Annotated in this window: 54 protein-coding genes (2 of these 54 only partly in view); 34 read left to right on the forward strand and 20 right to left on the reverse strand. The window is 72.8% G+C overall.

Going from position 1 to position 55,864, the window contains the following annotated elements; translation table 11 throughout:
• Positions 1-914, reverse strand: partial view of a hypothetical protein gene (locus DTL70_RS22105; protein WP_114023742.1) — the 5' portion only. Its footprint begins 106 nt before the window's first position; only the first 914 of its 1,020 coding nucleotides appear in the window; its start codon is at positions 912-914; its stop codon lies off the left edge, out of view.
• Between the two features lie 497 nt (positions 915-1,411).
• Here DTL70_RS22105 and DTL70_RS22110 point away from each other — a divergent pair, with 497 nt between their 5' ends.
• The 5 genes from DTL70_RS22110 (at position 1,412) to DTL70_RS22130 (ending at position 7,724) form a co-directional block, all read left to right on the forward strand.
• Complete coding sequence (locus DTL70_RS22110; RefSeq protein ID WP_114023743.1) at positions 1,412-2,449, forward strand: ABC transporter permease; 1,038 nt, start codon at positions 1,412-1,414, stop codon at positions 2,447-2,449.
• A 95-nt stretch (positions 2,450-2,544) separates the two neighbouring features.
• The gene (locus DTL70_RS22115) at positions 2,545-4,341 is read left to right on the forward strand and encodes an ABC transporter substrate-binding protein (RefSeq protein WP_114023744.1); all 1,797 of its coding nucleotides are present in this window, start codon (positions 2,545-2,547) and stop codon (positions 4,339-4,341) included.
• Positions 4,342-4,461: 120 nt separating this feature from the next.
• Positions 4,462-5,439, forward strand: a complete 978-nt coding sequence (locus DTL70_RS22120; RefSeq protein ID WP_114023745.1) for an ABC transporter permease — start codon at positions 4,462-4,464, stop codon at positions 5,437-5,439.
• A 13-nt stretch (positions 5,440-5,452) separates the two neighbouring features.
• Positions 5,453-6,523, forward strand: a complete 1,071-nt coding sequence (locus tag DTL70_RS22125) for an ABC transporter ATP-binding protein (protein ID WP_114023746.1) — start codon at positions 5,453-5,455, stop codon at positions 6,521-6,523.
• A gap of 25 nt (positions 6,524-6,548) precedes the next feature.
• Positions 6,549-7,724 carry an ABC transporter ATP-binding protein gene (locus DTL70_RS22130; RefSeq protein WP_114023747.1) on the forward strand — a complete coding sequence of 392 codons (1,176 nt, stop codon included), beginning with the start codon at positions 6,549-6,551 and terminating at the stop codon, positions 7,722-7,724.
• Positions 7,725-7,788: 64 nt separating this feature from the next.
• On the opposite strand, the gene DTL70_RS22135 is transcribed toward DTL70_RS22130, so the two are convergent.
• Positions 7,789-9,972 carry a S9 family peptidase gene (locus tag DTL70_RS22135; protein ID WP_114023748.1) on the reverse strand — a complete coding sequence of 728 codons (2,184 nt, stop codon included), beginning with the start codon at positions 9,970-9,972 and terminating at the stop codon, positions 7,789-7,791.
• 297 nt (positions 9,973-10,269) lie between these two features.
• Between DTL70_RS22135 and DTL70_RS22140 the strand changes: the two genes are divergently transcribed.
• The 8 genes from DTL70_RS22140 (at position 10,270) to DTL70_RS22175 (ending at position 18,465) form a co-directional block, all read left to right on the forward strand.
• Complete coding sequence (locus DTL70_RS22140; RefSeq protein ID WP_114014462.1) at positions 10,270-10,464, forward strand: DUF2304 family protein; 195 nt, start codon at positions 10,270-10,272, stop codon at positions 10,462-10,464.
• Positions 10,465-10,610: 146 nt separating this feature from the next.
• Entirely contained in the window at positions 10,611-11,579 is a 969-nt protein-coding gene (gene mshB, locus DTL70_RS22145; protein ID WP_114023749.1) for an N-acetyl-1-D-myo-inositol-2-amino-2-deoxy-alpha-D-glucopyranoside deacetylase, read from the forward strand.
• Positions 11,576-11,986, forward strand: a complete 411-nt coding sequence (locus tag DTL70_RS22150) for a DUF6113 family protein (protein WP_114023750.1) — start codon at positions 11,576-11,578, stop codon at positions 11,984-11,986. Before mshB ends, DTL70_RS22150 begins: the two co-directional genes overlap by 4 nt.
• A 128-nt stretch (positions 11,987-12,114) precedes the next feature.
• A complete protein-coding gene (locus tag DTL70_RS22155; RefSeq protein WP_114023751.1) occupies positions 12,115-14,640 on the forward strand; it encodes a hypothetical protein in 2,526 nt (841 codons plus the stop codon).
• A 183-nt stretch (positions 14,641-14,823) separates the two neighbouring features.
• Positions 14,824-15,822 (forward strand): ABC transporter ATP-binding protein, encoded by a 999-nt coding sequence (locus DTL70_RS22160; protein ID WP_114023752.1) that lies wholly within the window; start codon positions 14,824-14,826, stop codon positions 15,820-15,822.
• Entirely contained in the window at positions 15,819-16,556 is a 738-nt protein-coding gene (locus DTL70_RS22165; RefSeq protein ID WP_114023753.1) for an ABC transporter permease, read from the forward strand. The genes DTL70_RS22160 and DTL70_RS22165 overlap by 4 nt, the downstream gene beginning before the upstream one ends.
• A 74-nt stretch (positions 16,557-16,630) precedes the next feature.
• Positions 16,631-17,854 carry a sensor histidine kinase gene (locus DTL70_RS22170; RefSeq protein ID WP_114023754.1) on the forward strand — a complete coding sequence of 408 codons (1,224 nt, stop codon included), beginning with the start codon at positions 16,631-16,633 and terminating at the stop codon, positions 17,852-17,854.
• The gene (locus DTL70_RS22175) at positions 17,854-18,465 is read left to right on the forward strand and encodes a response regulator transcription factor (protein ID WP_114023755.1); all 612 of its coding nucleotides are present in this window, start codon (positions 17,854-17,856) and stop codon (positions 18,463-18,465) included. Before DTL70_RS22170 ends, DTL70_RS22175 begins: the two co-directional genes overlap by 1 nt.
• A gap of 73 nt (positions 18,466-18,538) precedes the next feature.
• Here DTL70_RS22175 and DTL70_RS22180 read toward each other — a convergent pair whose 3' ends face one another.
• Both DTL70_RS22180 and DTL70_RS22185 read right to left on the reverse strand, forming a co-directional pair.
• On the reverse strand, positions 18,539-19,441 hold the full coding sequence (locus DTL70_RS22180; protein WP_114023756.1) for a transglutaminase-like and tetratricopeptide repeat-containing protein: 903 nt from the start codon (positions 19,439-19,441) through the stop codon (positions 18,539-18,541).
• Position 19,442: 1 nt separating this feature from the next.
• Complete coding sequence (locus DTL70_RS22185) at positions 19,443-20,450, reverse strand: GNAT family N-acetyltransferase (RefSeq protein WP_114023757.1); 1,008 nt, start codon at positions 20,448-20,450, stop codon at positions 19,443-19,445.
• A gap of 151 nt (positions 20,451-20,601) precedes the next feature.
• Between DTL70_RS22185 and fdxA the strand changes: the two genes are divergently transcribed.
• Both fdxA and dapC read left to right on the forward strand, forming a co-directional pair.
• Positions 20,602-20,928, forward strand: a complete 327-nt coding sequence (gene fdxA, locus DTL70_RS22190; RefSeq protein WP_016469573.1) for a ferredoxin — start codon at positions 20,602-20,604, stop codon at positions 20,926-20,928.
• Between the two features lie 182 nt (positions 20,929-21,110).
• Positions 21,111-22,208, forward strand: coding sequence for a succinyldiaminopimelate transaminase (dapC, locus tag DTL70_RS22195; protein ID WP_114023758.1), 1,098 nt, complete (start codon positions 21,111-21,113; stop codon positions 22,206-22,208).
• Positions 22,209-22,448: 240 nt separating this feature from the next.
• Here the strand turns inward: dapC and DTL70_RS22200 are convergent, their stop codons facing one another.
• The gene (locus tag DTL70_RS22200) at positions 22,449-22,856 is read right to left on the reverse strand and encodes an ATP-binding protein (RefSeq protein WP_114023759.1); all 408 of its coding nucleotides are present in this window, start codon (positions 22,854-22,856) and stop codon (positions 22,449-22,451) included.
• A gap of 308 nt (positions 22,857-23,164) precedes the next feature.
• A complete protein-coding gene (locus tag DTL70_RS22205) occupies positions 23,165-24,040 on the reverse strand; it encodes a VldE C-terminal domain-containing protein (protein ID WP_425470405.1) in 876 nt (291 codons plus the stop codon).
• Between the two features lie 224 nt (positions 24,041-24,264).
• On the opposite strand from DTL70_RS22205, the gene dapE reads away from it, so the two are divergent.
• Together dapE and DTL70_RS22215 are read left to right on the forward strand one after the other, a co-directional pair.
• Positions 24,265-25,344: a succinyl-diaminopimelate desuccinylase gene (gene dapE / locus DTL70_RS22210; RefSeq protein WP_114023760.1), complete on the forward strand. Its 1,080-nt coding sequence runs from the start codon at positions 24,265-24,267 to the stop codon at positions 25,342-25,344.
• Between the two features lie 150 nt (positions 25,345-25,494).
• A complete protein-coding gene (locus DTL70_RS22215; protein ID WP_114023761.1) occupies positions 25,495-26,241 on the forward strand; it encodes an LOG family protein in 747 nt (248 codons plus the stop codon).
• Positions 26,242-26,292: 51 nt separating this feature from the next.
• Here the strand turns inward: DTL70_RS22215 and folP are convergent, their stop codons facing one another.
• Positions 26,293-27,186 carry a dihydropteroate synthase gene (gene folP, locus DTL70_RS22220; RefSeq protein ID WP_114023762.1) on the reverse strand — a complete coding sequence of 298 codons (894 nt, stop codon included), beginning with the start codon at positions 27,184-27,186 and terminating at the stop codon, positions 26,293-26,295.
• A gap of 147 nt (positions 27,187-27,333) precedes the next feature.
• On the opposite strand from folP, the gene DTL70_RS22225 reads away from it, so the two are divergent.
• Both DTL70_RS22225 and DTL70_RS22230 read left to right on the forward strand, forming a co-directional pair.
• On the forward strand, positions 27,334-27,750 hold the full coding sequence (locus tag DTL70_RS22225; RefSeq protein WP_114023763.1) for a DivIVA domain-containing protein: 417 nt from the start codon (positions 27,334-27,336) through the stop codon (positions 27,748-27,750).
• Complete coding sequence (locus tag DTL70_RS22230) at positions 27,747-28,424, forward strand: DNA-3-methyladenine glycosylase I (protein WP_245979544.1); 678 nt, start codon at positions 27,747-27,749, stop codon at positions 28,422-28,424. Before DTL70_RS22225 ends, DTL70_RS22230 begins: the two co-directional genes overlap by 4 nt.
• A 141-nt stretch (positions 28,425-28,565) precedes the next feature.
• On the opposite strand, the gene DTL70_RS22235 is transcribed toward DTL70_RS22230, so the two are convergent.
• Positions 28,566-29,354, reverse strand: a complete 789-nt coding sequence (locus DTL70_RS22235) for an enoyl-CoA hydratase/isomerase family protein (RefSeq protein ID WP_114023764.1) — start codon at positions 29,352-29,354, stop codon at positions 28,566-28,568.
• A 308-nt stretch (positions 29,355-29,662) separates the two neighbouring features.
• Here DTL70_RS22235 and DTL70_RS22240 point away from each other — a divergent pair, with 308 nt between their 5' ends.
• Positions 29,663-29,830 carry a DUF3117 domain-containing protein gene (locus DTL70_RS22240; RefSeq protein ID WP_016469583.1) on the forward strand — a complete coding sequence of 56 codons (168 nt, stop codon included), beginning with the start codon at positions 29,663-29,665 and terminating at the stop codon, positions 29,828-29,830.
• A gap of 155 nt (positions 29,831-29,985) precedes the next feature.
• Here the strand turns inward: DTL70_RS22240 and DTL70_RS22245 are convergent, their stop codons facing one another.
• Positions 29,986-30,681: an O-methyltransferase gene (locus DTL70_RS22245; protein ID WP_114023765.1), complete on the reverse strand. Its 696-nt coding sequence runs from the start codon at positions 30,679-30,681 to the stop codon at positions 29,986-29,988.
• Positions 30,682-30,808: 127 nt separating this feature from the next.
• On the opposite strand from DTL70_RS22245, the gene sigE reads away from it, so the two are divergent.
• From sigE to DTL70_RS22270, 5 genes are all read left to right on the forward strand, one after another.
• The gene (gene sigE / locus DTL70_RS22250) at positions 30,809-31,582 is read left to right on the forward strand and encodes an RNA polymerase sigma factor SigE (protein WP_181861035.1); all 774 of its coding nucleotides are present in this window, start codon (positions 30,809-30,811) and stop codon (positions 31,580-31,582) included.
• The gene (locus DTL70_RS22255) at positions 31,579-32,712 is read left to right on the forward strand and encodes an anti-sigma factor family protein (RefSeq protein ID WP_114023767.1); all 1,134 of its coding nucleotides are present in this window, start codon (positions 31,579-31,581) and stop codon (positions 32,710-32,712) included. The genes sigE and DTL70_RS22255 overlap by 4 nt, the downstream gene beginning before the upstream one ends.
• Before the next feature lie 935 nt (positions 32,713-33,647).
• Complete coding sequence (locus DTL70_RS22260) at positions 33,648-35,090, forward strand: S1C family serine protease (protein ID WP_342776506.1); 1,443 nt, start codon at positions 33,648-33,650, stop codon at positions 35,088-35,090.
• 140 nt (positions 35,091-35,230) lie between these two features.
• Positions 35,231-35,788: a sec-independent translocase gene (locus DTL70_RS22265; protein ID WP_114023769.1), complete on the forward strand. Its 558-nt coding sequence runs from the start codon at positions 35,231-35,233 to the stop codon at positions 35,786-35,788.
• A gap of 204 nt (positions 35,789-35,992) precedes the next feature.
• Entirely contained in the window at positions 35,993-36,649 is a 657-nt protein-coding gene (locus DTL70_RS22270; protein ID WP_114023770.1) for a hypothetical protein, read from the forward strand.
• Positions 36,650-36,744: 95 nt separating this feature from the next.
• On the opposite strand, the gene DTL70_RS22275 is transcribed toward DTL70_RS22270, so the two are convergent.
• The 3 genes from DTL70_RS22275 to DTL70_RS22285 form a co-directional block, all read right to left on the reverse strand.
• The gene (locus DTL70_RS22275; RefSeq protein ID WP_114023771.1) at positions 36,745-37,902 is read right to left on the reverse strand and encodes an Mrp/NBP35 family ATP-binding protein; all 1,158 of its coding nucleotides are present in this window, start codon (positions 37,900-37,902) and stop codon (positions 36,745-36,747) included.
• A gap of 103 nt (positions 37,903-38,005) precedes the next feature.
• Positions 38,006-38,521 carry a DUF1003 domain-containing protein gene (locus DTL70_RS22280; RefSeq protein ID WP_114023772.1) on the reverse strand — a complete coding sequence of 172 codons (516 nt, stop codon included), beginning with the start codon at positions 38,519-38,521 and terminating at the stop codon, positions 38,006-38,008.
• Positions 38,514-39,839 (reverse strand): magnesium transporter MgtE N-terminal domain-containing protein, encoded by a 1,326-nt coding sequence (locus DTL70_RS22285; protein ID WP_114023773.1) that lies wholly within the window; start codon positions 39,837-39,839, stop codon positions 38,514-38,516. The genes DTL70_RS22280 and DTL70_RS22285 overlap by 8 nt, the downstream gene beginning before the upstream one ends.
• Positions 39,840-40,051: 212 nt before the next feature.
• Between DTL70_RS22285 and DTL70_RS22290 the strand changes: the two genes are divergently transcribed.
• Both DTL70_RS22290 and DTL70_RS34400 read left to right on the forward strand, forming a co-directional pair.
• Entirely contained in the window at positions 40,052-40,813 is a 762-nt protein-coding gene (locus DTL70_RS22290) for a hypothetical protein (protein WP_181861036.1), read from the forward strand.
• A gap of 102 nt (positions 40,814-40,915) precedes the next feature.
• On the forward strand, positions 40,916-42,454 hold the full coding sequence (locus DTL70_RS34400) for a serine/threonine-protein kinase (RefSeq protein WP_245979546.1): 1,539 nt from the start codon (positions 40,916-40,918) through the stop codon (positions 42,452-42,454).
• A 134-nt stretch (positions 42,455-42,588) separates the two neighbouring features.
• Here the strand turns inward: DTL70_RS34400 and DTL70_RS22300 are convergent, their stop codons facing one another.
• Together DTL70_RS22300 and DTL70_RS22305 are read right to left on the reverse strand one after the other, a co-directional pair.
• Positions 42,589-43,152 carry a hypothetical protein gene (locus tag DTL70_RS22300; protein ID WP_114023774.1) on the reverse strand — a complete coding sequence of 188 codons (564 nt, stop codon included), beginning with the start codon at positions 43,150-43,152 and terminating at the stop codon, positions 42,589-42,591.
• A gap of 9 nt (positions 43,153-43,161) precedes the next feature.
• Entirely contained in the window at positions 43,162-44,292 is a 1,131-nt protein-coding gene (locus DTL70_RS22305) for a magnesium and cobalt transport protein CorA (RefSeq protein WP_114023775.1), read from the reverse strand.
• A 514-nt stretch (positions 44,293-44,806) separates the two neighbouring features.
• On the opposite strand from DTL70_RS22305, the gene DTL70_RS22310 reads away from it, so the two are divergent.
• The 4 genes from DTL70_RS22310 (at position 44,807) to DTL70_RS22325 (ending at position 48,224) form a co-directional block, all read left to right on the forward strand.
• Positions 44,807-45,397, forward strand: a complete 591-nt coding sequence (locus DTL70_RS22310; protein WP_114023776.1) for a suppressor of fused domain protein — start codon at positions 44,807-44,809, stop codon at positions 45,395-45,397.
• Between the two features lie 226 nt (positions 45,398-45,623).
• Positions 45,624-46,262, forward strand: coding sequence for a DUF6758 family protein (locus DTL70_RS22315; protein ID WP_114014436.1), 639 nt, complete (start codon positions 45,624-45,626; stop codon positions 46,260-46,262).
• Positions 46,263-46,399: 137 nt separating this feature from the next.
• Positions 46,400-47,245, forward strand: coding sequence for a PHP domain-containing protein (locus DTL70_RS22320; RefSeq protein WP_114023777.1), 846 nt, complete (start codon positions 46,400-46,402; stop codon positions 47,243-47,245).
• 370 nt (positions 47,246-47,615) lie between these two features.
• A complete protein-coding gene (locus tag DTL70_RS22325; RefSeq protein WP_114023778.1) occupies positions 47,616-48,224 on the forward strand; it encodes a MarC family protein in 609 nt (202 codons plus the stop codon).
• 32 nt (positions 48,225-48,256) lie between these two features.
• Here DTL70_RS22325 and DTL70_RS22330 read toward each other — a convergent pair whose 3' ends face one another.
• Positions 48,257-49,165, reverse strand: a complete 909-nt coding sequence (locus tag DTL70_RS22330) for an alpha/beta fold hydrolase (RefSeq protein ID WP_114023779.1) — start codon at positions 49,163-49,165, stop codon at positions 48,257-48,259.
• Between the two features lie 194 nt (positions 49,166-49,359).
• The gene (locus tag DTL70_RS22335) at positions 49,360-51,099 is read right to left on the reverse strand and encodes a DEAD/DEAH box helicase (protein ID WP_114023780.1); all 1,740 of its coding nucleotides are present in this window, start codon (positions 51,097-51,099) and stop codon (positions 49,360-49,362) included.
• 380 nt (positions 51,100-51,479) lie between these two features.
• Here DTL70_RS22335 and DTL70_RS22340 point away from each other — a divergent pair, with 380 nt between their 5' ends.
• Entirely contained in the window at positions 51,480-52,226 is a 747-nt protein-coding gene (locus DTL70_RS22340) for a ferritin-like fold-containing protein (protein WP_114023781.1), read from the forward strand.
• Here DTL70_RS22340 and DTL70_RS22345 read toward each other — a convergent pair.
• The 4 genes from DTL70_RS22345 to DTL70_RS22360 form a co-directional block, all read right to left on the reverse strand.
• Positions 52,177-52,608 (reverse strand): hypothetical protein, encoded by a 432-nt coding sequence (locus DTL70_RS22345; RefSeq protein ID WP_114024233.1) that lies wholly within the window; start codon positions 52,606-52,608, stop codon positions 52,177-52,179. The genes DTL70_RS22340 and DTL70_RS22345 overlap by 50 nt on opposite strands.
• A 158-nt stretch (positions 52,609-52,766) precedes the next feature.
• The gene (locus DTL70_RS22350) at positions 52,767-52,994 is read right to left on the reverse strand and encodes a DUF3107 domain-containing protein (RefSeq protein WP_114014431.1); all 228 of its coding nucleotides are present in this window, start codon (positions 52,992-52,994) and stop codon (positions 52,767-52,769) included.
• A gap of 204 nt (positions 52,995-53,198) precedes the next feature.
• Entirely contained in the window at positions 53,199-53,822 is a 624-nt protein-coding gene (locus tag DTL70_RS22355) for a TetR/AcrR family transcriptional regulator (protein WP_114023782.1), read from the reverse strand.
• Positions 53,823-53,944: 122 nt separating this feature from the next.
• The gene (locus DTL70_RS22360; RefSeq protein WP_114023783.1) at positions 53,945-54,187 is read right to left on the reverse strand and encodes a hypothetical protein; all 243 of its coding nucleotides are present in this window, start codon (positions 54,185-54,187) and stop codon (positions 53,945-53,947) included.
• A gap of 222 nt (positions 54,188-54,409) precedes the next feature.
• Between DTL70_RS22360 and DTL70_RS22365 the strand changes: the two genes are divergently transcribed.
• Entirely contained in the window at positions 54,410-55,510 is a 1,101-nt protein-coding gene (locus tag DTL70_RS22365; protein ID WP_114023784.1) for an alpha/beta fold hydrolase, read from the forward strand.
• Positions 55,511-55,513: 3 nt separating this feature from the next.
• A protein-coding gene (locus DTL70_RS22370; protein ID WP_114023785.1) for a DUF3152 domain-containing protein crosses the window boundary here: on the forward strand, positions 55,514-55,864 show its start. The gene runs 1,161 nt beyond the window's last position; only the first 351 of its 1,512 coding nucleotides appear in the window; the start codon lies at positions 55,514-55,516; its stop codon lies beyond the right edge, outside the window.

Raw genomic sequence — 55,864 nt, forward strand, 5'->3', positions numbered from 1 at the left:
GCCGCGCCCGCGACGACCTCGAACACGTAGGTCAGCACGTGCAGCTGGTTTTCGATGCCGAGGTCGCCGAAGTGCGCGAACAGGTCCGTCTTGATGCCGAAGGCGACGGCGAACAGGCCGGTGGCGAGCAGCGGTCCGGCGATGACGAGGCCGAGGGGGCGGGAGAAGGGCGCGCCCGCCAGCGCGGCGACGCCGGCGACCAGGGCGAGGAGCACGACGGTCCACAGGGACCAGCCGGGCGGGGCGTCCAGCAGCCGGACGATGGTGCGCTCGCCGGTCAGCGTCTTCTCGTAGCGGTCCCAGCCGAACTGCTGCATGGTGCGTATCTCCCACGCGACCAGTACCGCGGCCGAGGCGCCCAGCAGCAGGAAGGCGGCCACGGCGCCGCCCTTGGTCGGTCCGGCGGGGGCCGAGTGGGCCACGTCGTGCGGGGCGGGGGTGCCGTAGCCGTAGCCGCCGGGGGCGGGCTGTGCGGGGCGGCGGCCCGCGAGGGCGGTGACGATGAGGACACCGCCGAGGACGACGGTGGCGATGGTGCTGAAGAGGACCTTGCTCAGCAGCCCGTCGGGGACGCCCTGCATCCAGTCGGCGTTCAGGTTCCACAGGCCCGGGGTGCGCAGTGCGACGGTCAGCGTTCCGGTGCCGGCGAGTATCGCGGCGGACGAGGAGGAGCGGTAGGCGGCGGGGGCGGCGACCGCGTAGACCAGCATCAGCGTGGGTTCGAGGAAGGAGGTGACCCACACCCCGTCCTCGGCGCGGGCCGGCAGCCCGGCCCAGTTCCACCACACGTCGACGACGTCGTCGGCCTTGGTGAAGTCCCGGATGATCCAGGCGAGGCTGACCAGCGCGAGCGCGGCCAGCAGCAGCGATCCGAAGACGCGCGCTCCGCGCGCGAGTGTCCTGTCCTGGCCCATGGCTCGGCCCCCCGTGTGTACGTGTGTCGCGACGTGCTGGACCTGACGTGTCTACCCGCGAGCACCGCCCGGCAACAAGGCCCTGGCCGGCGGTGTGGACGGCGGTGTGCGCGGTGGTGAAGCCGCACTCATGTTCGCACGACGTCCACCGCGCGTGCAGGGAAACGCCACGAGCCCCTGTGCGCACGGGAGTTGACGGGGTTCCGCAGTTCAGAGTGGCTGCTTCGGATATCGGTGAGACGGCGACCACGTTGCGAGATTGTTAAGGCGTTTACTCCCTCTTTTTGCCGTCATGTCCATCTGCGGTCTGTGATGTCAAGCACGTTGCGACCTCGATCTGCGCAACGTTCGCTCAAGAAAGCCGTTGACGGCGTTCAGCCTGGCCAACACCCCTTGACTGGCACATAACCCGCTTGCCAAAGTCCGGCTCAACCCACCCGCATCACGCCTCAACGATTCGGGTTCCGGCGAGAATTGAGCGCGGGAGCACACACGCGATGACGAGTCCTTCCCAGGCCGCTGCGGTCGGGGCCGACACCCCTGGCCCCGAGCAGGAAGCGGGCCCGAGTTCTACGCGAGTTGCCCAGGACGGCGACCTCGCGGGCCGGTCACCAGGACGGCTCATGTGGATGCGCTTCAAGCGCGACCGCACGGGTGTCGTCTCGGCGTGCATCGTGATCGCCTTCTTCCTGATCGCGGCCCTCGCCCCGGTGATCTCCTGGCTCTACGGCAAGGATCCCTACACCCGCTACGGGCAGAAGACGCCCGGCCTGCTCAACGACAACGGATACCCGGTGCAGCCCAACGGCGGCATCAGCGGCGAGTTCTGGTTCGGCCTCGAACCGGGCCTGGGCCGGGACGTCTTCATGCAGCTGGTCTACGGAATCCGCACCTCGCTCTCGCTCGCGGTGATCGTCACCCTGCTCTCGGTGGTCACGGCCATCGTGATCGGTGTCGCCGGCGGCTACTTCGGCGGGAAGGTCGACTACTTCCTCGGCCGGTTCACCGACCTGATGATGTCCTTCCCCAACCAGCTCTTCTTCGTCGCCTTCACCCCCGTCGTCGGCGCGCTGCTCGTCGACCCGCAGGACGAGATGCCCACCTGGCTCAGGTCCTGCGTGATCATCTATGTGATGTGGCTGCTCGGCTGGATGACGCTGGCGCGGCTGCTGCGGGGCCAGACGCTGTCGCTGCGGGAGCGGGAGTTCATCGAGGCGGCGAAGGTCGCCGGGACGCCGCCGGGCCGGATCGTCCGCAAGGAACTGCTGCCGAACCTGGTCACACCCATGCTGGTGCAGGCCACCTACATGCTGCCGAACAACGTCACCGCCATCGCGGGGCTCTCCTTCCTCGGCGTCGGGCTGCTGGAGCCGACCCCCGACTGGGGCCGGATGTTCGCCACGGGCGCCGAGGTCTACCAGAGCGACATCACCTACATGTTCTTCCCGGGCGGAGCGATGGTGATCTTCATCCTCGCCTTCAACCTGCTCGGAGACTCGGTCAGGGACGCGTTCGACCCGAAGTCGGGCCGATGAGGGCCAGGCGCGACCGAGTGGTGGGGGGTGCTGCCACCCCGTACGGCATCAGCCAGGCAGCGACGGACAACCGACAGGCAGGTGCAGACACCACCATGAGCAGAGTGAGCATACGCACAGCGCGTGCGTCCCTCGCGGCGGTCGCCGCCGGCGCGCTGTTCCTGACCGGCTGCAGCAGCGGCGGGGGCGGCGGTGAGGACACCAAGGACACGAAGGCCAAGAAGCAGGGCTCCGACGTCTCCTACACGTTCGCCGACGAGGCCGGCTCCAAGGGCCCGGCCGCCGAGGTCAAGGGAGGCCGCAAGGGCGGCACCATCAAGATCCTCCAGCGCGACAGCTTCGCGCACCTGGACCCCGCGCAGATCTACGTCAGCGACGAGGGTGCCCTCGCCACGCTGATCCACCGCGGTCTGACCACCTACAAGCGCACCAGCGGCGACAAGTACGAGGTCGTCGGCGATCTGGCCACCGACAGCGGCAAGAAGTCGGACGGCGGCAAGACCTGGACGTACAAGCTCAAGGACGGCATCAAGTTCGAGGACGGCTCGGCCATCACCTCGAAGGACATCCGGCACAGTATCGAGCGGATGTTCGCGCCCTTCGTCACCGAGGGCCCCACCTTCATCCAGCAGTGGCTGGCCAACACAGGCGGCACCGACTACCGCAAGATGCTCAAGGACGGCCCCTACAAGGGCAAGCACCTGCCGGACGACGTCCTGGAGACGCCGGACGACAAGACGGTCATCTTCCACTTCGAGGAGCCGCAGGCCGAGCTGCCCTACGCGCTGGCCATGCAGGGCTACTCGGTGGTGTCCGAGAAGAAGGACACCAAGGAGAAGTACGACAAGGACCCGCTGTCGACCGGCCCCTACAAGATCGCGTCCTTCAAGTCGGGCAAGAGCATGAAGCTCGTGCGCAACCCCGAGTGGGACCCGAAGACCGACCCGAAGCGGCACCAGTACCCGGACGCCTTCAACATCCAGTTCGGTGTCTCCTTCGAGGACTCCACCAAGCGGCTGATGTCGGACGCGGGTGAGAACCAGTACGCCACCAGCTTCACCAACAGCGTCGACGCCTCCAGCATGCAGAAGGTGCGCAGCGACGCCGAGGTCAAGAAGCGCTCCGTCTCCGGCTACCAGAGTTACGTCAGCTACATGAACATCAACACGGACCGGATCAAGAGCAAGAAGGTCCGCCAGGCCATCGCCTACGCGATGCCCAACCAGTCCATCGTCTCCGCGTTCGGCGGCGCCGGCGGCGGCGAGATGGCCGGCAACTACATCAGCCCGACGCTGGTGGGCCAGAAGCCGACCGACCCGTTCAACAAGCTGAAGAAGCCGCAGGGCGACGTGAAGAAGGCCGCCAAGCTCCTCAAGGAGTCCGGCAAGAAGGGCATGAAGCTCACCTTCGCCTTCCAGAACGCGCCCGAGTGGCAGGACTTCTCCGTGGCCGCGACGCAGAACCTGGAGAAGGCCGGGTTCAACGTCCAGAAGAAGGACATCATCGCGGACACGTACTACGACCAGATCGGCAAGATCAAGAACAACTACGACATCTACCACAACTCGTGGGGTGCCGACTGGCCGAGCGCCTCGACCGTCGTCCCCAACCTCTTCGACGGACGTCAGGTCCAAGACGGTGCGGCGAACTACTCGCACCACAAGAACCCGAAGTTCGAGAAGGAGATGGACCGGATTCGCAAGATCGAGAATCCGAACAAGGCCGCCGACGCGTGGATGAAGCTCGCGGACAAGATCCTCGTCGAGGACGTTCCCGCGGTGCCCATGCACTACTACAAGACGATCCAGCTGACCGGATCGAAGATCGGCGGCGCCTACTTCGACGAGCAGCTGCACGACATCCAGCCCACCTCGCTGTACGTCAAGAAGTAACGCACCCGGGCACCGGCTCCGCCGCCCGGCCCTCGCGGCCGGGCGGCGGAGCCCCACGGTGCCGTCCCGCTCCTCCTTCCGCACGTCGATTCCGCTGTCGCACGAGAGCTGCGTTCCGTCATGCTGCGATTCCTCATCCGCCGGTCGCTCGGCGCCGTGGTGATCCTGCTGATCATCAGCGCCGTCACCTTCTTCCTCTTCTACGCCGTCCCCAGGGACCCGGCGATGCTGGCCTGCGGCAAGAACTGCACGCCGGACGCGCTCGAGGTCATCCGCAAGAACATGGGGATCGACGAACCGGTGCCCGTCCAGTACTGGCACTTCATGGTCGGCATCTTCGCCGGCCGCGACTTCGCCGCGGGCGCGTGTCCCGCGCCGTGCTTCGGCTACTCCTTCGCCAACCAGGACCCCGTCTGGGAGACCATCCTGGACCGCTTCCCGACCACCGTCTCGCTGACCATCGGCGGCGCCGCGGTCTTCCTGCTCATCGGCCTGGGCGCCGGCATGATCGCCGCCTGGAAGAAGGGCACCCTGATCGACAAGGCGTTCAGCTCGCTGTCGCTGGTGCTCTCCTCGATGCAGATCTACTTCATCGGCCCGCTCGTCCTGGCGCTGGTGGTCTACAACCTGCAACTCCTCGACCAGCCCAAGTACGTGCCGCTGACTGAGGATCCGGCCGGCTGGTTCATGGGCCTGCTGATCCCCTGGCTCGTCGTCCAGATCATCTTCACCGCGAACTACACCCGTCTGTCGCGCTCGTCGATGATCGAACAGTTGCAGGAGGACCACGTCAGAGCCGCCCGCGCGAAGGGCATGTCGGGGCGGTACGTCTTCTTCCGCTACGCCTGGCGCGGCTCGCTCATCCCCATCGTCACCATCTTCGGCGTCGACCTCGGCTCCCTCTTCGGCGGCGCGATGATCACCGAGTGGACGTTCTCGCTCCCCGGTCTGGGCACCCTCGCGGTCAACTCGGTGCAGAACACCGACCTTCCCATGGTGATGGGCGTGATGCTCTTCGCGGCGACCTTCATCATCCTGTTCAACATCATCGTGGACGCCGCCTACGCGTTCATCGACCCGCGCGTGCGGCTGTCCTAGGAGAACCTCCGCCATGAACTCCCTGACCAAGGAAGCGGACGTCCCCGCGCCGCGCGACGCGGACGAGACGGGCGCCTTCCTCTCGGTGCGCGACCTGTACGTGCACTTCGACACCGAGGACGGCACCGTCAAGGCCGTCGACGGGCTCTCCTTCGACGTGGAGCGCGGCCGCACCCTCGGCATCGTCGGCGAGTCCGGCTCCGGCAAGTCGGTCACCAACCTGTCCATCCTGGGCCTGCACAACCCGCGCACCACCGACGTCTCCGGCAAGATCCTGCTGGACGGCCAGGAGCTGACGGGCGCGCGCGAGAAGACGCTGGAGTCGCTGCGCGGCAACAAGATGGCGATGATCTTCCAGGACGCGCTGACCGCGCTGTCGCCGTACTACACGATCGGGCGGCAGATCGCCGAGCCGTACCGCAAGCACATGGGCGTCTCCAAGCGGGAGGCGCACCTGCGGGCCGTCGAGATGCTCGACAAGGTCGGCATCCCCAACCCCAGGACCCGGGTCCACGACTATCCGCACCAGTTCTCCGGCGGGATGCGGCAGCGCGCGATGATCGCCATGGCCCTGGTGTGCAACCCCGACCTGCTGATCGCCGACGAGCCCACCACGGCCCTCGACGTCACCGTCCAGGCGCAGATCCTCGACCTGCTCAAGGACCTCCAGCAGGAGTTCGGCTCGGCGATCGTCTTCATCACCCACGACCTCGGCGTCATCGCCAACGTCGCCGACGACATCCTGGTGATGTACGGCGGCCGCGCCGTCGAGCGGGGCACGGTCGGCGAGGTGCTGCGCAGCCCCGAGCACCCCTACACCTGGGGGCTGCTGACCTCCATGCCGCGGCTGACCGGCGACGTGAACGAGGAGCTGTCGCCCATCCACGGCACGCCGCCGAGCCTGCTGTCCCCGCCGTCCGGCTGCCCCTTCCACCCGCGCTGCGGCTACCAGGACGAGGTCGCCGGCAGGTCCTGCACCGGCGACCGGCCGCTGCTGCCGCACGGGCGCGGCTCCGCCTGCCATCTGACGGCCGAGCAGAAGCGCACGTTCTTCATCGAGCAGATCAAGCCCAGGCTGAGCTAGGACGGGCAGAGGGAGACCCAGACCAATGAGCGATGACCTCACCCTGACCAAGCCGGGCGCGGGCGCACCGCAAGACGCGGTCCCCGCCCGCACGGGCGAACCGCTGCTGAAGGCGGAGGGCCTGGCAAAACACTTTCCGATCATGGGGGGCTTCCCCTTCAAGCGGAAGGTGGGCGAGGTCCAGGCCGTCTCCGGTATCGACCTCGGCGTCCACGCGGGCGAGAGCTTCGGCCTCGTCGGCGAGTCCGGCTGCGGCAAGTCGACCACCGGACGGCTGCTGACCCGGCTGCTGGAGCCCACCGGCGGCACGATCACCTACGCGGGGCAGGAGATCACCCACGCCACGCGCAAGCAGATGGCGCCGATCCGCTCCGAGATCCAGATGATCTTCCAGGACCCGTACTCGTCGCTCAACCCGCGGCACACGGTCGGCTCCATCATCGGCGGCCCGATGGAGGTCAACGGCATCAACCCGCCCGGCGGGCGCGAGAAGCGGATCCGCGAACTGCTGGAGACCGTCGGGCTCAACCCCGAGCACTACAACCGCTTCCCGCACGAGTTCTCCGGCGGCCAGCGCCAGCGCATCGGCGTCGCCCGCGCGCTGGCGCTGGAGCCGAAGCTGATCGTGGCGGACGAGCCGGTCTCCGCGCTGGACGTCTCCATCCAGGCGCAGGTCGTCAACCTGCTCCAGCAGGTGCAGCGGGACCTGGGCATCGCGTTCGTCTTCATCGCCCACGACCTGGCGATCGTGCGCCACTTCTCGGAGCGGGTCGCGGTGATGTACCTGGGCAAGATCGTCGAGGTGGGGGAGCGGGAGGCGATCTACAACCGCCCCCGGCACCCCTACACCCACGCGCTGCTCTCGGCGGTCCCCGAGGCCGTGCTCCACGAGGAGGACGGGGAGTCCGAGAGCGGTGCCCGCGAGCGCATCCGCCTGGCCGGCGACGTCCCCTCGCCGATCAACCCGCCCTCGGGGTGCCGCTTCCGCACCCGCTGCTGGAAGGCGCGGGACAAGTGCGCCTCCGAGGAGCCTCCGCTCGTCCAGATCCCCGGGAACACCCAGGGCCACCTGACGGCCTGCCACTTCCCCGAGGAGCCGACGACCGAGGCCCGCGGGGAGGACATCGTGCTGGACGAGGCGCTGCGGGAGCACGAGGGCGGGGCCGGTGAGCCCTCGGCCGGAACGGCGAAGACGCGCTGAGCCGCTCGACTCACGGTTCCGGCGCGCCGCCGCGGAGGCTGTCGCGGTGGCGCGCCGGAGGGGCTCAGCCGGCCAGGCCCAACGACCGCTTCAGGAAGGCGACCTGCAACAGGAGCAGGTTCTCCGCCACGGTGGCGTCGCCGGCCATGTGGGTCACCCCGGACAGCGGCAGCACCTCGTGCTGCCGCCCCGCCGCCAGCAGCGCAGAGGACAGCCGCAGCGCGTGCGCGACGACCACGTTGTCGTCGGCGAGCCCGTGAATGATCATCATGGGCCTGTGCGGCCCTTCCTCGGACGTCAGGGACAGCCCCGCGTCGGTGATCAGTGAGGACTCCGTGTACACCTCGGGGTTCTCCTGCGGGGTGCCGCAGTAGCGCTCGGTGTAGTGCGTGTCGTACAGCCGCCAGTCGGTCACCGGGGCGCCGGCGACGGCGGCGTGGAAGACGTCGGGCCGCCGCAGCACGGCCAGCGCCGCGAGGTAACCGCCGTAGGACCAGCCCCTGATGCCCACCCGTCGCAGGTCGAGGGGGAACTCGGCGGCGAGCGCGTGCAGGGCCTCGACCTGGTCGTCGAGGGTGACCGGGGCGAGCCGGCGCGCGACGGCCTTCTCCCAGGCGGGGCTGTGCCCCGGAGTGCCGCGCCCGTCGGCCGTGACCACGGCGAAGCCCTGGTCGGCGAACCACTGTGCGGTCAGGTGCGCGTTGTGCGCGGCCACGACGCGCTGGCCGTGCGGACCGCCGTAGGGGTCCATCAGCACGGGCAGCGGCCCGTCGGCGTCCCGGTAGCCGGTGGGCAGGACCACGGCGACGGGGATGCGGCGTGCGCCGGCGAGCAGCAGGCGGGGCGCGGTGGCCAGCACGGGCCGTTCGGCGTGCGAGGCGAGGGTGCCCAGCCGCTTCCCGTCCTCCTGGCGCAGCAGCGCGATCCGCGATCCGGCCCGCGACAGGTCCGCCGTCGAGAGCACGAGGGTCCCGCCGCCCCGCACGGCGGTGGACAGCCGCGGGCCTCGGCCCTCGTCCTCGGGGTCGGTGATCCGTACGGCCTCGCCGCCGGCCAGCGGTACCCGGTAGACCCCCACGTCGCCCGGCGCCGAGCGGCCGGAGGGATCGCCGCCGTCCCCCTCGGAGGCGGTCAGCAGGACGTCCTCGGCGCCGACGTCCAGCACGGCCCGCACGTGCAGCCGCGCGTCCGTGAGCCGCCGTGCGCCCGCCATGAGCACCCGTGCGCTCTTCCCTTCCGCACCCTCGGCGCTCTCGTCCACGATCCGCACCAAAGAGCCGTCCGGCGCCCACGCCGGTACGCCGCCGAAGAGTTCCAGCCAGATTCGATCTTCCTCGGTGAGTGTGACCGACGTCTCACCCGTCTCGACGTCTACGCTCAGGTACGCGGCGGCGCGCTGGTCCCTGCTGTGCACGAGCAACAGCGGCGAACCGGCCGCGGACCAGTGGACCCTGGCCAGGTACGGGTAGCGCTCGCGGTCCCAGCCGACCTGGCGCCGCGTCCCGTCGAGCCCCAGCAGATGCAGGGTGACCTCGGCGTTCGCCGTACCGGCCGCAGGGTAGGCGACGCGCGCTGGCTCGCCCTGCGGGTTGGCCGGGTCGGCGATGGACCAGCGGGCCACCGGTGCGTCGTCGGCGCGCGCGACCAGCAGCCGGTCCGAGTCGGGCGACCACCAGTGGCCGCGGGTGCGGGACATCTCCTCCGCCGCGACGAACTCCGCCAGGCCCCAGGTGACCGTCGCTGACTCCGGCTCGGCCAGCGCCCTGTCGTTCTCCCCGGACGCGGCGACCACCCGCAGGGCGCCCCGCGCCACGTAGGCGACGTGCCGGCCGTCGGGGGAGGGGCGGGGATCCACGACCGGGCCCGGTGTGGGAAGTTCGCGCGCCCGTCCCGTGGTCAGGTCCGCGGTGAAGAGCCGGCCCGAGAGGGCGAAGGCCGCCGTCTCCACGCACGTGTCGGTGGCATATCCCACCACACCGGCCGTGCCCTCCCTGCTCCGCTCGCGCCGCGCGCGCTCCTCCGCCGAGAGCTCTTCCGCCGCCCCGCCCAGGAGAGCCGCGGGATCGGCGGCGATACGCTCCTCGCCGCTCGCCACCTCCCGCACCCAGAGGAGATGGGCCAGGTCCATGCCGTCGCGGGAGCGAAGAAAAGCAACTCGTGAGCCGTCCGGGGCGACGGTGAAGGACCTCGGGGCACCAAGTGTGAATCTGTGGGTACGGGCGTGCTGCTGCGGGAAAGTCGTAGCCATGCGGCTGACCGTACTGCGCACGCGCCTGGGAGCACCGTGCCCGCGCCAGGCCGTGATCCGTTCCGGATGCCCGCCGGGGCGATGGTCAGCTCGCCGGCGGGTGGCTGGATATGAATATGCGCCCCTCCTCTGCACCCGTGCACCGAGCCGTGCGGTCGCCCGGATAATTATGATCCGTTGCGCATGGTGGGTGCTGGGTATGAAGCCGGTGGCTCCTCCGTGCCGGAGGCGCGCCGCCGTGTCCGTGTGACCCGTGAAGATCCCGAACCGACCGTGCGTACTTGGAGGTGAGCCGCCGTGGCACTCTCGATTTCGGCGGTGGTGCTGCTGGCGATCATCGTCATCCTGCTCGTCAGGAAATCCGGGCTCAAAGCCGGACACGCGGTGATCTGCATGCTGTTGGGCTTCTACCTTGCCAGCTCCTCGGTCGCTCCCACGATCACCGATCTGACCTCCAACGTCGCCGGGATGATCGGCCAGCTCAAGTTCTGAGGACGCCGCGCCCCGCGCCGCCCGCGTCCCGGCCCCCCTTTTCCGACCCCCCGACCTCCCTCGACTTCCCCCGACTCCCTCGGCCCCCGACCCCTTCCTCCCCCTCGCTTCGCCGGGCGGCGGCGTGCCCGTCGTAGGCTCGGGGCATGACCGCTGCGTTTCCCCCAGGGACGGCCCCCGGCTCACCGGCCGCCCCCCGGCGCCGTGTGCTGCTGGTGCACGCGCACCCGGACGACGAGTCGATCACCACAGGCGCCACCATGGCCAAGTACGCGGCTCAGGGCGCGCACGTCACCCTCGTCACCTGCACGCTGGGTGAGGAGGGCGAGGTCATCCCGGACGGGCTCGCCCACCTGGCACCCGACCAGGACGACACCCTCGGCCCGCACCGCATCGGCGAACTCGCCGCGGCCATGCGCGCGTTGGGCGTCACCGACCACCGCTTCCTCGGCGGCCGGGGGCGCTACCGCGACTCCGGCATGATGGGCGCGCCGACCAACGACCGCCCCGGCTGCTTCTGGCAGGCCGACCTCGACGAGGCCGCCCGCCTGCTCGCCGCCGTGCTGCGCGAGGTGCGCCCCCAGGTGGTCGTCACCTACGGCCCCGACGGCGGCTACGGCCACCCCGACCACATCAAGGCCCACCGCGTGGCCATGCGCGCCGTCCAGCTCGCCGCCGCCGAGAGCGGCCGCGGCGGCGGCGCGCCGCACCGGGTAGAGCGCGTCTACTGGAACGTCGTCCCCCGCCCCGTCCTCGACGAGGGCTTCGCCCGGCTGCGCGCGGCCGCGGCCGACTCAGAGGTCTTCCCCTTCCCCGGCTTCCTGGGCGACACGGGCTTCGCGCTCCCCGACGACGTCCCCGGCGTGGTCGAGGGCGCCGACGAGGTCGACGTCACGATCGACGCCCGCGCCCACCTCGCCGACAAGGCGGCGGCCATGGCGGCCCACGAGACGCAGGTCTCCGTACGCGAGACCTCGCGCGGCCCCTTCTTCGCGCTCTCCAACGGGCTCGGCCAGCCCCTCATCGGCACCGAGTACTTCCAGCGCGCCGACCGCGCCGACCGCGAATCCGCGCCCGCGGGGTCCGACGACCTCTTCGCGGGGGTGGAGGCATGAGCGCGGCGTCCGTGGCCGCCCCCGCAGAGGGCGCCTACCCGCGCGGGCGCAACGCCCGCATCGCCGTGTACGCGGCGTTGGCCGTACTCGGCCTGCTGACCGGCGCCGCCGGAGGCCTCGTCCAGGGCGCCTGGTTCCCCCTCGGCCTGCTGCTCGCGCTGGCCGCCGCCGTCGGACTCTTCTGGGGCGGCGCGAAACTGTGCCGCACCAAGCCGGGCGCGGCCGTGCCGGGCGCCGGCTGGGTGGTCGCCGTCCTGCTGATGACGACCTCGCGGGCCGAGGGCGACTTCCTGTTCGCCGCGGGCCTCGCCGGCTACGTCTACCTGTTCGGCGGCATGCTCGCGGCTGTGATGTGTACCACCATCGCCCTGCCCGCGCCCCCCGTTCCGGTGCACAAGAACCGCTGAGAGGGGCGCCGGCGGGCCGATTCGGTGGTCGCGGGGTCCCTGCCCCGTGCCCCCAGTACAGTGGTGCGCGCCGGCGAGCCGCCTTCGGGCCAACGGGAAGACGGCGAATCCATCCGGGAGTACCTGCTTTGAGTCGTGAAACTGACAGTTCGTCCTCCGGGCCCAAGCGGCGCGGCGGTTCGTCGTACCCCTCGGGGACGGAGCCGTACGGCACCTCGGGCTCCGGCGCGGACCAGGAGGGCCGGGGAACCGATCCGGCAGCCGGGTCGAAGCCGGACGAGCCGAAGACCGAGACGACGCTCACCACTCGTATCCGCATCAACATCCCCGGGTCGCGGCCCATCCCACCCGTGGTGATGCGCACCCCGGTCGGCGACGAGAACGAGGGCGGCAAGCCCGGCGGCGCCGACAAGGGCAGCACCAAGGGCGGCGCGTCAGCGCCCGACCTGGGCGCGGGCAAGCGCGCGACGGGCGGCGGACCGCCCCCTCCCGGGCCGGCGGGACCGCCACCGTCCGGGCCCGCCGCGCCGGGTGGCGCGGCCGCCGCCTCGGGCGGGCCGGGTGCGTCCGGCCCGGAGAGAGGAGCCGCGGGCGCCGAGGGCCGTCCCCCGACTGGTGCGAACCCCGGTTCCCCGCAGGGCGGCGGGCCCGCCGAGCCCGAGGGGAGCTTCACCCAGCAGACCAGCGACTGGTTCTCCCCGCGCAAGTCCCCGCGCAGCGCGTCGTCCGCGCCGCCCGCCTCGCCCGGGCCCGCCTCCGGCGGTCCCGCGCCCGAGACGACCGGCACGCACCGGCTGCCCGGCCCGGCGGACACGCCCCCCGAGGGGGTGCCGCAGGTGGGCTCCGGCGCACCCGCTGGGCCGACGACCGGCCCGGTCACCGGCGACATGACAGGCCCCGGTCCTTCCGGCACGGGCGCGGGACCGCTCGCCGCGCCGGACACGGACCCCGGCCTGGGAACCGGCCCGGCATACGGAGCGGGCCAGACCCCAGGGCCCGGCCAGACCCCAGGGCCCAGCCAGACGCCAGGGCCCGGCCAGGACTTCGGCGCGGACGGGTTCTTCGGCGCCGGCAGCGGACCCGCGGCCGGGCGCCCCCCGGGTGCGAACGGGCCCTTCGGGCCCGGCCAGGGCGGCGCCCCGGAGCGCGGCGCCTCCGGGCTGGACGCCTACGGTCAGGGGGCGCAGCCGGACGGCGCCTCGAAGCCGGACCCGTTCGGTGAGCGGGGCCCGGGTACGACCGCGGGGCACGGGCACGGGCACGAGGACACCGGCACCCACCGCGCCCCCTCCGGGCCGGGCGCCGACTCCGGTCCGGGAGCCCCCGGTTCCGGCCCCTCGGGCACACCACCGTCCGGTATCCCGGCCGTTCCCGGCGCCGGCGCGCCCCCGACCCCCGGCGGTCCGGGCAGCCCCGGCGCTCCCGCCGGCGAGTCGCCGGTCAGTTCGACGCTCGGTCTGGGCACGGGCCCGGGCACGTTCGCCCCGGGTGGCGCGGACGAGATTGCCCCCGGCGCCGCGGCAGGTCCCGACGGTGAGCGGCGTTCGAGCGACACCATGGTCAGCGGCGTCCCGCAGGCCGGACCCGACGGCGGCCCGGCGGCCCCGGGCCAGGGGGCGCCGTCCCCGTCGCCCGCGCCCACCGGTGGCGCGGCGGCCCCGCAGGCGAACAAGGCCGCGAAACCGGCGCGCAAGGGCGGCCGTTCGAAGCTGGTCCTCGCGGGGGTCGCGGTCGTCGGCGTGCTCGGCGTCGCCTACGGCACGGGGCTGCTGCTGGACCACGCGGACGTGCCCAAGGGCACGACGGTCCTCGGGGTGGAGATCGGCGGCCTGAGCAAGCACGAGGCCGTCAACAAGCTGGACTCCGCGCTCGGTGAGCGGACGAGGAAACCGTTCACGATCAAGACGAGCGGCGGCAGCCAGAAGCTCAAGCCGAGCGTGGCGGGCGTGACGCTGGACAACGAGGCGACCGTGCGCGCCGCCGCGGGCCGCGACTACAACCCGGTCTCCGTCATCGGCTCCCTGTTCGGCCAGTCCCGCGAGGCGGAGCCGGCCGTGAAGGTGGACGACGCGAAGGTGCGGTCGGCGCTGGGGCCCCTCGTGAAGAAGGCCGAGGCGGCGTCGCCCTCCGAGGGAATGGTCAAGTTCACCGGCGGCAAGGCCGTCGAGGTCAAGGGCTCCGCGCACAAGGTCGTCGACATCGCCAAGGCGCCCGACGCGCTTGAGCAGGCGTTCGAGGAGCGGGCCGTGTCCGGCAAGAACGAGCCGGTGGAGCTGCCGGGTTCCGTGCACAAGCCCAAGGTGACCCAGGCCGACCTGGACAAGGCGGTCAAGGGGTTCGGGCGGACCGCGATGTCCGGCTGGGTCTGGCTGGAGGCGGGCGATGTGAAGGTGCCCTTCAGCCAGGAGACGCTCGGTACCTTCCTGACGATGCGCCCCGGTGGCAGCGGAACGCTCCAGCCGGTCATCGACACCGACAAGCTGGCGGCGACCTACGGGTCGGCCTTCGACAACGTGGTGATAAAGGCAGGCGCCGGCACGGTCAAGATGACGCCGAAGCACGCGGCCGCCGCCATGGTGAAGGCCCTGAGCGAGAAGGCGCCGCCCGAGCCCGGGCAGCGGGTGGCCAAGGTGCCGGGCTCCGTCTCCCAGTGAGGCCGTGGCCCCAGGCCGCGCCGCCCTTGAGGCGGCGAGCATGCCAAGGCGCCCCGCCGTGCCGGCGGGGCGCCTTGGCGTGTGCCGGGGCCCCGTGTCACCCCGCCGGGTGTGACATCTGTCAGCCGAAGGACGCGACCGTCGGCACTGCCGCCCGCCCCTGACGGCCGCGAGGCTGGGAACATGACATCGACGCAGGCCACCACACCCGCCGTGGAGTTCTCCGCAGCCGGCAAGACCTACGGGAGCGTCCGCGCCCTCGACGGGCTGACCGTCAGCCTCCAGGCCGGGCAGACCGTCGCTCTCCTCGGCCCGAACGGGGCGGGCAAGTCCACCACCCTCGACCTGCTCCTCGGACTGCGCAACCCCGACCAGGGCGGCCGGGTACGGCTGTTCGGCACCACGCCGCGGCAGGCGGTCACCGACGGACGGGTGGGCGCGATGCTCCAGTCCGGCGGGCTGATGGACGGCGTACGCGTACGCGAACTCGTCGCGCTCGCCTGCGGCCTGCACCCGCGCGGCCACCCCACCGAACAGGTGCTCGCCGACGCCGGACTGACCGGCATCGCCGAGCGGATGGTCGGCAAGCTGTCCGGCGGCCAGGAGCAGCGGGTGCGGTTCGCGCTCGCGACCGCGGGGGACAGCGACCTCCTCGTCCTCGACGAGCCCACCACCGGCATGGACGTCACGGCACGGCGCTCCTTCTGGTCCGCGATGCGCGCCCAGGCGGCGCAGGGCCGCACCGTGCTGTTCGCCACCCACTACCTCGAGGAGGCCGACGAGGTCGCCGACCGGGTGCTGGTGCTGCACCGGGGGCGGCTGCTCGCCGACGGCAGCGCTGCCGAGATCAAGGCCATGGCGGGCGTGCGCAGGGTCGGCTTCACCCTGGACGCGGTGCCCGACGGCGTCCTGGAGGCGCAGCTGCGAGCCCTGCCGGGGGTCACCGAACTGGAGCTGTCCGGTGCCGTGGTGAGGCTGCGTTCGGCCGACGCGGACGCCACCGTGCACGCCGTCTACGCGCTCGGTCTCTACCCCCGCGACCTGGAGGTCACCGCCCTCGGCCTCGAGCAGGCGTTCGTGGCCCTCACCGCCCGCGCCGACGCGCCCCACCCCCCGGGGGCGGAGCCCGCACCCGCGACCACCACCCCCTCCTCCCCGCACCGGAAGGCGGCCGCCAAGTGAAGACCCTCATCCGGATGGAGATCACGCGCGCGCTGCGCAACAAGAAGTTCATGTTCTTCTCGGTGATCTACCCGCCCGCCCTCTACGTGCTGATCGCCGGCAGCAACTCGAACGCCAGGATGCCCGGACTCGACATCGACCTGAGCCTCTACTACATGGTCGCGATGGCCGCCTTCGGGGCGATGACCGCCGTCCTGATGGGCAACAGCGAACGCATCGCCAGGGAGAGGGAGGCCGGGTGGGTGCGGCAGTTGCGGCTGACGGCGCTGCCGGGCCGCGGCTACGTGGCGGCGAAGATCGCCTCGGCCGCCACGGTCAGTCTGCCGTCCATCCTCCTGGTCCTGCTCACCGGAGCCGCCGCGATGGGCGTACGGCTCGACGCCTGGCAGTGGGTGGCCGTCGGCCTGAGCTCCTGGGCGGGCAGCTTCGTCTTCGCCGCGCTGGGCGTGGCCATCGGCTACCTGGCGACGGGGGACGCCGTACGGCCGCTGACCATGCTCTTCTACTTCGGGCTCGCGTTCCTCGGCGGGCTGTGGCTGCCCAGCTCCAGCCTCCCCGGCTGGGTGCAGGACATCGGCGCGTGGGTGCCCACGCACGCCTACACGGCGCTCGGCCAGGCGGTCGAGGCGGGCCACGCACCCCACCTGGGGGACGTCGGGCTGCTGGCCGGCTATCTCGTACTCTTCGCCTCAGCGGCGGCCTGGCTCTACCGCAGGGACACCCGCAAGGCGTGAGCCGCACCCGCACGCGACCGGCCGGCCGCGCGTGCGCCGCCCGTAGCCCCCGCTCTCGAAGGAGGAACCGCGTCATGGCCCGGAGAGCCGAAGGGGCCCACGCCGTGAGCGGCGCCGCCGCGGGGGAGGAGGGCGGCGCGGCGCCCGAGGAGGGCGGGCGCCGGTTCGCGGCCGTCGCTGAGCCGCCGGCCACCAGGCGCCAGCAGCTCCGCAAGGCCCTCATGATCCTGGTGTGGATGGTCTTCCTCAGCGGGCCGCTGACGGACCTGTGCTCGGGCCGGCTCGGGACGGCCGCCACCGTGTGGGGGAGCGCGGCGCTCGCCGTGTTCGTCGCCGCCTACGCGGGCCTCGTCTTCCGCCACACCAGCTCCCCGCTGCCCAGCCGGACCGTGCACGCCCTCGTGGCGCTCCTGTTCGCGCTCGCCTGCGCGCTGTCCCTGACCGTCGGCCAGGGCTGGCTGGTCCTCTTCGTCTACGTCGCGGTCGCCTCCGGCGCGGCGCTGCCGGTCGCGCGGGCCGCCGGGAGTGTGGGCGCGTGCGTGCTGGCGATGGCGGTGATCGGCACCGACTTCGGGGCGCGGCCGTGGTGGGGGCCGTGGACCTCGTTCGTGCTCCCCGCCGTACTGGGCGGCATCGCTCTGATGTCCGCGCGCAAGACGGTGCGCACGATGCGCGAGCTGCGCCGGGCCCGGGCCGCCGTCGCGGAACTGGCGGCCAGCGAGGAGCGGCTGCGGCTCGCCCGTGACCTGCACGACCTGCTGGGGCACTCGCTGTCCCTCGTCACCCTCAAGAGCGAGCTCGCGGGGCGGATGCTGCCCGCGCACCCCGAGCGCGCCGCCGAACAGGTCGCCGATATCGAACGGGTCAGCAGGCAGGCGCTCGTCGACGTACGCGAGGCGGTCAGCGGCTACCGGCGCCCCACCCTCGCCGTCGAACTCGCCGGCGCCCGCACCGCGCTCGAGACGGCGGGCATCACCGCCGATCTGCCCCACGGCGCACCGTCCGTCCCGCTGGCCTCCGAGAGCGAGGGGGCGCTGGCGTGGATGCTGCGCGAGGCCGTCACCAACGTCGTACGGCACAGCGGCGCCAGGCGCTGCACGGTCGCGTTCGGCACCGCCGAGGCGGCCACGCTGCACCTCACCGTCAGCGACGACGGCAAGGGGCCCTCCGGCGCCGGGGCGGGCAACGGGCTGAACGGACTGCGTGAGCGGCTGGCACTCGTCGACGGGTCCCTGACGACCTCGGCGGGGCCCGGCGGGGGCTTCACGCTGCGGGCCACGGTGCCCTCGCTACCCTGATGCGCGTGATCAGACTGCTGCTCGCCGAGGACCAGGTCATGGTCCGCGAGGCACTCGCGGCGCTGCTCGGCCTGGAGCCGGACATCGAGATCGCCGCCCAGGTCGGGCGCGGCGACGAGGTGCCGGACGCGGTCGCCGAGCACCGCCCCGATGTCGCCCTCCTCGACATCGAGATGCCCGGCCTCAGCGGCCTGGACGCGCTGGAGGGGCTGCGCTTCGACCACCCTGACCTGAAGGTCGTCATCCTCACCACGTTCGGCAGGCCGGGATACCTGCGCAGGGCCATGGAGGCGGGCGCTGACGCCTTCCTGGTCAAGGACGCCCCCGCCGCCCAACTCGCCGACGCGGTACGGCGGGTGCTGGCGGGGGAGCGCGTCATCGACCCCGGGCTGGCCGCCGCGGCGCTCGCACAGGGCGCCAGCCCGTTGACCGAACGGGAGTGCGACGTACTCGGCGCGGCACGCGAGGGCGCGGGCAACGCCGAGATCGCGGCCGCGCTGCACCTCTCGCACGGCACCGTCCGCAACTACCTGTCCACGGCCATCCACAAGACCGGCGCGCGCAACCGCACGGAGGCCGCCCGTATCGCCCGCGACCGGGGCTGGCTGTAGCGGCGCGCCGGGCAGGCCGGCGCGCCCGGCCGTGCGGGGACGTCGCCCGCCGGCGTACGCCCCCATGGGCACGTCAGTTCAGCCGGGCCCGCGCGCCGCGGGCCGCGCGGCGGATGTTCTCCGCCGCGTTCGGCTCCATCGCCGCGATGACGTCGGCGTAACTCTCCATCTCCCGGGCACCCCGCGCGAACTCCCCCCGCTCCACCAGCAGCTGCGCCCGCTCGAAGCGGAGTCTGCCCGGATGGTGCGGCAGCAGCAGGGACAGCTCGACCGCCCACAGCCGCACCCCTGTCTGCTCGGGGCGGCGGGCGGCCCACGCACGGATGTTGTTCAAAACCCGCAGCACCGTCTCCAGCGCCCCCGCGGGCTGGAAGGAGGCGGCCGACAGCGGCGCCCCGCCCGTGGCCCCGGCGACCATCACGGACAGCTCCGATTCACCCAGCTGCGCCCCGCCCGCGAACGGGTCGGCCAGCACGTGGTGCCCGCGCGGGTCCCCGAACCCGACGACGAAGTGCCCCGGCAGCGCCACCCCGTACACCGGGGCACCCGCACGCCGCGCCACCTCCGTCCAGACCACCGACAGCAGGATCGGCAGCCCGCGCCGCCGCCGCAGCACCTCGGGCAGCAGCGAGGAGGCCAGCCGCTGGTAGTCGGGGGCGGCACCGCGGAACCCGAGCTCCTCGCCCAGCAGCCGGCGCAGGGCGCTCGCCCACGCCGCGGGGGTGCGGCCGCGCTCGTACGGCAGCAGCCCGGCCAGCCGGTCGAGCTCCGCCTGCCCCTGGTCCACGACCCGCTCGACGGCGGACGCGTCCTGCGCGGCACCCTTTCCGCGCAGCGCCGCCTCGGCACCGACCAGCAGGCACAGCGTCGCCAGGTCGGGCCCTTCCTCCCGCGCCGCCTCGGCGAACCGCTGCCTGACCACGTCGGGCACGCCCTCACCCGCGCCCGAACCCCGGGCTCCGTCTCCGGCCGCCATGTCAGTCCCGCGGGGCGCGCAGGTAGTGGTACGCGTGGTGGTCGGCGAAGCCCAGCGTGTCCCAGAGCGCGCGGGCGGGCGCGTTGTCCCGCTCCACCTGGAGGTAGGCGGCCGAGGCGCCCTCGGCCAGCGCGGCCCGCGCCAACTCGGCCATGACCGCCCGCGCCAGCCCCTGGCGGCGGTGCGCCGAGGCGACCTCGACGCCCGCGAACCCCGCCCAGCGGCCGTCCACCACGCACCGCCCGATCGCGGCCGGTGTGCCGCTCGGCTCCCGGTCGTCCGGCACCGTCGCGAACCACACGGACGGGCCGCCCTCCAGCACCTCGCGCGCCGCTCGCGTCAGCCCGCCGTCGTCCGCGCGGTGGTAGAGCGAGACCCACCGCTCGTCCGCTTCGCGATGCAGCAGCACCCGGGCGTCGGGCTCCCGGTCGGCGAGCGGCGCGAGCGCGCCCACCCGGACGAGCGCGTGCCGCTCGGCCGTCCAGCCGCGCTCGCGCAACTCCCGCTCCAGCAGCGCGTGCTCCTCGGCCGCCACCTGGATCCGGGCCGGCAGCCCCCGCTCGGCATACCAGGCGGCGACCTCGGCCAGCGCGTCGTCCAGCGGCAGCCCGGGATCGCCGGACGGCAGTACCGAGTTCGCCCGCGTGGTGAATCCGCCGGCGGCACGGAGCGTCCAGCCGCCGAGCCGCCGCGACTCGGCCGGTGGCCAGCCGCGGGCCGCCACGGCGACCACCTCCGCCACGTCGGCCGCGGGTATCCCCCGGCGGCGCGCGGGCGTGCGGGGTACCACCTTTCCGGCGACCATGGACGCTTCCCGAATCTCCACGTTCTTACCATCGCGCCGCGTGATACCGAGCACGCCGCCCTTCCACGATGTGAGAATGCCGAGGGTGTCCGTGAACCGCCCGCGGCGCTCGCCGGCGCCCGTCAACGACCGCACCGACACACGTTCTCCCACGTCGGAAGGGGTGATGCGGACCTCCAAGCGTCCGCCAGTGGTGAATTCCACAGCTCTATCCGCCCCTCCTGTTCGTCTTGTGTCCGGGAACGGAGATACTAGGTGTGGGCATCGCCGCCGTCCGAAGCGAAACAGCGCTCCCGCGCGCCCACGGCGGAGCCGGTGCACCGGCCCGCCAGCCCTAACGAGGAGGAACGACAGCGTGACGTACGTCATCGCGGAGCCTTGCGTCGACCTGAAGGACAAGGCCTGCATCGAGGAGTGCCCCGTCGACTGCATCTACGAGGGCCAGCGGTCCTTGTACATCCATCCGGACGAGTGCGTCGACTGCGGTGCCTGCGAGCCTGTCTGCCCGGTCGAGGCCATCTTCTACGAGGATGACACTCCCGAGGAGTGGAAGGACTACTACAAGGCGAACGTCGAGTTCTTCGACGACCTCGGCTCGCCCGGCGGCGCCAGCAAGCTCGGCCTGATCGAGAAGGACCACCCGCTCATCGCCGCGCTCCCGCCGCAGGAACACGACGAGTGAGCCACGTCGCCTGAACGACGAGCGAGCCGCTCCACGGCGGCTCCTCGACCCCCGGTCCCGTACGTCGGTCCCACGCGTCCGCTCGTACGGGACCGCGGCGTTGCTGCGGCTGTTGCCCCAGGCGGCTGCCCTCCCCTGGTGGCTGTCTCCCCAGGCGGCCGTCTCCCCAGAAAGTGAGCCCCATGCCCTCCGTCTCCGACCGCCTCCCCACCTTCCCCTGGGACCGGCTAGAGCCGTACAAGACCACCGCCGCCCAGCACCCCGACGGCATCGTCGACCTGTCCGTCGGCACCCCCGTCGACCCGGTGCCGCCGCTGATCCGGCAAGCGCTCACCGAAGCCGCCGACACCCCCGGCTACCCCACCGTGTGGGGTACGAGCCAGCTGCGGGACGCGCTCACCGGATGGTGCGAGCGCCGCCTGGGGGCGCGCGGAATGACGGAACGCAACGTCCTGCCCGTCGTCGGCTCCAAGGAACTCGTGGCCTGGCTGCCCACCCAGCTCGGCCTCGGCCCCGGCGACCGGGTCGCCTTCCCCCGGCTCGCCTACCCCACCTACGAGGTCGGGGCACGGCTCGCCCGCGCCGAGTACGTCGCCTACGATGACCCGCTGGAACTCGACCCCGCCGGGCTCAAGCTGCTGTGGCTCAACTCCCCGTCCAACCCGACGGGCCAGGTGCTGCCCGCCGAGAAGCTCCGCGCCGCCGTCGCCTGGGCCCGCGAGAGGGGCATCCTCGTCCTCAGCGACGAGTGCTACCTGGAGCTCGGCTGGGAGGCGGAACCCGTCTCCGTCCTCCACCCCGACGTGTGCGGCGGCAGCCACGAGGGCATCGTGGCCGTCCACTCCCTCTCCAAGCGCTCCAACCTCGCCGGATACCGCGCCGCGTTCATCGCGGGCGACGCCGCCGTCCTCGGCGAACTGCTCCAGATCCGCAAGCACGGCGGGATGATGACGCCCGCACCCGTGCAGGCGGCGACCGTCGCCGCCCTCGGCGACGACACCCACGTCGCCGCGCAGCGCGACCGCTACCGTGCGCGCCGCACCGCGCTGCGCGGGGCGCTCGAAGCCGCCGGATTCCGCATCGAGCACAGCGAGGCGTCGCTGTACCTGTGGGCCACGCGCGAGGAGTCCTGCTGGGACACGGTGGGCAGCCTCGCCGACCAGGGCATCCTCGTCGCCCCCGGCGACTTCTACGGGCCCGCGGGCGAGAGCCACGTCCGCGTCGCCCTCACGGCGACGGACGAGCGCGTGAACGCGGCGGTCAGCCGACTGAAGGGCTGAGCCGGCCACCGGTCCCGCCGCGTGAGCACGCGCGAGCGCCGAGCACGCGCGCGTGCTCGGCACACGAAAGGGCCGCCCGACCATGGAGGTTCGGGCGGCCCTTGCCGATTGCCGAGCGTGCGGGCGCGGGATCGTGGAGCGCGGGCCCGGAGCCCTGCGGGATTCCGGGGCCCGAAAACCCGCGCGTCCGAGCGGTGAGCAGCCGGCGTGGCGAGGGCCGCGTCCGCACGTCCCCGCGGATCAACCGATGGGGAGGCCCCCCAGGTTGCCGGTGGAGGGCAGGCCCTTGCCCGTGGCCGAGGACGCGGTGTCGCCGAGCAGGTCACCGGCCTCGCCCGCGGTGTTCCCCGCGAGGGACTGCGCGGCGGGCGCGACGGTCTTGCCCGTGCTGCCGACGGCCTTCCCCGCGGCCGGGACGGCCTTCTCGACGGCGCTGCCGCCGGCCTCGCCGGCCAGCTCGGTGGTGTCACGGGCCGTCTTGTCCAGCGTGTTGCCGACGCCCTCGCCGTCCAGGTTGCTGAGGCCGCCGACAGGGGCGGCCGGCAGCTCCACGGCGCTCGCGGCACCGGCAGCACCGACGACGGTGGCAGCGCCGGCTGCCGTCAGCAGCGCGGTGCGGGCGATCCGGCGCGTGAGGGGGAGGGACATGGTGCTCCTTTGACGGAGAGGGGTTCTTGGCGTGTCAGCCGGGGTCGCCCGGTCAGACGCTGTGCCTATCGGCCGGAGCGCCACGGAGGTTGCGGGAAGCGAGGGTAAAGGCTTGGCAAACCAGGTTTGCCGCGTGAGCCCTCAAACTGGGCATTTACCGCCGGCGGTTGACCTGTACCGGAGAAGACGAAACGGCCCGCAGCCAGCGGCGTTCGCCCGATCGGTTTCACCCCTCGCGGTGACCGTCACCCGAGCGACCGCACGCCCGCGCGGTGGACCGGCTTCCCTCCCACGGGTGAGCGTGGGTACTAGTGACCGGCGGCCAGCAGCAGCCGCACAGGGCCCCGCGAGGAGCCGCCCTTGGCGTCGCCCTCCCCCGTGGAGCGCCAGCCCTCCCTGGAACGGTCGGCGCTCCACTCGCGTCCCCCGAACGAGATCCGCGTGATGTGCAGCCCCTCGGCGTTGGCGACCGCCCAGTGCGCCAGCTCCCAGCCCTGGCGCCGCCCCTCGGCCGGAACCGACACCGCCGGCTGGGCCTCGGCGTGCCCGGCCGGACGCACGCCGTGCGCGCTGCCCCCGCCCGCGGCGGACGTACCGACGCTGCCGGTGCCGTCGGCGAGCACGTCACGCCCGAACTCCCTGGTCAGCCGCTCCCGCACCTGTGCGGGGTCGCCGCTTGCGCCCTTCTTGCGGGCTCCCGCCGTGCAGCTGAGCGTGGCGGCCTCCCGGCCGGTGAGCGCGGCCGTGAGCAAGGCCGCGTTCGTCTCGTGCTTGGCGTACGCCTGCGGGTAGCCGCTGCGCTGCACCCGCTGGGCCGCCACGGTCAGCGGCAGCCGCGCATACCCGGGAATGTCGACCAGGTGGTCGTAGAACTTCCCCACCGCGTAGACCGGATCGCTGATCTGCGGGACCGTGCCCCAGCCCTGCGAGGGGCGCTGCTGGAAGAGGCCGACCGAATCCCGGTCCCCGTGGGTGATGTTGCGCAGCTGGGACTCCTGCATGGCGGTGGCCAGGGCTATCGTCACGGCCCTCGCCGGCAGGCCCCGTCGGGAGGCCACCGCGGCGATCGTCGCCGCGTTGGCGGCCTGCACCGGCTTGAGCCGGTAGGACGGCGCGTCCTGTGAGCCGCCGGCACCGGCGCCGGCGGCACGGGCCGTGCACACCGCGGCGTCGTCGCCCGTCATCCCCCGCACCGCCACGTAGGCGACCACGGTGAGCAACACGGCGCAGGCCACACAGATCCGCGGCAGCACGCCGCGGCCCGTCGCACGGCTGGTGCGTGCGGGCGCGCGCCAGGAGGGGGCAGGACCGAAGAGGGGCACGCGCACCAAGGTAGCGGCTGGAACAGACAGGACGTTTCGCCCGGGGCTCACCGCGCGGCGCGGCGCGCCCACCGTAGGGTGGCCCCATGAGCGACAGCGCACTCGACCTCCAGCAGGACGCCGCCCGGCTCACCGCGCGGCTCGTGGACTTCCCCTCCGAGAGCGGAACCGAGAAAGCGCTGGCGGACGCCGTCGAGGAGGCGTTGCACGCGCTGCCGCACCTGCGGGTGACACGGCACGGCAACAACGTCGTCGCCCGCACCGGCCTCGGCCGCGCCGAACGCGTCATCCTCGCCGGGCACATCGACACCGTCCCGATCGCCGACAACCTGCCCTCGCGGCTGGACGACGAGGGCATGCTGTGGGGCTGCGGCACCAGCGACATGAAGTCCGGCGTCGCCGTGCAGTTGCGCATCGCCGCGACCGTCCCCGAACCCAACCGCGACCTCACGTTCGTCTTCTACGACAACGAGGAGGTCGCCGCCCACCTCAACGGCCTCGGCCACATCGCCGACGCCCACCCCGACTGGCTGGCCGGCGACTTCGCCGTCCTGCTGGAGGGCTCGGAGGCCGAGGTCGAGGGCGGCTGCCAGGGCACCCTGAGGGTCCACCTGCGGACCCGCGGCGTCCGTGCGCACTCGGCACGCGGCTGGATGGGCGCCAACGCCATCCACGCGGCGGGCCCGGTCCTCCAGCGGCTGGCGGACTACGAGCCGCGACGGCCCCTGATCGACGGACTGGAGTACCACGAAGGCCTCAACGCCGTACGCGTGGAAGGCGGCGTGGCCGGCAACGTCATCCCGGACCTGTGCACCGTCACCGTCAACTACCGCTACGCGCCCGACCGCGACGAGCAGCAGGCGCTCGACCACGTGCGCGAGGTCTTCGCCGGATGCGGCGTGGAGGAGTTCGAGGTCGACGACAGCTCACCCGGCGCCCTGCCGGGCCTCTCCCACCCGGCCGCCCGCGCCTTTCTCGACGCCGTCGGCGGCCGCCCGCGGCCCAAGTACGGCTGGACCGACGTGTCCCGTTTCAGCGCGCTGGGCGTGCCCGCCGTCAACTACGGTCCCGGCGACCCGAAACTCGCCCACAAGAGGGACGAACGGGTGGACACCGCGCTCATCACCCGATGCGAGGAGCGGCTGCGCCGCTGGCTCACCGACTGACGGCGCCGACGGGCCGGCTCCTCACCTCGCCGTCTTCTTCACCTCGCGGTCAGCCGGCCGTCGTCTCGCGGCCGCGCGATTTCCCGACGGGCGTCCCCGCCGTCCGCCTACCCTGAACGGGAAAGATCGCAGACGGAAAGAGAGCCGTACATGACCGACAAGAGCGGCAGGGAGCCGAAGGAACAGCGCCTGGGCCCCGTCGTGCGCCGCCGCGAACAGGTGCAGCCGGGGACCACCGATCAGCGGCTGCTGGACACCGCGGGCCCCTCCGACTGGGTCCACCAGGATCCCTGGCGGGTGATGCGCATCCAGTCCGAGTTCGTGGAGGGCTTCGGCGCCCTGGCCGAACTCGGCCCCGCCATCAGCGTCTTCGGCTCAGCCCGCACCCCCAAGGACGCGCCCGAGTACGACAAGGGCATCCGGATCGGCAAGGCGCTGGCCGAGGCCGGGTTCGCGGTCATCACCGGCGGCGGCCCGGGAGCCATGGAGGCCGCCAACAAGGGCGCGCTGGAGGCGGGCGGCACCTCGGTGGGGCTGGGCATCGAGCTCCCCTTCGAGCAGGGCATGAACCCGTACGTCGACATCGGCATCAACTTCCGGTATTTCTTCGTCCGCAAGACGATGTTCGTCAAGTACGCCAGCGGTTTCGTCGTCCTGCCGGGCGGCCTGGGCACCCTGGACGAGCTGTTCGAGGCGCTGACCCTCGTGCAGACGCAGAAGGTCACCCGCTTCCCGATCGTGCTGTACGGCACCGAGTACTGGAAGGGCCTGGTCGACTGGGTCCGCGGCTCGGTCGTCTCCACCGGCAAGGCGTCCGAACGCGACCTGGAACTCTTCCACGTCACGGACGACATCGAGGAGGCCGTCACCCTGGTCACCAAGGAGGTCGGCGGCTGAGGGCCGCCCCCGCCGGGCCGACGGGGAGCCGGCCCCCGCACGCGCGGGTGGTCAGGCCAGGCCCCGGCGGGCCACCGCCGGAGGGCGGTGGCCCGCGATGGAGGCCACCATCTCCAGGACCTGCCTGGTCTCGGCGACCTCGTGCACGCGGTAGACCCGTGCGCCCAGCCACGCGGAGACGGCGGTGGTGGCCAGCGTGCCGAGCAGCCGCTCCTTGACCGGGCGGTCCAGGGTCTCGCCCACGAAGTCCTTGTTGGACAGCGAGACCAGCACCGGCCAGCCCGTCTCCGTCATGCGGCCCAGCTCGCGGGTCGCCTGGAGCGAGTGGCGGGTGGACTTGCCGAAGTCGTGCCCCGCGTCGATGAGGATGCCGTCCTGCCGCACCCCGAGCCCGGCGGCGCGTTCGGCCAGGTGGAGCGTCACCCGCAGGATGTCGTCCACGACCCCGCTGGGGCCTTCGTCCCCGGCCTGTTCCGGCGGCGCGTACGCCGTGCGGTGCGGGCGGGTGCGCGGCTCGGCGCCGCCCGCGTGGGTGCACACCAGGCCGGTGCCGTACCGTGCCGCGACCTCGGCCAGCCGCGGGTCCACCCCGCCCCACGCGTCGTTGAGCAGGTCGGCGCCCGCCTCGCAGACGGCCTCGCCCACCTCGTGCCGCCAGGTGTCGACGCTGATGACCACATCGGGCCAGCGCCGCCGTACCTCGGCGACGAAACCGACGGTGCGGCGCACCTCCTCCTCGGCCGTGACCTCGTCACCTGGACCGGCCTTCACGCCGCCTATGTCGATGATCGCGGCGCCCTCGGCGACGGCCTGTTCCACCCGGTCGAGTGCCGGCTCGTCGCGGAAGGTGGCGCCGCGGTCGTAGAAGGAATCCGGCGTGCGGTTCACGATCGCCATGATCACCGGCTCGTGCTCACCGAACTCACGCGTGCCCAGGCGCAGCATCACCCGTCCACTCCCTCTCCGCGGTGCCGTCCCGGCCCGCACCCGCGTGGCCTGCGCACCGATACCCGCCGCCGACCATAGCTGTCGGTGGGCCGTGGCACGATCGGGGTCTGCTCATCGTCAGGCGATCGCTCGGGGAGTCGTGCCGTGTTCGTGTTCCTGCTGATCTCGCTCGTCGTGGTCGTCGCCGCGGTCACGCTCGCCATCGTGGCCGGTGCCGAGCGGTCCGGGGCGTCCCCGCGCGGCGCGCCGGGCGGCCTGGCCGACGCCCCGCCGGATCTGCTGGACGAGCCGCTGCCGCCCGAGCGTCCCGCCACGCACGCGGACGTGGCGGGGCTGCGCCTCGCCGTGGGCGTGCGGGGCTACCGGATGGACCAGGTCGACGACGTTCTCGACCGCCTCGGCGCCGAGCTCGCGGAGCGGGATGCCCGCATCGCCGAGCTGGAGTCGGCGCTGGCCGGGGCCCAGGCCGTGGCGATGGGCCGGGGCGAGGGCCACCGCCTGACGAAGGAAGAGCCGCGGGACGGTCCCGCGGAGGGCGGCCAGGAGGCGGGGGAGCGATGAGCGCCGACCCGGACACCGGCACCGACGCGGGGACGGGAGCAGGTACCGGTACCGGCGGGGGCACCGGCGCAGCGGGCGGGGCCCTGGCGGGGCCCGACGGACGCCTGCGCTGCCCCTGGGGCAGCACGACGGAGGACTACGCGGTGTACCACGACACCGAGTGGGGCCGGCCGGTGCACGGCGACGACGCGCTGTACGAACGGCTGTGCCTGGAGGGCTTCCAGTCGGGCCTGTCCTGGCTGACGATCCTGCGGAAGCGGGAGGCGTTCCGCGCCGCGTTCGCGGGGTTCCACATCCAGGCCGTGGCGCGGTTCACCGAGGAGGACGAGCGGCGGCTGCTCGCCGACCCCGGCATCGTGCGCAACCGCGCCAAGATCCGCGCCGCCCTCGGCAACGCCCGGGTGGCGGCGGCGTGGGAGCCCGGCGAGCTGGATCGCCTGGTGTGGTCGTACGCCCCCGACCCGGCCGGGCGCCCGGTGCCGCGGACGACGGCCCAGGTGCCCGGGAGCACGCCCGAGTCGACGGCGCTCGCCAAGGAGCTGAAGAATCGCGGTTTCCGGTTCGTGGGCCCGACGACCGTCTACGCGCTGATGCAGGCGTGCGGGCTGGTCGACGACCATCTGGCGGACTGCTGGCGCCACGCGCCCGCGGTGAGCGGGGAGAGCGCACGCTGAACGCGTGAGGGGCTCACCGGCAGGCGGCTCGACGGACAGCTGCGGGCGACCACCCCGACGCCGGGTACACCGGGGCTCCGTACGCCCGGCGCCTCGCGCCTCCCGCGCCTCCGCGCCCGTCGGTACGGGCGCGGAGGCGGCTCAGCGTCCGGTGAAGCGGGGCTCCTCCTTCTTCACGAAGGCCTCGACGGCGATCCGGTGGTCGGCCGACCCCCCCACCCGCACCTGGAGTTCGGACTCCTTGGCGAGGGACTCGGCCAGCGAGTGGGACGACCCGTAGGCCAGGGACTCCTTGAGCGCCGCGTACGCGGCGGTCGGTCCCTGCGCGAGCCGGCGGGCGACGGCCTCGGCCTCGGCGGCGAGTTCGGCGGCGGGCACGACCCGGTTGGCCAGTCCCAGCTGGAGCGCCTCGTCGGCCTTGACGCTGCGCGGGAAGAGCAGCAGGTCGGCGGCGCGTGAGGGGCCGACCAGCCGCGGCAGGGTCCAGGAGACGCCCGAGTCGGCGGTCAGCGCTACCCCGGCGAAGGAGGTGTTGAACGCGGCGGTGTCCGCCATCACGCGGTGGTCGCAGGCGAAGGCGAAGCCGGCGCCCGCGCCCGCGGCGACGCCGTTGACGCCCGCCACCACGGGTTTGGGCATGCCGGCGAGCGCGAGGGTGATCGGGTTGTAGTGCTCCTCGACCGTGGTCAGGGCGCTTCCACCGCTGCGTTCCAGGGAGCGTGTGTGCTCCTTGAGGTCCTGGCCGACGCAGAAGGCCCGTCCGTTGCCGGTGAGCAGGACGGCCCGCACCTCGTCGTCGGCGGCGGCCCGCTGAAGGGTGTCGCGCAGGGCGTTCTTGGTCTCGTTGTCGAGGGCGTTCATCGCGTCGGGGCGGTTGAGGGTGACCGTCGCGAGGCCCTCGTTCACTTCGTAGCGCACGGTGTCGGACATGCGCTCAGCATGTCCCAGATCACCGGTGCCGGACAGGGGCCCCACCGGCGTGGGCGGGGCGGGGCGGATGTGACCTGCGTCAAACCGGTGGGCGTCGAGCGGAGAGCGGGAGCGGGGCAGTATCGCAGGCAGATCGCCGCATTGGGCGGTTTTGTGCGTGATCGAGCCGGAAGAGATGCGGACTGATGTTGGTCATCGGGTCCTGCGATGCGGGATAATGGTCGGGAAGCAATGTGTTCGATGCCGGTGAGGCTGCGCCTGTTCACGTGCCCACGGCGCGATCGGCTGGTTCAGGAAGGGGAACGAGCATGGCGGCCATGAAGCCGCGGACGGGTGACGGCCCGCTCGAGGTGACCAAAGAGGGGCGGGGCATCGTCATGCGCGTTCCGCTCGAAGGCGGTGGGCGACTCGTCGTCGAGCTGACACCGGACGAGGCGACGGCTCTCGGCGAGGAACTGAAGAAGGTCTGCGGCTGACGTCCGGCCGGTCAGGACCACCACAGAACGACCGCTGCCCCGGGATGTACGCGCGCACGCGTACGCCCCGGGGCGCTGTCGTCGTCCCGCGCGGTCGACGGTCGCGCGCCGCGCGGCACAAGGGCAGATCCAGCCCGTCCGGCACAAGCGGCCGGTCACTCACCGCGTTTGACCGCGCACAGCAAGCCGTCGCCGACCGGCAGCAGCGAGGGCACCAGAACGGTGCTCTCGTGCACCGTGCGCAACAGCTCTCGCAGCCGCAGGACTTCGGCGGGCGGGACGGCGGAGTCGCCGGTGCGGCCCTCCGTGAAGACCCCGGCGAAGCAGATCAGTCCGCCCTCGCGCAGCAGCCGCAACGATTCGGCGAGGTAGTCGAGGCACTCCGCGCGGTCTCCGTCGCAGAAGACGAGGTCGTATCCGCCGTCCGCGAGACGGGGCAGCACGTCCAGGGCGCGGCCGGGGATGAAGCGGACCCGGTTGCCGCCGTTGCCCACGAACCCCGCGGCCCGGAAGGCCTCGCGCGCGAACTGCTGGCGCTCCGGCTCGATGTCCACCGTGGTGAGCACCCCGTCGGGGCGCATCCCGTGCAGCAGGTGCAGGCCCGAGACGCCCGTACCGGTACCGATCTCGGCGACCGCCTTGGCTCCGGCTGTCGCAGCCAGCAGCCGCAGCGTCGCCCCGGTGGCAGGCGAGACCGAGCGCAGACCGACGTCCTGGGCCCTGGCGCGGGCCCAGCGCAGCGCTTCGCTCTCGGCGCTCTCGACCAGCTCGGCGCCGTACGCGTCGGCGAGCGCCCAGCTCGTCTGCCGGTTGCCGGTAATGGCCCTCTCCTGTCCCCGTCCTCCACGCAATCGTGACTGTATCCGTTGGCCCGGGAACCTGCTGATGGGACTGGGCGTTGAGGAGGGAGAGACCGGCATGCGGCGGTCGCCAAAGCCGGGCAAAGACGCTTATCCGGAGCTAACGGGAGATGTGGCTATGGTAGGGGCTCCAGTGGACACCACCAGAGCCGACAGGGGAGGTGCGGCTGCGAGCCGGGACCGCGGCGTCTTCGCCAGAATCCGCCGGTCCGCGGCGCAGCCGAAATCCGTGACCAACACTGCTGACCAGGCCCGCTCCGCCGATTCCGCGACCACGGCGACCTTCGAGACCGCCGCGGACGCCCAGGCGTGGACCCCTCCCTCCTGGGAGGAGATCGTCAGCACCCACAGCGCCCGCGTCTACCGGCTCGCCTACCGCCTGACGGGCAACCAGCACGACGCCGAGGACCTCACCCAGGAGGTCTTCGTCCGCGTCTTCCGCTCGCTGTCCACCTACACGCCGGGCACCTTCGAGGGCTGGCTGCACCGCATCACCACCAACCTGTTCCTGGACATGGTCAGGCGCAAGCAGCGCATCCGCTTCGACGCGCTCGCCGACGACGCCGCCGAGCGGCTGCCCAGCCGCGAGCCCACGCCGCAGCAGCACTTCAACGACACCCACTTCGACGCGGACGTCCAGCAGGCGCTGGACACCCTCGCTCCCGAGTTCCGCGCCGCCGTGGTCCTCTGCGACATCGAGGGCCTCTCCTACGAGGAGATCGCCGCCACCCTCGGCGTGAAGCTGGGCACGGTCCGCAGCCGTATCCACCGCGGCCGCTCCCACCTGCGCAAGGCGCTCAAGCACCGGTCGCCCGAGGCCAGGGCCGAGCAGCAGCGCGCGCTGAGCGCGGCGGTGCCGGCCGCCCGGGCCGGGGAGGTGAGTGCCGGGTGACTCCCGCGGAACACCACCTCGGGGACCGTCTCGCCGCCCTCGTCGACGGCGAGCTCGGCCATGACGCGCGCGAGCGGGTGCTCGCCCACCTGGCGACCTGCGAGGGCTGCAAGGCCGAGGCCGACGCCCAGCGCCGGTTGAAGAACGTCTTCTCGGCCGCCGCGCCGCCACCGCCCTCCGAAGGCTTCCTCGCCCGCCTCCAGGGGCTGCCCGCGTCCGATGTGCTGGGCCCGCAGGGGCCGGACGACTTCGGTCCAGGGCCCGGCGGCCCGGGCGCCTCCCCGGTCGAGCGCGGCGAGCTGGGGGCCCTCGCCGTCGCCGGGCTGTCCGGCGGTTCCGAGCGTTCGCCCTGGGCGTTCGAGTATCTGCCGGTCAGCGGAGCCGGCGGGCGCGGTCCCCTGACGCCGCAGCGGGGCTTCCGGATACACGAGACGCCCCGCGTGGACCGCCCGGAGCGACTCGGGACCACCGAGCGGGAGCGTGCCGAAAGAGAGCGCTCCGCCTCCCGGGGGCGCCGCTTCGCGTTCGCCGCGGCGGGGGCGTTCTCCCTCGCCGCCCTCGCCTTCGGCGGCACCCTCGCCTCGGGGGCCACGGGCGGCGGCACGGGCGCGGGGGGCGACAGCCCGTCGGCGAACTCGGTGCGCTCCACCGGCTCCACCGGCTCGGGCGGGGGCCTGCGCGACACCAGGCGCCGCGGGGGCGAGCCGCGCAGCGGCGCCCTGAGCGCCCGTACGGCCCCAGGCCCGACCTTCGCGCCCGCCACCGCACGTGGGGCCGCCGCTCCCAGCGCGCGGCTGACGGCGCCCGTGAGTCTCTTGCAGCGTTCCGCGTCCGCACAGCTCTCCCCGCTGTCCGCGCTCCACCCCCGCCGGCTGTCGCCCTCGATGGATCTGGCGGGATGGTCGAAGCAGGACAGCCCGGCGGAGGCCCTGCGGGCGCTGAGCGGGGAAGGGAAGTCCTCCTCGAAGGCGCCGGAGGGCAGCCCGCCCGCTCGCGGTGCGGGGCAGGCCCAGCGCGCCGCCGGGCAGGACGATCCGACGGTGCTGCGTTCCCTCCCCGGCCGCGCGCCGCTGGCCACGGGCGCTGACCCGGCTCCTGCCACAGCCGCGGGCACCCCGGCGGGACGCTGAACCTGGCGCCGCACCTGCTGCTTGTCCGGCCCTCACCTTCGGTGGGGGCCGGATGCAGCGTTCCGGGCGCCCGGCGTCCCGGCTCGGCCAGGGTCGCCCCGTCCGGTGGTCCGGGTCGCGCCGTGTTGACGCCCGCTGTGCCGGACAGGGCGCACCTGGTTGAATCCTCCTGACCCCCTCGTGCCCTGCGACGCGCCCCGCTACGGACGCACCTTCCGGTGCGTGCTGTCCTGGCGGGCGGCGGCGTCCGAGCCGGGAGGCTGGGCGAAGCGGGGGAGAGGGAGCAGTGCGGGCGACCAGTTGGAGAGAGCATGGATGAGCCGAAGGCCACCAGGCAGCCGCCGACGTGGTGGAGCCGCTCGCGCCGGCCCGACGGCGGGCAGCAGGCGACCGGGCCCGGCACGTCGAGCCCCGCGGCGCCGTCGCCCTCCCCCGCCGCGCCGCCCCCGGCTGAGCCGACGCCTTCCGCCGAGCCGTCCCGCGCCGGCGAGTCGTCGCCTTCCGCCGGGCCGTCCCGCGCCGGCGAGTCGTCGCCTTCCGCCGGGCCGTCCCGCGCCGGCGAGTCGTCGCCTTCCGCCGGGCCGTCCCGCGCCGGCGAGTCGTCGCCTTCCGCCGAGCCGTCCCGCGCGGACGAGTCGTCGCCCTCCGGCGAGCCGTCCCGCGAACGCACCGGGTCCGTGGGGGAGGCACCGTCCGCACCCGACTCGACGCAGAGGGGCACGGCGGCCACCTTGCCCGGCCCGGACTCGGGTTTGGACTCGGGCCCGGCGGAGCTTCCGGCGGCGCGGTCGAAGCCGGAGCTCCCCGCGGCTCGCCCGCAACCGCTGCACGGCGTGGACCCGTACGCGACACCGCCGTATGGAGGGCCGGGCCCGTGGGCTCCCGCACCGCCGGTCCAGCGCCCTGCCGCCACCACGCCCCCGCAAGGCGTCCCCGTGCCGCCTGCCGGCACCACGCCACCCCACGGTGTCCACGTACCGCACGTCACCACGACACCCCCGCAGGGCGTGCCCGTGCCGCCGCCCGCCACGACCCCGCCCCACGGCGTCCACGTGCCGCCTACCGGCACCACCCCACCGCACGGCGTGCGCTTCCCGTCCCCCGCCACGACACCGCCCCATGGTGTGCCGACGGGCGGTGGTGGTCTCGCGGAGTCCGCGCCGCAGCCGACAGGGGCGGGAGCGGGGACGGGAACGGCGACAACGGGCGTGATGCCGCTGCCGTCGCAGCCGGCCGGTACGCCGCCGCGGCGCGCTCCCCGCCGCCGTTCCCGGCTGGCGGTGGGCGCTCTCGTGCTGGCGCTGGTCGCGGGTGGGGCAGGGGGCCTGATCGGCGCGTACGTCGAGCGCAACGGCGGTGTGGGCGATGTGGAGCTGCCGCAGACGGCGGCGGGGGCGGGCGGTGTGGGCGGCGAGCGGCCCGAGGGCAGCATCGCCGGCATCGCGCGGCAGACGCTGCCCGGCGTCGTCACGCTGCACGCGCGCGGCGGCGGGGCGGAGGCGACGGGCACGGGGTTCGTGCTGGACCGGCGGGGTCACATTCTCACCAACGACCATGTGGTCGCCTCGGCGCACGGGGGCGACGCGGTGCGGGTCACCTTCAACAGCGGACAGACCGCCACGGGTCGGGTCGTGGGCAGTGACGGCGGTTACGACCTGGCGGTCGTCAAGGTGTCCGGCGTGTCGGGGCTCAGCCCGCTGCCGCTGGGGAATTCGGACGCGGTCCGGGTGGGCGACCCGGTGGTCGCCGTCGGGGCGCCGTACGACCTGGACGGGACGGTCACGACCGGCATCATCAGCGCCAAGGAGCGCGCGATCACGGCCGGGGGTGAGGATCCGGGCGATGAGATGAGCTATGTGAACGCGCTCCAGACGGACGCCCCGATGAATCCGGGCAACTCCGGGGGGCCGCTCGTGGATCGCCGGGGCCGGGTGATCGGGGTGAACAGCGCGATCAAGGGCGCGGGCGGTGATGCCGCGCTGCCCGAGGGGGAGGGCGGCAGGAGTGTCGGGCTCGGTTTCGCGATCCCCGTCAACCAGGTCCGCCGGGTCGCCGAGGAGCTGATCAACGAGGGCCGGGCCACGCATCCGGTCATCGGCGTCACTCTCGACATGGAGTACGGCGGCGAGGGTGCGCGGATCGGGGGCCCTGGCGGGCGCGGCCCCGCGGTCGTGAGCGGCGGTCCGGCGGATGCGGCGGGGCTGCGGGAGGGCGATGTGATCACCGAGGTGGGCGGCAAGGCCGTGGCCGGCGGTGAGGAGCTGATCGTACGGGTGCGCAGCCATCGTCCTGGCGACAAGCTGGAGCTGAAGGTGCGGCCCGGAGGCGCGGGAGGGGAACGGACCGTGACCGTCACGCTCGGTTCGGCGACGGGGTGAGGTCGTCGGGGGCCGGGACGGGGTCGTCCGGACGGCACGCGGTCAAGTCGGTTGCGAGGGCGGGGTCCCGTGTTCGGGTCGCGGGCGGGTACCGTGACTGATGGCCGTGAGAGCCATGGACGGAGTGAGGGAGCTGCGCGGTGTTCTTCGACATAGGACCACTGGAGCTGGTCACGCTCATCGTGCTCGCCGTGCTGGTGTTCGGCCCGGAGAAGCTCCCGAAGGTGATCCAGGATGTCGCCGCCTTCATCCGCAAGGTGCGGCAGTTCTCCGACAGCGCGAAGGAGGACATCAGGGAGGAGCTCGGTCCCGAGTTCAAGGACTTCGAGTTCGAGGACCTGAATCCGAAGACGTTCGCGCGCAAGCATCTGCTGGAGAACGAGGACCTGGGCCTCAAGGAGATCAGCAACAGCTTCGACTTCCGCAAGGATCTGGACGACGTCACCGACGCGGTCAACGGCAGCGACCGTGCGGCCGACGGAGCCGGGTCGAACGGTTCGAGCGCGGGGAAGAAGGGTCCGAGCGTGGGGAAGAACGGTTCCGGCGCGATCGACATGGTCAAGAAGGGTGCCTCCTCGCCCACGCGCGGTACCCCTGACCTGGCCAAGCATGGCTCCGACGGGGTGAACGGCCGGCCGGTGGGGGGCGACGGCCCTCGCCGGGGTGATCCGCCCCCGTTCGACGCGGACGCCACGTGACACGCGGCAGGCAACGATCGCGTCACCGTTGCTCTTTCGGCACTGGGACATCTGCGGCGTTTGCCGTCCATCTCGCCACCCGCACCGCGTCCTGATCCCCTGGGCATGCCCGACACGACGGACCAGTGTGGCTATCCTCCCAGTGTCGGGGGTCGCCGGGCTCGGCTGCCCATTGGCACAGGGCAATGAGGAGGCGTCGCGCAGATGGAGACGACGAGTCGGCTGGCCGGGGAATCCGAGCCCGCCGCGCAGGGTGTGCCCGGCGCGCGGCGGGCGGTGGACGACTACCTGATGGCCGCCTTTCCGTGGTACGGCCTGGACGAAGCCTTCACGGGGCCGCGCTGGCTGATGCGGGTCGGCACCGCGGCCGACGGCACGGTGGAGCACGGCTCCACCGGCCACGGCGAGGAGCCCTCTCTGCACGCGGACAACTCGCCGCAGGAGCAGAGCTTCACGGTCGTCGTCACCCTCGCCAGCCGCCCGGTGCGGCGCAGCGGTGACGGTACGGGCACGCTGGAGGCCACCTCCGTCTCCACCGCCGCCTGGCTGGCCGGCTCGGGGCTGCTCTCGTGCAGCTACCCCATGGAGATGGACCGCAGCCTGCGCCAGGACTGGCTCGACCAGCAGACCGGTGTCGCCTGGGAGCTCGCCGACGATCTGGAGGGTGCGGGGTGGAACACCCTCTCCCTGCCGGTCGACGGGGTGCCGACCGACTTCCACTACCGCGAGTCCGAGTACGGGTGGGTGCTGGCCGGCTCGGCCCAGGAGGGCGTCCACCTGGGCGCCTACGGCCGCGGCATGAGCGCCTACGGACTCGGCTTCCGCGTCGTGAAGGACATCACCGGCTACGAGCCGCGCTGACCCCGCCCCCCGTATGCCGCGGGCCCCGCACGGAACCGTCCGTGCGGGGCCCGTGACATGGGGCCGGGGGCCTCCCGGACCGTTTCAGGCCTCTTTCAGAACTTGTTGCTGGGGGTCAGGCCCAGGGACATGCCCGCCAGGCCGCGCTCGCGTGCGCCGAGCTTGCCCGCGACGTCGCGCAGCGCCGCGCCTGCGGGCGAGTCCGGGTCGCTGAGGACGACGGGCTTGCCCGCGTCGCCGCCCTCGCGCAGCCGCAGGTCGATGGGGATGCCGCCCAGGACAGGGACGTCGGTCCCGGTGGTGCGGGTGAGCCCTTCGGCGACCTGCTTGCCGCCGCCGGTGCCGAAGACGTCGACCATCTCGTCGCAGTGCGGGCACGGCATGCCGGACATGTTCTCGATCACACCGGCGATCTTCTGGTGGGTCTGCACCGCGATGGAGCCGGCGCGCTCGGCGACCTCGGCCGCCGCCTGCTGCGGCGTCGTGACGACCAGGATCTCCGCGTTCGGGATCAGCTGGGCCACCGAGATGGCGATGTCACCCGTGCCGGGCGGCAGGTCGAGCAGCAGCACGTCCAGGTCGCCCCAGTACACGTCCGCGAGGAACTGCTGGAGTGCCCGGTGCAGCATGGGGCCGCGCCAGACGACGGGGGAGTTGCCGGGGGTGAACATGCCGATCGAGATGACCTTCACGCCTTGCGCCGACGGCGGCATGATCATGTCCTCGACCTGGGTGGGCTGCCCGTCGGCGCCCAGCATGCGGGGCACCGAGTGGCCGTAGATGTCGGCGTCCACCACGCCGACCTTGAGCCCGTCGGCCGCCATGGAGGCGGCCAGGTTGACCGTCACGGACGACTTGCCCACGCCGCCCTTGCCCGAGGCCACGCAGTAGACCCGGGTGAGGGATCCGGGCTGGGCGAAGGGGATCTCCCGTTCGGCCTTGCCGCCGCGCAGGGAGGTGGCCAGCTCGCGGCGCTGCTCGTCGCTCATCACGTCCAGCTCGACGCGCACACTCGCGGCGCCGGGGACGCGCTGGACGGCCTCGGTCACGTTGGCGGTGATCGTCTCGCGCAGCGGACATCCCGAGACCGTCAGATAGATGCCGACATCGACGGTGCCGTCGGGTGCGATGGCGATGGATTTGACCATGCCCAGGTCGGTGATCGGCCGGTGGATCTCCGGGTCGTTCACCGTCGCGAGCGCCGCGCGGACGGCGTCTTCGGTGGGGGTGGTCGCCTGGGTCTCGGTAGCCATAACTGAATAGTAAGGCCGTGTGGGCCGTGTCCGATAAGGGGCGGGGGTCGTGTGGCGGTGCCCCGGTGCGCGAGGCCCGGCGCGCGGGGCTCCGGGCGCCCGGTCAGCGGTCCTGGTCGCTGTCCTGGGCGGCTGTGCCGCCGTGCTCCCGCTCGCCGAGCTCTTTGAGGAGTTCGGCCAGTTCCGAGCGGATCCAGTCGCGGGTGGCGACCTCGCCCAGGCCCATGCGCAGCGCGGCGATCTCGCGGGTCAGGAACTCGGTGTCGGCGATGCTGCGCTCGTTGCGGCTGCGGTCCTGTTCCAGGTTGACCCGGTCCCTGTCGTCCTGCCGGTTCTGCGCCAGCAGGATCAGCGGCGCCGCGTAGGAGGCCTGGAGGGAGAGGGCCAGGGTGAGGAAGATGAACGGGTACTCGTCGAACTTCCACCCCTGCGGCGCGAGGATGTTCCAGCCGATCCACACGACGATCACGATCGTCATCCACAGCAGGAAGCGGCCGGTGCCCAGGAAGCGGGCGATCCGTTCGGAGAAGCGTCCGAACATCTCCGGGTCGTAGGACGGCAGCAGCGCGCGCCGCGGCGCGCGCGGTACGTCGAGCCGGGGCCCTTCCCGTTCAGCCATCGTGCTCCGCTCCCCCGTCGCGTGGGCGTCCTTCGAGCGCGCCGTCCCAGAAGCCGGGCAGCCCGCCGCCGGCCGCGGCGTGCCGCCAGTCCTCGGGCAGCAGGTCGTCCAGCACGTCGTCGACGGTGACGGCGCCCAGCAGGTGGCTGCCCTCGTCCACCACGGGCGCGGAGACGATGTTGTAGGCCGCCATGTAGCTGGTCAGCGCGGGCAGCGTCGTGCCGGGCGGCAGGGGCCGCAGGTCCGCGTCCAGGATCGAGCCGACGAGCGCGAAGGGCGGCTCGCGCAGCAGCCGTTGGAAGTGGACGACGCCCAGGTACTGGCCTGTGGGCGTCTCGTCCGGGGGGCGGCAGACGTAGACCTGCGAGGCCAGTGGCGCGGGCAGGTCCTCCTCGCGGACCCGGGCCAGCGCCTCGGCGACGCTCGCGTCGGGGCGCAGCACGATGGGCTCGGTCGTCATGAGGCTGCCGGCCGTGCCCTCCTCGTAGGTCAGCAGCCGGCGCACCGGCGCGGCCTCCTGGGGCTGCATCAGGTCCAGGAGCCGGTTCTTGTCGGCCTCGGGGAGTTCGCCGAGGAGGTCGGCGGCGTCGTCGGGGTCCATGGCCTCCAGGACGACGGCGGCCCGTTCGTCGGCGAGCTTGCCGATGATCTCGACCTGGTCGTCGTCGGGGAGTTCTTCCAATACGTCGGCGAGCCGGTCGTCGTGCAGCGCTGCGGCGACCTCGGCGCGGCGCTTCTCGGAGAGGTGGTGCAGGACGTTGGCCAGGTCGGCGGGGCGCAGCTGCTCGAAGGTGGCCAGCAGGTTGGCGGTGCCCTGCTCGCGCTCCTCCAGGGCGAAACCGGTCACCGCGTCCCACTCCACGGTCAGCGTCTCACCGCGACGGCCCCGCAGTCCGCCGCCCTTGCGGCCCTTGCGGACGAAGAGCCGGTCGATCTCCCAGTCGCGGCGGGCCGGAAGCCGTTGCAGGCCCACGTCGAGCACCGTGACCTCCTCGTCCGTCTCCAGGAGGGTCACTCGGCGGTCGAGCAGCTCGCCGAGGATCAGGCGTTCGTTGGGGCGCTGTTCGAAGCGGCGGATGTTGAGCACCCCGGTGGTGATGACCTGTCCTGACTCCACACCGGTGACCCGGGTCATGGGCAGGAACACGCGCCGCCTGCTGACCACCTCGACCACCAGGCCCAGCACGCTGGGCAGCCGGCGGCGCCCGCCCAGCATCGTCACCACGTCGCGCACCCGGCCGACCTGGTCGCCGTTGGGGTCGAAGACGGCGACGCCCGCCAGATGGGAGACGAAGACCCGGGGAGCGCCCGCTGCCATGAGTCGTCCATCCTCCTCGCCCGCGCCGACCGACCGCTCCCGCACGGAAACCTTCGCGGCTTTCCGGTTGATTGCCCGGTTATGACGGATTCAGGCTAGCGTGACCGGCGCCACAGGCGTCGTAGCGGTGTGGTCCGGACGGCTGGCTTCCGGAGGGGCCCCTCCCTACGGGTAGGGTGCCGTCCTGCCGCCGACCACAGGAGGACCCCCTCGTGCCTGGACGCGCCCGCGCACCCCGGAGTGCAGCGCTGCTCGCTCTCGTCAGCGCCGGAACGGTCACCGCTTTGAGCGGGTGCGCGGGCGAGGATCCGGACGCGGGCACCAACGGGGTGGGCAAGCTCTCGGCCACCAGGATCGAGAAGAAGGCCAGGTCGGCCGCCAAGGACGCCGAGGCCGTACGCGTCGACGGCAGCGTCGTCAGCAAGGGCCAGACCTACCGGCTCAAGATGCGCCTGAAGAAGAGCGGCGGCGTCGGGGAGGTCTCCGCCGAGGGCGGGTCCACCTTCGAACTGCTGCGCACCGACCGCGACCTCTACCTCAAGGCGGGCACCGACTTCTGGGCCCAGCAGGAGGGCGGCAAGAAACCCGACAAGAATGACGTCACCGCCGCACAGAAGCTCAAGGGCAAGTACGTGAAGGTGCCCCGCACGGACCCCGCCTACAAGCAACTGAGCGTCTTCACCGACATGAGCACCCTCCTCGACGGGCTGCTGGCCATGGAGGGCAAGCGCAAGACGGGGGAGCGCGGCGAGGTGGACGGGACCAGCACCATCCGGGTCACCGCGGGCGAAGGGCGCGGCGGCACCATCGACGTCTCCTTGAAGGGCCACCCCTACCCGCTGCGGCTCCAGCGCCCGGGCGGCGCCGGCACCGTGCGGCTCACCGACTGGAACGACGGGTTCGCGCTCCAGGCGCCGAAGAAGGACCAGACCGTCGACTACGGCAAACGGATCTCCCCGGAACAGACGGGCTGACCCCCGCCCGGCCGGACGCGCTGAGTACTGTGGCGCCCGTTACGGTGAACGATCAACAGACGAAGAAAAAAGACGAATTGCTGAGCGAGGGGGACGGAACCGGTGGCCGGGACGCAAGGGGAGTACGTGGGCCGCTACCGACTGCGGGAGCGCCTCGGGGCCGGTGGCATGGGCAGCGTGTGGCTGGCCGACGACGAGACCCTGGGCGCACAGGTCGCCATCAAGCAGATCGAGATGCCCGCGGGGACCGGCGGCAGCGGCGGCAGCGGCGGTAGCGAGTCCGGTGGCGAAGGGAGCGATGGATCCGGCGACCTGTCGCCCATCCGCCGCGCCCGCCGTGAGGCGCTGCACGCCACCAAGCTGCGCGGGCACCCGCACGTGGCGACGGTCCTCGACGTGGTGCAGCACGAGGGCCTGCCGTGGATCGTCATGGAATACGTCTCGGGCGCCACCGACCTCGCCAAGGTCATCCGTGACGAGCCCCGCCTCCCGGACACCGAGATCTGCCGGATCGGCGTCGCCGTACTGAAGGCCCTGGAAGCCGGGCACGCGCACGGCATCCTGCACCGCGACGTGAAACCGGCGAACATCCTCCTCGCCTCCGACCACGCCGGGAACCGGCACGGGCGGGTCATGCTGACCGACTACGGCATCTCGCTCGAAGCCGACTCCGGGCAGACGCGGATGACGCAGACCGGCGTCATCGGCACCCCCGGCTTCACGGCGCCCGAGCGGATGCGCGACCAGGAGCGGCGCGAGTCCGACCTCTTCTCGCTCGGCGCGGCGCTGTACTGCGCGTCCGAGGGGCACGGGCCCTTCGACCGGGGCTCGGCCATGGCCTCGTTCTCCGCTTCCCTCCTCGAACCGGCGCAGACGCCCGCCAACGCGGGCCCCGAACTGCGCGCCCTGCTGCTCGGGCTGCTGGAGAAGGACCCCGACCAGCGCACCGACACCGGCTCCGCGATGACGCGGCTCACCCGGGTCGCGGACGGCTCGGCGGTGGACGACGCCACCTTCGCCATCCGCGGCTCGGGGACGACCGGCGGAGGCGGGGGCGGCCGTGCGGTGCCCGGCTACGGCCCGGCCCGGACGCCGGTCCCGGGGCAGGGCTTCGGCCCGGCCCCCGGCAGCCAGGACCCCTCATCCGGCCCCTCATCCGGACCCTCGTCCACGCCGGGAACCCCCGGGCCCTCGTCCGTTCCGGGCACCCCCGGACCCCCGTCCGTGTCGGACACGCCCGGTGCACCGGGAGCACCGGTTCCGGCGGGCGCGCCCGCCGCGGCGGCGCACGGCCCGGACGTCATGGACGCCGTCCCCACCGGCGGTTCCGCCGTGCGGGAGGGCGAGCCGGCCTACAAGGTCGTCCTGAGCGCGACGGGCAGGGGCCTGTGGAAGGCGTGGCGCTGGCTGTGCGAGCTGAGCCTCCTGGGGAAGCTGCTGCTGCTCCTCGCGATGGTCGCGCTCGCCTTCCTCGCGTCGCTCCTCGACCGCCTGGAGCACGGCGACGACCCGATCGGCGCCCGCCCCGGACCACAGGTGATCAGCTCCGTCCACCCGGACGCCGACGCCGCGCGTGCCGGCGCCGTGCGTGCCGAGACCGGATCGACGGCGACGACCTGGGCGGCGGCTTCCGCGCGATGACCCGCACGCACGCGGGCAACGACGGCTGGGACGGCAAGGACGCCACCGGACTCCCCGTCTGCGGGGGCCGGCCCCTGTCCTGAGACGGAACCCGCGGCACGGTGGCCGTGCGGGCGTGGGAAAGCCGCCGGAGGTCAGCCGGTCCGGCGCTTGCCGCGGCGGGCCAGCAGCCGCGGCAGCCCCGCGGGCTGCGCGTTGCGGGTGGTGGCCGGGGTCGCGGGCGGCGGTGCCGCCTGCGCGTCGTGGGGCATCGATCCTGGCTGTTCCAGCGGCTCGCCCGTCGGCTCCAGGCGCAGGACACGGCTCTCGTCGGCCCACCTGCGCAGCATGGTGTCCGTGTCCGGTGCGTTGAGCCGCTTGCCCTTCAACTCCTCGACGGCCGCCTGCCACCGCTCGCTGCGCGGGGTGAGTTCGCGCACCCGTGCGGACCAGACGACGAGGCGGGCACCCTTGTCCTTGCCCCGCACGGTCACGGTCGCGGCGGCGCCGTCGGACAGCCCCATGTCCGCCAGCGGCTGTTCCAGCGAGCCGTCTCCCACCAGGCAGACGGCGCCCTCCCGCCACACGTGCCACAGCCCGCGTGCGGGGCCGACAGGACCCCTGACCCAGACCATTCCCGACTTCTTGGCCGTCTCCTCGATCAGGGCACGGCCGAGGTGTCCGTCGGCGGGGCGCGGTGCGGCGGGTGTGGCGGTCATGGCCGCAGATTACAACCAGCCGTTGCGCTTGAAGCCGCGGTGCATGCCGTAGCAGATCGCCACGATGAGCAGCAGCACCAGCGGATAGCCGAACTTCCAGCGCAGCTCCGGCATGTACTCGAAGTTCATGCCGTAGATCCCCGCGATCATCGTCGGTACCGCGAAGATGGCGGCCCAGGCGGTGATCTTCCGCATGTCCTCGTTCTGCGCGACCGTCGCCTGCGCCAGGTTCGCCTGGAGGATCGAGTTGAGTAGGTCGTCGAAGCCCAGCACCTGCTCGTTGACGCGGGTCAGGTGGTCGGCCACGTCGCGGAAGTACTTCTGGATGTCCGGATCGACCAGCCGTACGGGCCGCTCGCTCAGCGTCTGCATCGGCCGCATCAGCGGCGAGACGGCGCGCTTGAACTCCAGCACCTCGCGCTTGAGTTGGTAGATGCGGCTCGCGTCGCCGCCGCGCTTGCCGCCGCCCGTGCGGTCGGAGAAGACCTCGATCTCGACCTCGTCGATGTCGTCCTGCACCGCGTCGGCGACCGCGAGGTAGCCGTCCACGGTCTGGTCCGCGATCGCGTGCAGCACGGCCGAGGGGCCCTTGCTCAGCAGCTCGGGGTCGTCCTCCAGGCGGTGCCGCAGCGCCCGCAGGGAACCCTGACCGCCGTGCCGTACGGTGATGATGTAGTCCCGTCCTGTGAAGCACATCACCTCGCCGGTCTCCACGACCTCGCTGGTGGCCGTCAGTTCGGCGTGCTCGACGTAGTGGATCGTCTTGAAGACGGTGAACAGGCTCTCGTCGTAACGCTCCAGCTTCGGGCGCTGGTGCGCGTGCACGGCGTCCTCGACGGCCAGCGGGTGCAGACCGTACTCCTGGGCGATCCCCGAGAACTCCTCCTCCGTGGGCTCGTGCAGTCCGATCCACACGAACCCGTCCCGGCTCTGCCCCTCGGCGGAGCGGACCCGGCACAGCGCGTCGGCGGGGGAGCGCGTCTCGGTCTCGCGGCGCCCGTCCAGATACGCCGCGCAGTCCACCACCGCACTGCTCATCGACGGGCCGCCGCTCTCGTGCACACCGGTGCCGTACCCGGAACGGTTGTCCTTGCGCAGTGCCGGGCGCACAGCGGCGCGCAGCTCTCGGATCATCGACATGAGGCCCTCCACGGTGCCGTGCCATGCCGCCGTGCACACGGGCCGGGCGTCGTGCTGCCCGGAACGGGGGCCTACGGGTACCTACCCGGAGGTCCGCAAAGCGGGCACCACACGCGGGCCGCGGCGACGACATTCGCTGACGAACGAAACAGTGCGTGACTGCGGAACGCGGGCGCTCTCCCGCCATGCGTGCGCCGGGAAGAAGGAATTCCCAGACCCCGCGGACGGTGTCACCGCGCGGTGGCGCGGGAGCCTCAGGGCCGGTGCGGCGCGACCAGCACGGGGGCGGAAGAGCGGCTGGTACTGCACGGTCGACTCGGATCCATGTCAGTCCCACCTCCTCCGGCCGGGCCCCTGTGGGGGACGATGTGTACACGCCTTGACCGGCAGCCAACGGTAGCACTGGTAAGCGGGTCCCCGCGCCGCCGCCGCCCGTTGCGGGTGCCCCTTTGCCACCGTCTTACGCGACGATGCCGCGCTCTTGGGCGAGGGCCCCGGGATCTATGCTCGCCGGATGAACGACGTCCTCACACTGGTCGACACCCACGTGCGCAGGGCCTTCGGTGAGCCGGACGCCCGCGCCGCCGTCACCTTCCTGGGTACGGAACGCATCGAGGTGCTGCGCTTCGTGGACGCGGAGGAGGGGATCGTGCGATACGCCACGCGCGGCATGTCGGCGGCCCCCATGGCCGATCCGGCCGAGGCGCTCGCCGACCCCGAGCGCGGTCCGCGCGCCGAACTCCTGCTCACGGTGCGGGCCGGGCTCGCCGACACCGACAAGGTGCTGCGGCCACTCGCCGTGCTCGCGGCGGCACCGCAGGTCGAGGGCGTCGTCGTCGCTCCGGGCGCCTCGCTGGACACCGGCGAGCCCCTGTGGCCCGGGGCGCCCTTCACCTCCGTCCTGGTGGCCGAGGCCGGGGGCCTGGTCGAGGACCTGCCCCTGGAGCCGCCCCACGAGCCCGTCCGCTTCTTCCCCCTGCTGCCGCTGACGCCGACGGAGGCGGCCTGGAAGCGGGTCCACGGCGCGGACGCGCTCCACGAGCGCTGGCTCCGCCACGAGACAGACCTCCGTGATCCGCTGCGCGGCGCCGTGCCGCTCGCTTGAGGTGCCGCTCGTCTGCCGTCTGCCGTCTGCCGGGCTCCGGTTCAGGGGCGGGGGTCCGGGGGAGGGCGGGAACTCGCACAGGGTTACTGATGGGGTGGATGCCGGTGTGATCACCTGCTTGTCATGTCGCCACCTGCGGGTCTCACCGAGGGTCGTGCACAGGCCAGGACTCCACCCGGGTGATCGTCCTTGACGGGAACGCGACCCGGTAGGACTGTTGGAGCTCATGAGGGGCGAACCCAGTTGCCCGAAGTGCGGTAGCCGGGTCAGGGCGCCCGGCCTCTTCGCCGACACCTGGCAGTGCGGCGTGCACGGCGCCGTGCACCCGCTCCAGCCTGTCCTCCCGCCCAGCGTCGACGCCCTCGCCGTCGTCGTCGGCCGCACCCAGGTGCCCGTATGGATGCCGTGGCCGCTCCCCGTGGGCTGGCTGTTCACCGGCGTGGCCTGCGCCGGAGACGACCGCAGCGGGGGCCGCGCCACCGCCGTCGCCTGCTCGGGCCCCGCACCGCTGGGCGGGCCCGGAGAACTCCTGCTGATCGCCGAGGAGTTGGGCGTCGGACTCGGCGCGCGCCACGCCGGGATCGAGGGCCCCGACCCCGGCCCCGCGATCTGCGGCGGCAAACCACCGCAGGCCAAGGTCCTGGCCGCGGGCCACCCCACGCACCTGTGGCACGTCGACGGTGCGCCCGCCGACCGTGCGGTCTTCGCCGGTGAGGCGTGCGGCCTGTGGCTGTGGGCGATCGTGTGGCCCCAGGAGTCCGGCCTGATGCTCTACGACGAACTGGTCCTCACCGACCTGCGCGACGCCGGGGCCGAGGTCGATCTGGTGCCCTGCGGGGCGCTCTCCCCACGGCTCATCCCCTGACGCCCGAGGTCCGCGGAGATCGGACGCTCGTGGGCCCGCGTTCCTGGCCGCGGGGGTGCCGGACGGTGCGGCTATCCTGGAGGACGCTCGCCATGAGCCCGTCACCCGCCCCCCACCACCGCTCGGAGCCCGTCGCAGTGCGCATCGACCTGCACACCCACTCCACCGCCTCCGACGGCACCGATTCCCCCGCCGAACTGGTACGCAACGCGTCGGCCGCGGGGCTCGACGTCGTCGCGCTCACCGACCACGACACGGTCGGCGGCCACGCGGAAGCCCTCGCCGCACTGCCCGCGGGACTCACCCTGGTCACCGGGGCCGAGATCTCGTGCCGGCTGGACGGCATCAGCCTCCACATGCTCGCCTACCTCTTCGACCCGGACGAGCCCGCGTTCGCCCGGGAACGCGAACTCGTCCGCGACGACCGCGTACCCCGCGCCCGGGCCATGGTCGCCGCGCTGCGCGAGCTGGGCGTGCCGATCACCTGGGAGCAGGTCAGGCGCATCGCGGGCGACGGCTCGGTGGGGCGGCCCCACATCGCGACGGCCATGGTGGAGGAAGGCGTCGTCGAGACGGTCTCCGACGCTTTCACCGAGGAGTGGATCGCGGGCGACGGGCGCGCCTACGTCGGGAAGCACGAGCTGGACCCCTTCGACGCGCTGCGCCTGATCAAGGGCGCGGGCGGCGTCGCCGTCTTCGCGCACCCGCTGGCAGCCAAGCGTGGGCAGTGCGTCCCCGAGAGCGCGCTCGCCGAGCTCGCACGGGCCGGGCTCGACGGCATCGAGGCGGACCACGCCGACCACACGCCCGCCACCCGCACCCGGCTGCACGCCCTCGCCGACGAGCTCGGTCTGCTGGCCACCGGCTCCAGCGACTACCACGGCACCCGCAAGCCCCTCGCCCTCGGCGACTTCACCACCGCGCCCGACGTCTACGCCGAGATCGCGGCACGCGGCTCAGGCGCCACCCCCGTCACGGGCTGAGCCCGGCGGGCGGACACCGGAGGCCGCACACGGCATCCGGTGTGGCAGTGGGGTGCGCCGGCGCCGCACAGGCGCGCCCGGTGCCGCACACGGCACCGCGACACCGCTGCTCCGCCCTTGAGCACGCGGTGACGCGGACGCGCCCGGTCACTCCGGTGACCTTCGCCCCCCCCGGCCGCGTGCCGTTCCCCGCTCCGCGCGCCCGGGCGTCCCTGCGCCCTGACGTGCCCGCAACGCCCGTGCCGGCACGCCCGTGCCGGCACGCCCGTGCCGGCACGCCCGTGTCGGCGCGCCGGAGCGCCCGGCCATCCCGCCGGGCGCCCGCACATGTCCACTCCCACCCCTCTCTCCTCCAAGGCACAGGCACCTCGTGTTCGACTTCGCGCTCTTCGGCTCCGTCTTCCTCACCCTGTTCGTGATCATGGATCCGCCCGGCATCACGCCCATCTTTCTCGGCCTCACCTCCGGACGTCCCGTGAAGGTGCAGCGCCGAATGGCCTGGCAGGCCGCCGTCGTCGCGTTCGGGGTGATCACCCTGTTCGGGATCTGCGGCAAACAGATCCTCGACTACGTGCACGTCTCCATCCCCGCCCTGATGGTCGCGGGAGGGCTGCTGCTCCTGCTCGTCGCGCTCGACCTGCTGACGGGCAAGTCCGACGAGCCGACCCAGACCAAGGACGTCAACGTCGCCCTCGTCCCCCTCGGCATGCCGCTGCTGGCCGGGCCCGGCGCCATCGTGTCCGTCATCCTCGCCGTCCAGCGGGCGCACGGCTGGGGCGGACAGCTGTCGGTATGGGTGGCGATCGTGGCGATGCACCTGGTGCTGTGGCTCGTGATGCGCTACTCGCTGCTGATCATCCGCGTCATCAAGGACGGCGGAGTCGTCCTCGTCACCCGGCTGTCGGGCATGCTGCTGTCGGCCATCGCCGTGCAGCAGATCGCCGGTGGCATCACCCAGTTCATCCAGGGCAAGGGCTGAGCCCGTTCAGCCGGGGCAAGGGCTGAGCCTGTTCAGCCGGGGCCGAGGCTGAGCCAGAAGTCCGCCACGGCGCGCGCCGTCTCCCTCGGCCGCTCGGCATTGGGGGAGTGCCCGGTGCCGGGAACGACGGTGCGCCGGGCGCCCAACCGCCCGGCCATACCGTCCAGCCACTCCACCGGCCAGGCGTCGTCCTCGGCGCCGGAGACCACGTGGACCGGCGGCGCCAGCGCCGCGAGCTGCGCCACCCGGTCCGGCTCGGCCAGCAGTTGCCGGCCCGTCGCCGCCAACTGCGCGGGCACGTTGCTCAGCCAGCGGCGCCGCAAAAACTCCTCCATCGCCCCGGAGGCCTCCTCGTCCTCCCGCCGGGAGTACGGAGCCTCACCGGCCGAGCCGACCGACTGGTCCAGCTCCCGCATGACCTCCCAGATGGCCGCCATGCTCATCGTCTCCAGCGCGCCCAGCAGCATCCGTACGCGCTCCTGCTGGGAAGGCGAGACGGCACCGGGGCCGCTGCTCAGCAGGGTCAACGACGCGAAGGGAGCGGCGTCCTCCAGCACGGCGGCGCGGGCGATCAGACCGCCCAGCGAGTGTCCCAGCAGGTGTACGCCACCGGGGGCGCGGCCGGCCACGGCCGCCACCACCGCGTGCACGTCACGGGCGAGCTCGTGCTGTGCGTAGGCGCTCTCGTCGGCCGGGCCGCCCGTTTCGAACTGTCCGCGCCCGTCGACCGCCACCGCCCGGAACCCGGCCTGTGCCAGCGGCTCCAGCAGGCCGACGAAGTCCTCCTTGCTGCCGGTGAACCCGGGCAGCAGCAACGCGACGGCCCCGGCCTCGTCCGCGTCGGGGCCGCCCGTGTCGTGCACCGCGAAATCCCCGCGTGCGGTGACCAGACGATACGTGCGCACACCGGCGGGCAGCGCGAGAAAAGGCGGCTTGCTCATGCCCAGACGCTACCCGCGCCCCTCCTCCCGCTTCCCCGGCCTCTGCCGGACCCTCCCGCGGACGTGTAAACGGTCGGGGCCGTGTGAAGACGGTCGTGGCCAGATGGACAGGTGGCGCGGCGCGCGGCGCACACGCGAACGGCTCGGCACCCCGTGGGGGTACCGAGCCGTGGTGTCCCGGTCAGGGACGGGGGTCAGCTCTCCGACGCGGGCTGCTCGGCAGAGCGGGTGGCCGCTGCGCGCGAGCGGGTGCGACGGCGGCGGGGCTTGCGGGCCTCGCCCTCACCGGTCGCCTCGGTCTCCTTGGCGGCGGGCGCCTCCGAGGCGGCGGCGGGGGTCCCGGAGCGGGTGCGGCGGCGCCGGCGCGGCTTGCGCGGCGCTGCTGCGGTGCCCTCGCCCGCCTCCGTGGCGGCCGAGGTGCCCTCGGCCGTGGCGACGGCCTGTTCCGCCGAGGCGGCCGGGGAGTCCGTGCGCAGCGCCCCGCGGGTGCGCCGGCGCTCGCGCGGCTTGCGCGCCGGGCGGGCGCGTTCGGCAGGCGCGCCGGAGCCGCCGGAGCCCGCGGACTTGGCGCGCGAGCGGCCGCCGCCGCCCGTCTCGCCGAGGTCCTCGATCTCCTCGGCCGCGAGCCCGGCACGCGTGCGCTCGGCGCGCGGCAGCACGCCCTTGGCCTCCTTGGGGATGCCCAGGGCCTCGTACAGGTGCGGCGAGGTGGAGTAGGTCTCCTCCGGGTCGTTGAAGGCGAGCTCCAGCGCCTTGTTGATCAGCTGCCAGCGCGGGATGTCGTCCCAGTCGACCAGCGTGACGGCGGTACCCGAGGCGCCCGCGCGGCCGGTGCGGCCGATGCGGTGCAGGTAGGTCTTCTCGTCCTCGGGCGTCTGGTAGTTGATCACGTGGGTGACGTTGTCGACGTCGATGCCGCGGGCGGCGACGTCCGTGCACACCAGGACGTCGACCTTGCCGTTGCGGAAGGCGCGCAGCGCCTGCTCGCGCGCCCCCTGGCCCAGGTCGCCGTGGACGGCGCCGGCCGCGAAGCCGCGCCGGCTCAGCTGCTCGGCGACGTCGGCCGCCGTGCGCTTCGTACGGCAGAAGATCATCGCGAGGGCGCGGCCCTCGGCCTGCAGTATCCGGGCGACCATCTCCGGCTTGTCCATGGAGTGCGCCCGGAAGACGTGCTGGGTGGTGTTGGCCACCGTCTGGCCCTCGTCGTCCGGCGAGGTGGCGCTGATGTGCGTGGGCTGGCTCATGTAGCGGCGGGCGAGCGAGATGACCTGGCCCGGCATCGTCGCGGAGAAGAGCATCGTCTGGCGCCGGGTCGGCAGCATCTCGATGATCTTCTCGACGTCGGGCAGGAAGCCCAGGTCGAGCATCTCGTCGGCCTCGTCCAGGACGAGCGCCCTGATCTGCGAGAGCCGCAGCTTCTTCTGGCCGGCCAGGTCCAGCAGCCGGCCCGGCGTGCCGACGACGACGTCGACGCCCTTGTTGAGGGCTTCGACCTGCGGCTCGTAGGCGCGGCCGCCGTAGATCGGCACGACCCGCACGTTGCGGACCTTGCCCGCGGTGAGCAGATCGTTGGTGACCTGCTGGCACAGCTCACGGGTGGGGACGACGACGAGGGCCTGCGGCGCGTCGGACAGCTCTTCCGGCTTGGCGCGGCCCAGCTCGACGTCGGCGGGGACGGTCACCGACTCCAGCAGCGGAAGTCCGAACCCCAGCGTCTTGCCGGTGCCGGTCTTCGCCTGACCGATGACGTCGGTGCCCGCGAGGGCGACCGGGAGCGTCATCTCCTGGATCGGGAAGGGTGAGGTGATGCCGACGGCTTCGAGGGCCTCGGCTGTCTCGGGAAGGATCCCCAGATCTCTGAACGTGGTGGACAGGGTGCTTGCCTCTTCTGTGTGACGCGAGGGTGGGGCTGCGGCGTCCGGTCGTCCCAGCATGTGGGACGGTCCGGCGGAGCGAGGAGAGGATCTACCGCACCCGGGCGGCCGTCGTATCGGCCCGCCCTGTGGGTGCGGGACCACTGGCTCCCGCTCAAGCGCCTCACTCGCGCGAGCGGTCCCTCTCAGCGCGACCCGTGCGGGGAGCACGAACCGGCGGAAGGCTGTCGGGTCGGAGCCGATCGGGCCACCGACCGGGCATCCGCATTTCATGCATGCAGCGAGTCCACGTCATCTGGTGGACCCATATCACTGTACCCCGAATCCGCGCATGTGTACCGGGGCAATCGCTGTGTACGAGTTCACCGCAGGTCCGCGCGGGTCTGCGGGCATCGGGCGGGGCCCCCGCGAGCTGGGGGTCTCGGGCTATCGTGCGCAGTATGGAGACGCCTGACAAGACCGCCGACGACGGTTCCGAGTACGCCCCCGCCACCTCGACCGCCTCCCAGAACTGGGAGCAGGCCGCGGCGGACCCGACCTACCGTGCCGCGGTCGTCGACCTGCTGGGGGCCCTCGCCTACGGGGAGCTGGCGGCCTTCGAGCGGCTCGCCGAGGACGCCAAGCTGGCACCCTCGCTCGCCGACAAGGCCGAGCTGGCCTCGATGGCGTCGGCCGAGTTCGGCCACTTCGAAAAACTGCGTGAGCGGCTGGCCCGGATCGACGAGGACCCCACGGCGGCGATGGAGCCGTTCGCCGCGCCCCTGGAGGAGTTCCACCGGCTGACCGCGCCCTCCGACTGGCTGGAGGGCCTGATCAAGGCGTACGTCGGGGACTCGATCGCCTCGGACTTCTACCGCGAGGTGGCGACCAGGCTGGACACCGACACCCGTGCGCTGGTGCTCAGCGTGCTGGCCGACACCGGGCACTCCAGCTTCGCCGTGGAGAAGGTGCGGGCCGCCATCGAGGCCGAACCCCGCGTGGGCGGGCGCCTCGCACTGTGGGCGCGGCGGCTGATGGGCGAGGCGCTGTCCCAGGCGCAGCGGGTGGTCGCCGAGCGGGACGCGCTCTCCACGATGCTGGTCGGCGGGCTGGCCGACGGCTTCGACCTCGCCGAGGTCGGCAAGATGTTCTCCCGGATCACCGAGGCCCATACGAAGCGGATGGCCGCGCTGGGGCTTGCCGCCTGATTCCGGATTCCACGAGCCCGGACGCCACGAGCCCGGGCTCGGCGAACCCGGCCTCCGCGAACCCCGGCTCCCCCCACCCGGACTCAGCGGACCGCGGCGCCGGGGTGGTGCGCAGGGTGTCCCTGCGCCACTGCCTGCGCCCGGGCGCGTCCCGCAGCAGCAGCGAGAGCAGCGCCGCGCTGACCCCCAGGGCCACGCACAGGGCCACCGGGACGTGTCCCGCGCCGAAGACGGTGTGGCTGACGAGGCCGCCGACGAGGGCGGCGACCGGGCCCGTGGCCAGCACGAGCCGCCGGTCGGGAAGCCGCTCGGGGAACCGCCTGCTCGCGACGAGGGCGAGGGCGAGTCCAAGGCTTGCGGAGCCGAGAGCCTCCCAGATCATGAGGACCTCCACGGGGTGGCGGTGAGCCGACCGCTGGTCGCGGTCGTTCCCGGTCTCCCCCTGGGTACGGACGCTGAAACGGCGGCCGCGGAAGCAAAATCCGCGGCCGCCGCCGTGTGCGTGACCCCGCCGTTTCCCGGACGGTGCCGAGGCCCGTCTCAGATGGCTCCGAAGCCCACCTTGCGGCCCGACGGCTGGCCGATCTCGATGTAGGCGACACGGTCCGCCGGGATCAGGATCTTCCGGCCGTGCTCGTCCTCGAGGCTGAGCAGCCCGGAGCCCTTCTCCAATGCCGCCGCCACCGTGCTCTCGAGCTCGTCAGGAGTCTGCTTGCTCTCCATGACGATCTCGCGAGGCGCGTACTGCACGCCGATCTTGACCTCCACGGCTATGTCCCTCCGACGGTCTGGTGTCCCCGTGCCGATGCCCGGGATGCGGTGCGCGGCCAGCCGCGCCGTACGGGAGTAACCCTAGCTCTCGGCGGAGGACGCCGAGGGGGCGCGGTCGCACGCCGGCAGCGAACAACCGCGCCCCCTCGGACCGGGGCACGCGTCCCCTCCGACCGGTCAGGACGCCGGACTACCGCGTCACTACTGCATCGGGAACCCGGCGATACCGCGCCAGGAGAGCGACGAGATCAACTTGGCCGCGGCGTCGCGGGGGATCCGCTGCCCCGACCCCAGCCAGTAGCGCGCGGTGATCTGCGCCATGCCGCACAGGCCGACGGCCAGCAGCATGGACTGCTCCTGGGAGAGCTTGGTGTCCTCGGCGATGACCTCGCTGACGGCCTCCGCGCAGTCCAGGCTCACCCTGTCCACGCGCTCGCGCACCGCGGGCTCGTTCGTCAGGTCCGACTCGAACACCAGGCGGAAAGCGCCGCCCTCGTCCTCCACGAAACCGAAATAGGCGTCCATGGTGGCCGCCACGCGCTGCTTGTTGTCCGTCGTGGACTCCAGCGCCCTGCGCACCGCCTGGAGCAGCGCCTCGCAGTGCTGGTCGAGAAGCGCGAGGTACAGGTCCAGCTTCCCCGGGAAGTGCTGGTAGAGCACCGGTTTGCTGACGCCGGCACGTTCGGCGATGTCGTCCATCGCCGCCGCGTGGTAGCCCTGCGCGACGAAGACCTCCTGAGCTGCGCCCAGCAGTTGGTTGCGTCGGGCCCGGCGGGGCAGACGCGTGCCACGCGGGCGCGCTTCGGTCTGCTCGATGGCTGTCACGCCGCCTCCCTGTGTGTTTCTGAGCGCGAGCTGCGCTGTGCCGCCATCGTACTTTTCAGTAACGGGAGTGGGGGCTCCACGGGCCCCGAATTTTCCGCCGCCACCCGGGCAGGGCGGGTGCTTTATCGGTACTCGTCCTCATTCAGCTCCACCACGCGTGCCTGCTCCGCCGCGTCGGCGGGGTCGGCCTCGTGCGTGCCGGACGGGGCGAGCGGCTCGTCACGCTGCCGCAGCACATCGGTGTGCTGTTCGGCCGCGTCCGCCTCCGTGGCCTCGGGATTCTCCGTTCCCTCCGGCTCTTCCTCGTGCGTGCCGGCGGTGTACGTGTCGTCAAAGGTTTCCGGTTCTGTGGGGTCGAGCGGCATGCCTGCTCCCCTTTCCAGGGTGCTGCCCGCCTGCGCGGGCCTACTTCCGAGACTAGGAGCGGGTCACCAGGGGCGCACGCCCGCATGCACGCTTCCCGCGGAGCGGTTGCACACGAACGGAGGCGGACGCCGTGTGCCTGTGTCATCCCCCGTGCACCGGTGTGTTTCTTCTGTGACGGTGGACACGTGAGAGTGTGTGTGATCGTCTCGTAACATTGCCCCATGTCCTCCACCGAGCAGCCGGGAACCTCCGCTGCCGCGGCCCGCACCGCCGCGCCGTCCACCACGCCGCCGGGCTCCCGCGTCGGCGACGGGGAGACGCTTCGGAAGGTCTCGCTGCCGGGCCTGACGCTGGCCGTGCGCGCACTGCGCGACGAGACCCCCGCCGCCGCCCCGGCCGGGGCGGACACCCCCTCACCCCAGCGGCCCGCCCGGGCCGGAGCCGACACCCGTACGGGCGCGCTGTACGTGCACGGGCTGGGAGGCTCCTCCCTCAACTGGACGGCCCTGATGGGCGAGCTCGCCCCCGACGTGGCAGGCGAGGCACTCGACCTGCCCGGCTTCGGTGACTCCCCGCCGCCCGACGACGGCGACTACTCGGTCTCCGGCCACGCCCGCGCGGTCATCCGCTACCTGGACACGCGCGCGGCGGGCCCCGTACACCTGCTGGGCAACTCCCTCGGCGGCGCCGTGACGACCCGGGTGGCCGCCGTACGCCCCGACCTGGTGCGCACCCTGACCCTGATCTCCCCCGCGCTGCCGGAGATACCGCCGCAGCGCACCGCCTGGCCGACCGCGCTGATGGCGGTGCCCGGCATCGCTGCGCTGTTCGGCAGGCTCACCCGCGACTGGCCGGCCGAACGGCGCACCGGCGGGATCCTCGGGCTGTGCTACGGCGACCCGGCGCGCGTCAGCCCGGAGGACTTCGCGGCCGCCGCCGAGGAGTACGACCGCATGAAGCGGCTGCCCTACTTCTGGGACGCCATGGTCCGCTCGACACGGGGCATCGTGGACGCCTATACCCTGGGAGGCCAGCACGCGCTCTGGCGGCAGGCCGAGCGGGTACTGGCGCCCACGCTGCTGATCTACGGAGGGCGCGACCAACTGGTCGCCTTCCGGATGGCCCGGCGCGCCTCGGCGGCGTTCCGCGACTCCCGGCTGCTCGCTCTGCCGGACGCGGGACACGTCGCCATGATGGAGTACCCCGAGATCGTCGCGAGTGCCGTCCGCGAGCTGATCGACGACGCGGCCACGGCCGCACGGCGGTCGAACACCCCCGCAGCCGGGACCGCCGCACAAGGAACCGGCAACCTCGAAAGGTGACCAGTGGGACGCCACAGCCGTAAGGGCAAGGCCGGTACCGCACGCGGCCAGCAGCGCTCCGGGATACCGGAGCGCCAGGCGGACGCCGGCCGGGCCGCCGCCCGGTCCCGCGACGCAGGCGCCCCCGGACGGGCCGATGCCGCCGGGTGGGAGCGGGATGTCACCGCGCCGTACCCCGCCGAGGGCGCCCCCGCAGCGCGCCCGGGACCCCACGGCACCCCGGCGCACGGCGTCCCCGGGCACGTCGACGAGCCCACCCGTGGCGGACACCCGCAGTTCGGTGAGCCGTACCGCCACGGCCCCGGCGGAGCCCATGGGTACGGCTTGCCGCACGGCCAGGGCCAGGGGCGGAGC

This window comes from Streptomyces diacarni (assembly GCF_003323715.1).
GTDB lineage: Bacteria > Actinomycetota > Actinomycetes > Streptomycetales > Streptomycetaceae > Streptomyces > Streptomyces diacarni.

What these genes read in the sequence shown, in the direction of transcription:
- dapE (WP_114023760.1), top strand. Translation starts at nt 24,265, where the DNA reads ATGAGCGACAGCGCACTCGACCTCCAGCAGGACGCCGCCCGGCTCACC.
- DTL70_RS22310 (WP_114023776.1), top strand. Translation starts at nt 44,807, where the DNA reads ATGAACGACGTCCTCACACTGGTCGACACCCACGTGCGCAGGGCCTTC.
- DTL70_RS22120 (WP_114023745.1), top strand. Translation starts at nt 4,462, where the DNA reads ATGCTGCGATTCCTCATCCGCCGGTCGCTCGGCGCCGTGGTGATCCTG.
- DTL70_RS22135 (WP_114023748.1), bottom strand. Translation starts at nt 9,972, where the DNA reads ATGGCTACGACTTTCCCGCAGCAGCACGCCCGTACCCACAGATTCACA.
- DTL70_RS22240 (WP_016469583.1), top strand. Translation starts at nt 29,663, where the DNA reads ATGGCGGCCATGAAGCCGCGGACGGGTGACGGCCCGCTCGAGGTGACC.
- DTL70_RS22305 (WP_114023775.1), bottom strand. Translation starts at nt 44,292, where the DNA reads ATGTCGATGATCCGAGAGCTGCGCGCCGCTGTGCGCCCGGCACTGCGC.
- DTL70_RS22280 (WP_114023772.1), bottom strand. Translation starts at nt 38,521, where the DNA reads ATGGCTGAACGGGAAGGGCCCCGGCTCGACGTACCGCGCGCGCCGCGG.
- DTL70_RS22345 (WP_114024233.1), bottom strand. Translation starts at nt 52,608, where the DNA reads ATGATCTGGGAGGCTCTCGGCTCCGCAAGCCTTGGACTCGCCCTCGCC.
- DTL70_RS22335 (WP_114023780.1), bottom strand. Translation starts at nt 51,099, where the DNA reads ATGCTGGGACGACCGGACGCCGCAGCCCCACCCTCGCGTCACACAGAA.
- DTL70_RS22270 (WP_114023770.1), top strand. Translation starts at nt 35,993, where the DNA reads ATGGAGACGACGAGTCGGCTGGCCGGGGAATCCGAGCCCGCCGCGCAG.
- DTL70_RS22360 (WP_114023783.1), bottom strand. Translation starts at nt 54,187, where the DNA reads ATGCCGCTCGACCCCACAGAACCGGAAACCTTTGACGACACGTACACC.
- DTL70_RS22315 (WP_114014436.1), top strand. Translation starts at nt 45,624, where the DNA reads ATGAGGGGCGAACCCAGTTGCCCGAAGTGCGGTAGCCGGGTCAGGGCG.
- DTL70_RS22365 (WP_114023784.1), top strand. Translation starts at nt 54,410, where the DNA reads ATGTCCTCCACCGAGCAGCCGGGAACCTCCGCTGCCGCGGCCCGCACC.
- DTL70_RS22160 (WP_114023752.1), top strand. Translation starts at nt 14,824, where the DNA reads ATGACATCGACGCAGGCCACCACACCCGCCGTGGAGTTCTCCGCAGCC.
- DTL70_RS22130 (WP_114023747.1), top strand. Translation starts at nt 6,549, where the DNA reads ATGAGCGATGACCTCACCCTGACCAAGCCGGGCGCGGGCGCACCGCAA.
- DTL70_RS22215 (WP_114023761.1), top strand. Translation starts at nt 25,495, where the DNA reads ATGACCGACAAGAGCGGCAGGGAGCCGAAGGAACAGCGCCTGGGCCCC.
- DTL70_RS22340 (WP_114023781.1), top strand. Translation starts at nt 51,480, where the DNA reads ATGGAGACGCCTGACAAGACCGCCGACGACGGTTCCGAGTACGCCCCC.
- DTL70_RS22205 (WP_425470405.1), bottom strand. Translation starts at nt 24,040, where the DNA reads ATGACGGGCGACGACGCCGCGGTGTGCACGGCCCGTGCCGCCGGCGCC.
- mshB (WP_114023749.1), top strand. Translation starts at nt 10,611, where the DNA reads ATGACCGCTGCGTTTCCCCCAGGGACGGCCCCCGGCTCACCGGCCGCC.
- DTL70_RS22285 (WP_114023773.1), bottom strand. Translation starts at nt 39,839, where the DNA reads ATGGCAGCGGGCGCTCCCCGGGTCTTCGTCTCCCATCTGGCGGGCGTC.
- DTL70_RS22125 (WP_114023746.1), top strand. Translation starts at nt 5,453, where the DNA reads ATGAACTCCCTGACCAAGGAAGCGGACGTCCCCGCGCCGCGCGACGCG.
- DTL70_RS22150 (WP_114023750.1), top strand. Translation starts at nt 11,576, where the DNA reads ATGAGCGCGGCGTCCGTGGCCGCCCCCGCAGAGGGCGCCTACCCGCGC.
- DTL70_RS22235 (WP_114023764.1), bottom strand. Translation starts at nt 29,354, where the DNA reads ATGTCCGACACCGTGCGCTACGAAGTGAACGAGGGCCTCGCGACGGTC.
- DTL70_RS22330 (WP_114023779.1), bottom strand. Translation starts at nt 49,165, where the DNA reads ATGAGCAAGCCGCCTTTTCTCGCGCTGCCCGCCGGTGTGCGCACGTAT.
- DTL70_RS22115 (WP_114023744.1), top strand. Translation starts at nt 2,545, where the DNA reads ATGAGCAGAGTGAGCATACGCACAGCGCGTGCGTCCCTCGCGGCGGTC.
- DTL70_RS22110 (WP_114023743.1), top strand. Translation starts at nt 1,412, where the DNA reads ATGACGAGTCCTTCCCAGGCCGCTGCGGTCGGGGCCGACACCCCTGGC.
- dapC (WP_114023758.1), top strand. Translation starts at nt 21,111, where the DNA reads ATGCCCTCCGTCTCCGACCGCCTCCCCACCTTCCCCTGGGACCGGCTA.
- DTL70_RS22300 (WP_114023774.1), bottom strand. Translation starts at nt 43,152, where the DNA reads ATGACCGCCACACCCGCCGCACCGCGCCCCGCCGACGGACACCTCGGC.
- DTL70_RS22170 (WP_114023754.1), top strand. Translation starts at nt 16,631, where the DNA reads ATGGCCCGGAGAGCCGAAGGGGCCCACGCCGTGAGCGGCGCCGCCGCG.
- DTL70_RS22180 (WP_114023756.1), bottom strand. Translation starts at nt 19,441, where the DNA reads ATGGCGGCCGGAGACGGAGCCCGGGGTTCGGGCGCGGGTGAGGGCGTG.
- DTL70_RS22175 (WP_114023755.1), top strand. Translation starts at nt 17,854, where the DNA reads ATGCGCGTGATCAGACTGCTGCTCGCCGAGGACCAGGTCATGGTCCGC.
- DTL70_RS22200 (WP_114023759.1), bottom strand. Translation starts at nt 22,856, where the DNA reads ATGTCCCTCCCCCTCACGCGCCGGATCGCCCGCACCGCGCTGCTGACG.
- DTL70_RS22230 (WP_245979544.1), top strand. Translation starts at nt 27,747, where the DNA reads ATGAGCGCCGACCCGGACACCGGCACCGACGCGGGGACGGGAGCAGGT.
- DTL70_RS22275 (WP_114023771.1), bottom strand. Translation starts at nt 37,902, where the DNA reads ATGGCTACCGAGACCCAGGCGACCACCCCCACCGAAGACGCCGTCCGC.
- folP (WP_114023762.1), bottom strand. Translation starts at nt 27,186, where the DNA reads ATGCTGCGCCTGGGCACGCGTGAGTTCGGTGAGCACGAGCCGGTGATC.
- sigE (WP_181861035.1), top strand. Translation starts at nt 30,809, where the DNA reads ATGGTAGGGGCTCCAGTGGACACCACCAGAGCCGACAGGGGAGGTGCG.